Annotated in this window: 48 protein-coding genes and 11 pseudogenes (1 of these 59 only partly in view); 30 read left to right on the top strand and 29 right to left on the bottom strand. The window is 70.2% G+C overall.

Annotated features, from left to right (window positions below; genetic code table 11):
* The 3 genes from rfbB to F1615_RS25825 all read right to left on the bottom strand — a co-directional run.
* Window positions 1-95, bottom strand: the 5' portion of a protein-coding gene (rfbB, locus tag F1615_RS25835; RefSeq protein ID WP_149551468.1) for a dTDP-glucose 4,6-dehydratase. The gene continues 895 nt to the left of window position 1, outside the view; the window shows 95 of its 990 coding nt (coding positions 1-95); its start codon is at window positions 93-95; its stop codon lies beyond the left edge, outside the window.
* Window positions 92-1147 carry a glucose-1-phosphate thymidylyltransferase gene (locus F1615_RS25830; protein WP_149551467.1) on the bottom strand — a complete coding sequence of 352 codons (1056 nt, stop codon included), beginning with the start codon at window positions 1145-1147 and terminating at the stop codon, window positions 92-94. Before F1615_RS25830 ends, rfbB begins: the two co-directional genes overlap by 4 nt.
* A 285-nt stretch (window positions 1148-1432) precedes the next feature.
* Window positions 1433-4693, bottom strand: coding sequence for a BTAD domain-containing putative transcriptional regulator (locus tag F1615_RS25825; protein ID WP_149551466.1), 3261 nt, complete (start codon window positions 4691-4693; stop codon window positions 1433-1435).
* Window positions 4694-4955: 262 nt separating this feature from the next.
* Here F1615_RS25825 and F1615_RS25820 point away from each other — a divergent pair, with 262 nt between their 5' ends.
* From F1615_RS25820 to F1615_RS25785, 8 genes are all read left to right on the top strand, one after another.
* Window positions 4956-5540 carry an NADPH-dependent FMN reductase gene (locus F1615_RS25820; RefSeq protein ID WP_149551465.1) on the top strand — a complete coding sequence of 195 codons (585 nt, stop codon included), beginning with the start codon at window positions 4956-4958 and terminating at the stop codon, window positions 5538-5540.
* Between the two features lie 59 nt (window positions 5541-5599).
* Window positions 5600-7180 carry an MFS transporter gene (locus tag F1615_RS25815; protein ID WP_149551464.1) on the top strand — a complete coding sequence of 527 codons (1581 nt, stop codon included), beginning with the start codon at window positions 5600-5602 and terminating at the stop codon, window positions 7178-7180.
* A 202-nt stretch (window positions 7181-7382) separates the two neighbouring features.
* Window positions 7383-8600: a class I SAM-dependent methyltransferase gene (locus tag F1615_RS25810; protein WP_149551463.1), complete on the top strand. Its 1218-nt coding sequence runs from the start codon at window positions 7383-7385 to the stop codon at window positions 8598-8600.
* A 61-nt stretch (window positions 8601-8661) separates the two neighbouring features.
* Window positions 8662-9441, top strand: coding sequence for an SDR family oxidoreductase (locus F1615_RS25805; RefSeq protein WP_149551462.1), 780 nt, complete (start codon window positions 8662-8664; stop codon window positions 9439-9441).
* A gap of 31 nt (window positions 9442-9472) precedes the next feature.
* Entirely contained in the window at window positions 9473-10828 is a 1356-nt protein-coding gene (locus F1615_RS25800; protein WP_149551461.1) for an FAD-dependent oxidoreductase, read from the top strand.
* Window positions 10825-11943, top strand: a complete 1119-nt coding sequence (locus F1615_RS25795) for a nucleotide disphospho-sugar-binding domain-containing protein (protein ID WP_244328844.1) — start codon at window positions 10825-10827, stop codon at window positions 11941-11943. Before F1615_RS25800 ends, F1615_RS25795 begins: the two co-directional genes overlap by 4 nt.
* Before the next feature lie 45 nt (window positions 11944-11988).
* Window positions 11989-12567 carry a dTDP-4-dehydrorhamnose 3,5-epimerase family protein gene (locus F1615_RS25790; RefSeq protein WP_149551460.1) on the top strand — a complete coding sequence of 193 codons (579 nt, stop codon included), beginning with the start codon at window positions 11989-11991 and terminating at the stop codon, window positions 12565-12567.
* Window positions 12564-13592, top strand: a complete 1029-nt coding sequence (locus F1615_RS25785) for a Gfo/Idh/MocA family protein (RefSeq protein ID WP_149551459.1) — start codon at window positions 12564-12566, stop codon at window positions 13590-13592. Before F1615_RS25790 ends, F1615_RS25785 begins: the two co-directional genes overlap by 4 nt.
* Window positions 13593-13773: 181 nt before the next feature.
* On the opposite strand, the gene F1615_RS25780 is transcribed toward F1615_RS25785, so the two are convergent.
* Entirely contained in the window at window positions 13774-14709 is a 936-nt protein-coding gene (locus tag F1615_RS25780; RefSeq protein WP_149551458.1) for an oxygenase MpaB family protein, read from the bottom strand.
* 441 nt (window positions 14710-15150) lie between these two features.
* On the opposite strand from F1615_RS25780, the gene F1615_RS25775 reads away from it, so the two are divergent.
* Complete coding sequence (locus tag F1615_RS25775; RefSeq protein ID WP_149551457.1) at window positions 15151-16776, top strand: FAD-binding oxidoreductase; 1626 nt, start codon at window positions 15151-15153, stop codon at window positions 16774-16776.
* A gap of 110 nt (window positions 16777-16886) precedes the next feature.
* Here F1615_RS25775 and F1615_RS25770 read toward each other — a convergent pair whose 3' ends face one another.
* Window positions 16887-17795, bottom strand: a complete 909-nt coding sequence (locus tag F1615_RS25770; RefSeq protein ID WP_208818407.1) for an LLM class flavin-dependent oxidoreductase — start codon at window positions 17793-17795, stop codon at window positions 16887-16889.
* Between the two features lie 179 nt (window positions 17796-17974).
* On the opposite strand from F1615_RS25770, the pseudogene F1615_RS25765 reads away from it, so the two are divergent.
* Window positions 17975-18202: pseudogene (locus F1615_RS25765) on the top strand (2-oxoacid:ferredoxin oxidoreductase subunit beta); the annotation flags it as partial.
* A gap of 225 nt (window positions 18203-18427) precedes the next feature.
* Here the strand turns inward: F1615_RS25765 and F1615_RS25760 are convergent.
* The gene (locus tag F1615_RS25760) at window positions 18428-18856 is read right to left on the bottom strand and encodes a hypothetical protein (RefSeq protein ID WP_208818406.1); all 429 of its coding nucleotides are present in this window, start codon (window positions 18854-18856) and stop codon (window positions 18428-18430) included.
* Window positions 18857-19237: 381 nt separating this feature from the next.
* On the opposite strand from F1615_RS25760, the pseudogene F1615_RS36450 reads away from it, so the two are divergent.
* From F1615_RS36450 to F1615_RS25745, 3 genes and pseudogenes are all read left to right on the top strand, one after another.
* Window positions 19238-19504 (top strand): annotated as a pseudogene (locus F1615_RS36450) (IS30 family transposase); the annotation flags it as partial.
* Between the two features lie 82 nt (window positions 19505-19586).
* A pseudogene (locus tag F1615_RS25750) lies at window positions 19587-19682 on the top strand (transposase); the annotation flags it as partial.
* Window positions 19683-19806: 124 nt separating this feature from the next.
* Window positions 19807-20049, top strand: a complete 243-nt coding sequence (locus tag F1615_RS25745; protein WP_341873462.1) for a hypothetical protein — start codon at window positions 19807-19809, stop codon at window positions 20047-20049.
* Between the two features lie 70 nt (window positions 20050-20119).
* Here F1615_RS25745 and F1615_RS25740 read toward each other — a convergent pair whose 3' ends face one another.
* Window positions 20120-21043, bottom strand: coding sequence for an NADP-dependent oxidoreductase (locus F1615_RS25740; RefSeq protein WP_149551455.1), 924 nt, complete (start codon window positions 21041-21043; stop codon window positions 20120-20122).
* Between the two features lie 106 nt (window positions 21044-21149).
* Window positions 21150-21545 (bottom strand): MerR family transcriptional regulator, encoded by a 396-nt coding sequence (locus F1615_RS25735; protein ID WP_149551454.1) that lies wholly within the window; start codon window positions 21543-21545, stop codon window positions 21150-21152.
* Between the two features lie 331 nt (window positions 21546-21876).
* Here F1615_RS25735 and F1615_RS25730 point away from each other — a divergent pair, with 331 nt between their 5' ends.
* Window positions 21877-22791: a Ku protein gene (locus F1615_RS25730; RefSeq protein ID WP_149551453.1), complete on the top strand. Its 915-nt coding sequence runs from the start codon at window positions 21877-21879 to the stop codon at window positions 22789-22791.
* A gap of 249 nt (window positions 22792-23040) precedes the next feature.
* The gene (locus F1615_RS25725) at window positions 23041-24378 is read left to right on the top strand and encodes a PP2C family protein-serine/threonine phosphatase (RefSeq protein ID WP_149551452.1); all 1338 of its coding nucleotides are present in this window, start codon (window positions 23041-23043) and stop codon (window positions 24376-24378) included.
* 354 nt (window positions 24379-24732) lie between these two features.
* Here F1615_RS25725 and F1615_RS25720 read toward each other — a convergent pair whose 3' ends face one another.
* Window positions 24733-25122: a DUF4383 domain-containing protein gene (locus F1615_RS25720; protein ID WP_425385658.1), complete on the bottom strand. Its 390-nt coding sequence runs from the start codon at window positions 25120-25122 to the stop codon at window positions 24733-24735.
* A 227-nt stretch (window positions 25123-25349) separates the two neighbouring features.
* On the opposite strand from F1615_RS25720, the gene F1615_RS25715 reads away from it, so the two are divergent.
* Window positions 25350-26279 (top strand): hypothetical protein, encoded by a 930-nt coding sequence (locus F1615_RS25715; RefSeq protein WP_208818405.1) that lies wholly within the window; start codon window positions 25350-25352, stop codon window positions 26277-26279.
* 150 nt (window positions 26280-26429) lie between these two features.
* On the opposite strand, the gene F1615_RS25710 is transcribed toward F1615_RS25715, so the two are convergent.
* Both F1615_RS25710 and F1615_RS25705 read right to left on the bottom strand, forming a co-directional pair.
* Entirely contained in the window at window positions 26430-27680 is a 1251-nt protein-coding gene (locus F1615_RS25710) for an IS701 family transposase (protein WP_208818404.1), read from the bottom strand.
* Window positions 27681-27826: 146 nt separating this feature from the next.
* Entirely contained in the window at window positions 27827-28507 is a 681-nt protein-coding gene (locus tag F1615_RS25705; protein WP_149551450.1) for a TetR/AcrR family transcriptional regulator, read from the bottom strand.
* Window positions 28508-28615: 108 nt separating this feature from the next.
* On the opposite strand from F1615_RS25705, the gene F1615_RS25700 reads away from it, so the two are divergent.
* A complete protein-coding gene (locus tag F1615_RS25700; RefSeq protein WP_149551449.1) occupies window positions 28616-29581 on the top strand; it encodes an NAD(P)-dependent alcohol dehydrogenase in 966 nt (321 codons plus the stop codon).
* Between the two features lie 21 nt (window positions 29582-29602).
* Here F1615_RS25700 and F1615_RS25695 read toward each other — a convergent pair.
* The 7 genes and pseudogenes from F1615_RS25695 to F1615_RS25665 form a co-directional block, all read right to left on the bottom strand.
* Window positions 29603-30476 (bottom strand): annotated as a pseudogene (locus F1615_RS25695) (IS5 family transposase).
* Between the two features lie 457 nt (window positions 30477-30933).
* Entirely contained in the window at window positions 30934-31296 is a 363-nt protein-coding gene (locus F1615_RS25690) for a hypothetical protein (RefSeq protein ID WP_149551448.1), read from the bottom strand.
* A gap of 62 nt (window positions 31297-31358) precedes the next feature.
* Window positions 31359-31634 (bottom strand): annotated as a pseudogene (locus F1615_RS25685) (transposase); the annotation flags it as partial.
* A gap of 250 nt (window positions 31635-31884) precedes the next feature.
* Window positions 31885-32421: pseudogene (locus F1615_RS25680) on the bottom strand (LacI family DNA-binding transcriptional regulator); the annotation flags it as partial.
* A gap of 188 nt (window positions 32422-32609) precedes the next feature.
* On the bottom strand, window positions 32610-33917 hold the full coding sequence (locus tag F1615_RS25675; RefSeq protein ID WP_244328842.1) for a cytochrome P450 family protein: 1308 nt from the start codon (window positions 33915-33917) through the stop codon (window positions 32610-32612).
* Window positions 33918-33998: 81 nt separating this feature from the next.
* Entirely contained in the window at window positions 33999-34181 is a 183-nt protein-coding gene (locus tag F1615_RS25670; protein WP_037934591.1) for a hypothetical protein, read from the bottom strand.
* Window positions 34178-36112, bottom strand: a complete 1935-nt coding sequence (locus tag F1615_RS25665) for a prolyl oligopeptidase family serine peptidase (RefSeq protein ID WP_149551447.1) — start codon at window positions 36110-36112, stop codon at window positions 34178-34180. The genes F1615_RS25670 and F1615_RS25665 overlap by 4 nt, the downstream gene beginning before the upstream one ends.
* Before the next feature lie 225 nt (window positions 36113-36337).
* Between F1615_RS25665 and F1615_RS25660 the strand changes: the two genes are divergently transcribed.
* The 4 genes from F1615_RS25660 to F1615_RS35710 all read left to right on the top strand — a co-directional run bounded on the left by F1615_RS25660 (window position 36338) and on the right by F1615_RS35710 (window position 39798).
* On the top strand, window positions 36338-37615 hold the full coding sequence (locus F1615_RS25660; protein ID WP_149551446.1) for an MFS transporter: 1278 nt from the start codon (window positions 36338-36340) through the stop codon (window positions 37613-37615).
* Between the two features lie 23 nt (window positions 37616-37638).
* Window positions 37639-38226, top strand: coding sequence for a hypothetical protein (locus F1615_RS25655; protein WP_149551445.1), 588 nt, complete (start codon window positions 37639-37641; stop codon window positions 38224-38226).
* Entirely contained in the window at window positions 38195-39340 is a 1146-nt protein-coding gene (locus tag F1615_RS25650) for a hypothetical protein (protein WP_167533854.1), read from the top strand. The genes F1615_RS25655 and F1615_RS25650 overlap by 32 nt, the downstream gene beginning before the upstream one ends.
* Before the next feature lie 293 nt (window positions 39341-39633).
* Window positions 39634-39798 carry a hypothetical protein gene (locus tag F1615_RS35710; protein WP_167533852.1) on the top strand — a complete coding sequence of 55 codons (165 nt, stop codon included), beginning with the start codon at window positions 39634-39636 and terminating at the stop codon, window positions 39796-39798.
* Between the two features lie 13 nt (window positions 39799-39811).
* Here F1615_RS35710 and F1615_RS25640 read toward each other — a convergent pair whose 3' ends face one another.
* Window positions 39812-40267 (bottom strand): hypothetical protein, encoded by a 456-nt coding sequence (locus tag F1615_RS25640; RefSeq protein WP_149551442.1) that lies wholly within the window; start codon window positions 40265-40267, stop codon window positions 39812-39814.
* Between the two features lie 281 nt (window positions 40268-40548).
* Between F1615_RS25640 and F1615_RS25635 the strand changes: the two genes are divergently transcribed.
* Window positions 40549-40782, top strand: coding sequence for a hypothetical protein (locus F1615_RS25635; RefSeq protein ID WP_425385657.1), 234 nt, complete (start codon window positions 40549-40551; stop codon window positions 40780-40782).
* Window positions 40783-41025: 243 nt separating this feature from the next.
* On the opposite strand, the gene F1615_RS25625 is transcribed toward F1615_RS25635, so the two are convergent.
* The 4 genes and pseudogenes from F1615_RS25625 to F1615_RS25610 all read right to left on the bottom strand — a co-directional run bounded on the left by F1615_RS25625 (window position 41026) and on the right by F1615_RS25610 (window position 44674).
* A complete protein-coding gene (locus F1615_RS25625) occupies window positions 41026-41931 on the bottom strand; it encodes an alpha/beta fold hydrolase (protein ID WP_149551440.1) in 906 nt (301 codons plus the stop codon).
* A 68-nt stretch (window positions 41932-41999) separates the two neighbouring features.
* Window positions 42000-42893 (bottom strand): annotated as a pseudogene (locus F1615_RS25620) (IS110 family transposase); the annotation flags it as partial.
* A gap of 385 nt (window positions 42894-43278) precedes the next feature.
* A pseudogene (locus F1615_RS25615) lies at window positions 43279-44087 on the bottom strand (IS5 family transposase).
* A 98-nt stretch (window positions 44088-44185) separates the two neighbouring features.
* Window positions 44186-44674, bottom strand: coding sequence for a hypothetical protein (locus F1615_RS25610; RefSeq protein ID WP_208818403.1), 489 nt, complete (start codon window positions 44672-44674; stop codon window positions 44186-44188).
* Window positions 44675-44815: 141 nt separating this feature from the next.
* Between F1615_RS25610 and F1615_RS25605 the strand changes: the two genes are divergently transcribed.
* From F1615_RS25605 to tpg, 3 genes are all read left to right on the top strand, one after another.
* Entirely contained in the window at window positions 44816-45349 is a 534-nt protein-coding gene (locus tag F1615_RS25605) for a hypothetical protein (protein WP_244328840.1), read from the top strand.
* 379 nt (window positions 45350-45728) lie between these two features.
* Window positions 45729-48035 (top strand): telomere-associated protein Tap, encoded by a 2307-nt coding sequence (tap, locus tag F1615_RS25600; RefSeq protein WP_149551439.1) that lies wholly within the window; start codon window positions 45729-45731, stop codon window positions 48033-48035.
* Window positions 48036-48047: 12 nt separating this feature from the next.
* Entirely contained in the window at window positions 48048-48605 is a 558-nt protein-coding gene (tpg, locus tag F1615_RS25595; RefSeq protein ID WP_149551438.1) for a telomere-protecting terminal protein Tpg, read from the top strand.
* Between the two features lie 134 nt (window positions 48606-48739).
* Here tpg and F1615_RS25590 read toward each other — a convergent pair whose 3' ends face one another.
* On the bottom strand, window positions 48740-48943 hold the full coding sequence (locus F1615_RS25590; protein ID WP_149551437.1) for a hypothetical protein: 204 nt from the start codon (window positions 48941-48943) through the stop codon (window positions 48740-48742).
* A 60-nt stretch (window positions 48944-49003) separates the two neighbouring features.
* On the opposite strand from F1615_RS25590, the gene F1615_RS25585 reads away from it, so the two are divergent.
* Both F1615_RS25585 and F1615_RS25580 read left to right on the top strand, forming a co-directional pair.
* Entirely contained in the window at window positions 49004-49606 is a 603-nt protein-coding gene (locus F1615_RS25585; protein ID WP_149551436.1) for an HAD family hydrolase, read from the top strand.
* A 265-nt stretch (window positions 49607-49871) separates the two neighbouring features.
* Entirely contained in the window at window positions 49872-50291 is a 420-nt protein-coding gene (locus tag F1615_RS25580) for a hypothetical protein (RefSeq protein WP_149551435.1), read from the top strand.
* Between the two features lie 262 nt (window positions 50292-50553).
* On the opposite strand, the pseudogene F1615_RS25575 reads toward F1615_RS25580, so the two are convergent.
* Window positions 50554-50763 (bottom strand): annotated as a pseudogene (locus F1615_RS25575) (IS256 family transposase); the annotation flags it as partial.
* A 618-nt stretch (window positions 50764-51381) separates the two neighbouring features.
* The gene (locus tag F1615_RS25565) at window positions 51382-51906 is read right to left on the bottom strand and encodes a hypothetical protein (protein ID WP_149551434.1); all 525 of its coding nucleotides are present in this window, start codon (window positions 51904-51906) and stop codon (window positions 51382-51384) included.
* A 79-nt stretch (window positions 51907-51985) separates the two neighbouring features.
* Here F1615_RS25565 and F1615_RS37140 point away from each other — a divergent pair.
* Window positions 51986-52175, top strand: a pseudogene (locus tag F1615_RS37140) (hypothetical protein); the annotation flags it as partial.
* A gap of 83 nt (window positions 52176-52258) precedes the next feature.
* Window positions 52259-52495 carry a transposase gene (locus tag F1615_RS37135; protein WP_149551555.1) on the top strand — a complete coding sequence of 79 codons (237 nt, stop codon included), beginning with the start codon at window positions 52259-52261 and terminating at the stop codon, window positions 52493-52495.
* Window positions 52496-52607: 112 nt separating this feature from the next.
* Here F1615_RS37135 and F1615_RS25555 read toward each other — a convergent pair whose 3' ends face one another.
* From F1615_RS25555 to F1615_RS25545, 3 genes and pseudogenes are all read right to left on the bottom strand, one after another.
* A complete protein-coding gene (locus F1615_RS25555; protein ID WP_244328838.1) occupies window positions 52608-52883 on the bottom strand; it encodes a hypothetical protein in 276 nt (91 codons plus the stop codon).
* 28 nt (window positions 52884-52911) lie between these two features.
* Window positions 52912-53664 (bottom strand): annotated as a pseudogene (locus tag F1615_RS25550) (IS256 family transposase); the annotation flags it as partial.
* An 8-nt stretch (window positions 53665-53672) separates the two neighbouring features.
* Window positions 53673-54638, bottom strand: a complete 966-nt coding sequence (locus F1615_RS25545; protein ID WP_244328837.1) for a DUF2867 domain-containing protein — start codon at window positions 54636-54638, stop codon at window positions 53673-53675.
* Window positions 54639-54705: 67 nt separating this feature from the next.
* Between F1615_RS25545 and F1615_RS25540 the strand changes: the two genes are divergently transcribed.
* Entirely contained in the window at window positions 54706-55296 is a 591-nt protein-coding gene (locus F1615_RS25540) for a TetR/AcrR family transcriptional regulator (protein ID WP_149551432.1), read from the top strand.
* The last annotated feature ends 1287 nt before the right edge of the window (window positions 55297-56583 follow it).

Raw genomic sequence — 56583 nt, 5'->3', positions numbered from 1 at the left:
CGGGCGCCGACGGCCTGCGGATAACGGTCGTCGAGCACGGCGCGCACATAGTGCGAGCCGATGAAGCCGGCGCCGCCCGTGACCAGGATTCTCATGATGCGACCTCCACCCGGGAGTCGTCCCCGACGATCAGCCGGTGCCGGCGGGTGGCCGCCACCGAGGCGGTCCTGCCGATGAGCGAGCCGCTCAGCCTGCGCAGGTCCGACAGTGAGGACCCGTCCTGCACGATCGAGTCCTCGATGAGCGTGCGCCGCACGGCGCAGCCGGCGCCGATCGCGGTGTAGCGCCCGAGGTGGCTGTCCTCCACCACGCTCCCGGGGCCGATGTACGCCGGCCCCTCGATGCAGGAGCGCACCACGCGCGCACCCGGGGAGAGCACCACCGGACCGGTCAGTACGCTGGCGTCGTCCACCTCGCCGTGCCGCTGCGGGCGCACCTCGTCCAGCAGCCTGCGATTGGATTCGAGGACGGCGTCGACGTTCCCGGTGTCGGCCCAGAACCCGGAGTACTCGCTCGCCTTCACACAGGCTCCGTCCTCCACGAGCCACTGGATTGCGTCGGTGATCTCCAGCTCCCCGCGCGCACTCGGCCGGATGCTGTCGACCGCTCGGTGAATGGCCGGAGTGAAGAAGTAGACGCCGATCAGGGCGAGATCGCTGCGCGGTACGGCCGGCTTCTCGGCCAGCCGGGTCACCGTGGCCGACTCGTCGATCTCGGCGACCCCGAAAGCCCGCGGATCGGCGACTTTCTGGACGACGATCTGGGCGTCCGGCCGTTGCGCGGTGAAAGTCCGCGCGATTTCCATGATTCCCTCCGACAGGACGTTGTCGCCGAGGTGCATCAGGAAATCGTCGGCACCCAGGAATTCCCGGGCGATCAGCACGCAGTGGGCCAGCCCGAGGGGCTGTGCCTGGTGGATGTAGGTGATGCGGGCGCCGAACCGGGACCCGTCGCCCATCACCTCGCGGATCTTCTCCGACCGGTCACCGACGATCACGCCGATATCGGTGATGCCCGCGGCCAGGATGTTGTCGATGACATGTTCCAGGACCGCCTTGCCGGCGACCGGAATCAGCTGTTTCGGCGTGGAATAGGTGAAGGGCCGAAGCCGGGTTCCCATCCCGCCGGACAGTACGAGAGCCTTCACTTTGTCCTTCCGGATCGATTCTTCGGCCAATGGGTGATGTCCGTAGGATTTTCCGGGAGTGCATAAGTGAGGCTAACGGCGCCGCCGTGGAGGTCCGTTGATATGTTCTTGGACTCTGTCAAGTTCTGCTTGACGTGACGCACTCTGTGCTATTCATTCATGCCGGAAGGGCAATCCGGCCGGGGCCGCCGGGCACGGGAGGCGGGGCGCCGAGCCGGTGCCCGGGGCGGGACACCGCAGTCGGCGCCGTGCGGCCGGGCACGTGCCGGCCGCACGGCCCGTGGGTCACACCTGCTCGCCGGCCGGCGTCTCCTGCGCCGCCTCCTCGGGGCTCAGCGTTCCGCCCCGTTCGTAGGCGGCGGTGAACCGCTCCTCGCCCAGCCGCTCACGGGCGCCCGCCGCGATCCGGTCCACGTCGTCCCGCTCGCCCCCGGGCAGGGGAGTGCCCACGCGTGCCCGGGCCGCGGCGGCCGTGCCGAGCAGGCACGCCGCCCGCTCGGCGCGGCCCGCCAGGAGCTGCGCCCCGGCCAGACCCTCCAGACCCAGGGCGACCGCGCGGGGATCACCCGACTCCTGCGCCACCCTCAGGCCGTCCCGCTGCAATTCCAGGGCGGTCCGCGGGTCACCGCGCACCTCCGCGACGAACCCGAGCTCGGCGAGGATCAGCGAGGGCACGCCGGGCTGGTAGCCCATGCGCCGGTGTACGTCGAGCACGTTGCGCAGGTGACGCTCGGCGGTGTCCAGGTCGCCCTCCCGGCGGGCCCCCATGGCGAGTCCCATCTCGGCGAACTGCTCGCCGAAGTCGTCCGACTGCTCCACGGCGAGCCGCCGGGCACGCTCGTGGTACTCCCGGGCTATCGCGTAGTCCCGGGTGAGCAGGGAGATCCGGCCCAGCCCCGAGAGGTGGAACGACACCTCGGGCCACAGCTCCAGGTCCTCCGCCATGCGCAGCCCGTCGCGCAGCAGCCGCCCGGCCTGCGGGTAGTCCCCGACCACCTCGGCCAGCGTCTGCAGCGGCACCATGGCCCGCAACTGCCCCCACCGGTCGCCCAGTTCGCGGAAGATCTCCAGGCTCTGCTCGCCGTACCTGCGCAGCGCGCCGAACTCGCCGCGCAGCTTGGCGATGAACGCCCGGCTGCTCAGCGCCGCCGCCGTGCCCCAGCGGTCCTCCAGCGACCGGAACGTCATCAGTGCCCGCTCGACCAGCTCCTCGCTGGGCCCCAGGTCCCCGACGCCGTACAGGTTGGACCCCAGGAACCACTGGGCGTGCGCCTCGCCGCCGGGGTCGTCCAGCTCCTCGTAGGGGCGCAGCGCGGCGCGGTACTCGGCGAGCGGGTCCTTGCCGCCGCCGAGGAGCAGCCTGGTCCCGCCCAGCCAGGCCGTCGCCTCGGCGACCGCGGGGGTGACCGGGGTCTGCGGCACCAGGGCGAGCGCCGCGGTCAGCAAACGTTCCGCCTCGCGGTTGCGGCCGCGTAGATACCAGTACCACGCCAGGGCGTTGACCAGCCGCAGGGCCCGCTCACCGTCCCCGCTGTGCACGGCGCTCTCCAGCGCGGTGCGCAGGTTCGCCGTCTCGCTGTCGAGCCGGCGCAGCCACTCCCGCTGCCCGTGACCGCGCAGATGCGGCCTGGCCCGCTCGGCGAGCGCGGTGTAGTAGGCGCGGTGGCGCAGGCGCAGCGCCTCCAGCTCACCGCTCTCGCGCAGCTGTTCCAGGCAGTACGCTGTGACGGACTCCAGCAGCCGGTAGCGCGGCCCGTCGACCCCGTCGGTCATGACCACCAGGGAGCAGTCCACCAGACGGGCCAGCAGGTCCAGCACCTCCGTGTGGTCCACGCCGGCGCCCGCGCCCAGTTCCTCCGCCGCCGCCAGCGAACAGCCGTCGGCGTGCACGGCCAGGCGGTGCAGCACCGCCCGCTCCCGCGTGGTCAGCAGGCCGCAGCTCCAGTCGATGACCGCGCGCAGCGTGCGGTGGCGCGCCGGTGCGTCACGGGTCCCGGCAGCCAGGAGCGTGAACCGGTCGTCGAGACGGGCGGCCAGCTCCCGCACGCCCAGGGCGCGGACCCGGGTGGCCGCCATCTCCAGCGCCAGCGGGATGCCGTCGAGGCGGCGGCAGACGGAGACCACGGGGGCGATGGTCTCCTCGCTCAGCCGGAAGCGGGGAGCGGCCGCGGCGGCCCGCGCCGCGAACAGTTCGACGGCGCTGAACCGCAGCACGTCCTCGGTGCTCAGACCCGCGGCGGACTGCGGCAGGTCCAGCGGAGGCACCTCCACGAGCTGCTCACCGCCCACGCTGAGCGAGGTCTGGCTGGTGGTCATGATGTGCAGCCGCGGTGCCGCCCTGAGCAGCCGTGCCGCCAACTCGGCCACCGGTTCGACGACATGCTCGCAGTTGTCGAGGACGAGCAGGGCCTGCTCGTCGCCGAGGGCGTGCAGCACCCGCGCGGTGGAGGAGAGCGGGTCGCCGTCGGGGGAGGGGGAGGAGGTGATGTCGTCGCGCACGCCGAGCACCGCCTCGACCACCTCGTGCACCTCCGTGGCCGACGTGGCGGAGCGGTCGAGGGAGGCGAACTCCGCCAGCCAGACTCCACCGGGGAACTCCGGGCCGACCGTGGCCGCGGTCGCCAGGGCGAGCTGGGTCTTGCCCACGCCGCCCGAGCCGGTGAGGGTCACCAGCCGGTGCCGGCCGATGAGTGCGCGCAGCCGCTCGATCAGCGCGTCCCTGCCGATCAGGTCGACCGGCGGGGCGGGCAGGTTCGTCGGCGGCCGGGCCGCGGTGGTGCTCGGCGACGGCGCGGCCGCCAGGGCCGGGCTCTGCGTGAGGATCGCCTGATGCAGCGCGGCCAGTTCGGGGGAGGGGTCCACGCCCAGCTCCTCGGCGAGCCGCTCGCGCAGCTCCCCGTAGCTGGTGAGGGCGGCGCTCTGCCGGCCGGCGAGATACAGGGCGCGGATGTGGGCCGTACGCAGCCGCTCCCGCAGCGGATGCGACCCCACCAGGTCCGCCAACTCGTCGGCGACCAGGGCGTGTTCGCCGAGCTCCAGCCGGGCCTCGGCCTGCTCCTCCAGCGCCGTCAGCCGCTGCTCCTCCAGGCGGTCGGCGGCGGTGCGGGCGAACTCCTCGTCGACGAAGTCGGCGAACGCCGGCCCCCGCCACAGGGCCAGCGCCTCGGTCAGCAGGTTCGTCCGGGTACGGGGATCGGTGCTGTGGCGGGCGCGGGCCGTCAGGTCGAGGAAGCGGTCGGCGTCGACGGACCCGGGCGGGACCACGAGCCCGTAGCCGGGCGGGCGGGAGACCACCAGGTCCCGGCCGCCGGGCGCGGCGTCCTCCAGGGCCCGGCGCAGCTGCCACACCTTGTTCTGCAGGACACCGGCGGGGTTGCTAGGTAGTTGCTCGCCCCACAGGTCGTCGATCAGCCGGTCCACGGACACGGGCCGGCCACGGTGGATCAACAGCGCGGTGAGCAGAGCACGCACCTTCAGCTCCGGCACCCGCACCGGCCGCCCTTCGTCCGTCCACACCGCCAGCGGGCCGAGCACCCCGAAACGCATGTGATCACGCTAGCCGAACCGGGCGGCGCGCGTCAGGGCGATGCGGTGCGAAGACGGCCGGGAGCGATCGGGGGCGATCGGCCGGGAGTGACCGGGGACGACCGGCCGGAAGTGACTGGGGGCGCGAGAGGCGCCGGCCGAGAGGACCGAGCGCGCCGGCCAAGGGGCGCCGGCCGAGAGGGGCCGAGAGCGGACCGGGAGCGGGCCGGGAGAGGCGCCGGGCACCGTGGGAGCCGAGGACCCGAGCCCACGGAGGGGAACCATGCCTGAGCCGAAACTGCGGGTGTCCGTCATCATCGGCAGCATCCGCAACGGCCGATTCGGGCCCACGGCGGCCCGGTGGATCGCGGACGAGGCGGCCAAGCGCGAGGATCTCGCCGTCGATGTGATCGACCTGGCGAAAGTGTGGCTGCCCGACGTGCTGCCGGCGGACGAAAACGCGGAGCGGCCGGCCGCCGTACAGGACCTGGCGCCGTGGCTGGCCCGCGCCGACGCGTTCATCATCGTGACCCCGGAGTACAACCACAGCTTCCCCGCCTCCCTCAAGAACGCCATCGACTGGTACGTCGACGAGTGGAAGGCCAAGCCGGTCGCGTTCGTCTCCTACGGCGGCATCGCCGGCGGTCTGCGCGCCGTCGCCCATCTGCGCGAGATTCTCCCCGGTATGCACGCCGTGACGGTCCGCGACTCCGTCGCCTTCCCCGAGTACTGGAACCGCTTCGACGAGCAGGGCCGGCCGGTGAACGCCACGGAGTGCGAGGCCGCCGCCAAGACGATGCTCGACCAGCTGACCTGGTGGGGGCGCACCCTGCGCGACGCGCGGGCCGTACGGCCCTACCCCGGCTGACGCTCCCGCCCCGTTCCCGTGGTCCGCACCACACCGTCCCCGACCCTGGAAGGACACCCATGTCATCTCATGTCTCCCCGGCTACGCCGGTGAAGGCAGGGACTCGTGAGTGGCTCGGTCTCGCCGTGCTCGCCCTGCCCACGCTGCTGCTGGCGCTCGATCAGAGCGTGCTGTTCCTCGCGCTTCCGCACCTGGCGGAGTCCCTGAACCCCACCGGCACCCAGACGCTGTGGATCATGGACATCTACGGCTTCATGATCGCCGGTTTCCTGGTCACCATGGGAACGCTCGGCGACCGGATCGGCCGGCGCAGGCTGCTGCTGTTCGGCGCCATTTTCGTCGGCGCCACCTCACTGCTGGCGGCCTACTCCACCAGCGCCGAGATGCTGATCGCCACCCGGGCGCTGCTCGGTGTCGCCGCGGCCACCCTGATGCCCTCCACGCTCGCGCTGATCAGCAACATGTTCCAGGACCCGGGGCAGCGCGGCCGGGCCATCGCGGTGTGGGCCAGCTGCTTCATGGCGGGCACCGCGCTCGGCCCCATGATCGGCGGCGTGATGCTCGACTACTTCTGGTGGGGTTCGGTCTTCCTGCTCGGTGTCCCAGTCATGATCATCCTGCTGATCGCGGGTCCCGTCCTGCTCCCCGAGTACCGTGACCCCGACGGCGGTCGGCTCGACCTGTTCAGCGTCGCGCTCTCACTGGGCACCATCCTGCCGGTCATCTTCGGCCTCAAGGAGATCGCCCGCTACGGCTGGCGGCCGCTGCCCCTGCTGGTGATCGCGGTCGGCCTGGCCGTCGGCGTGGTCTTCGTCCGCCGCCAGACCCGGCTGACGCACCCGCTGCTCGACCTGCGCCTGTTCCGCTCCGGCGCCTTCACCTCGGCGCTGCTTGTGCTGATGCTGGCGATGGCCACCATGGGCGGCAGCTACCTGTTCATCACCGGCTTCCTGCAGATGGTCGAGGGCCTGTCGCCCACCGCCGCCGGCCTGTGGATGGTGCCGTCGGCGCTCGCCTCGATCGTGGCGGCGATGATCGCCCCCAGCCTGACCAAGCGGCTGCCCATGGGCCTGGTGATCGGCGGCGGTCTCACCCTGACGACCGTCGGCTACCTCCTGGTCGCCTTCGTCGACCCGGTGGGCGGACTCCCCCTGCTGATCACCGGCTTCGTAATCGCCTTCTTCGGTACGGGACCGATCGGCGCCCTGGGCACCAACCTCGTGGTCAGCTCCGCCCCGCCGGAGAAGGGCGGTTCCGCCGCATCCCTGTCCGAGACGAGCGGCGAGTTCGGCGTCTCGCTCGGCGTCGCGGCGTTCGGCAGCCTGGGCACCGCGCTCTACCGCGGCGACATCACCGTCCCGCAGGGCGTACCGGCCGAACAGGCCCAGGCCGTGCGCGGCGGCATGGAAGGCGCGATCGTCGCCGCCCAAGAGCTGCCCTCGGACCTGCGCGACCAGGTGCTGGCCGCGGCGCGCGAGGCGTACACCGGCGGCATGAACGTCGTCGCCGTCGTCTGCGCCGCGCTCATCGCCGTCACCGCGGTGCTGGCGGTGACCCTGCTGCGCAAGGTGGGCGGCACGACGCCGGCCGGGGACGAGTCGGCCGCCGCCCGGCAGGATTCCGTCCCGGCCGGTTCCTGACCGCCGAACGTCCCGGCGCGGGCCCTTCGCCACCCCGGCGAAGGGCCCGCGCCGTTCTTGTGCGCCGGGGCATGCCGCTGACCTGACACATGCGGTGGCCCGCTCATGGACCCCCTCCCCGGCTGTCGACAGCATGGACTCGTGCGCTCGCGTTCCCCGACGCGTCCAACCTCCCGCCCTCGACACGCAAAGGAATCCGTCCATGGTCTTATGCCGAATCTGCGGTGGCCCGGTCGACGAGTTCTTCGACTTCGGCCGGCAGCCCGTCTCCGATTCCTTCGTGACGCCGGAGACGGCGGGTAGCGAGTTCTACTTCCGGCTGGCCGCCGGTGTCTGCACCGACTGCACCATGGTGCAGCTCATCGAAGAGGTGCCCCGCGAGAAGATGTTCCACGAGGACTACCCGTACCGCTCGGCGGGCTCGGCCGTCATGCGCGAGCACTTCGAGAAGTACGCGCACCGGCTGCTGGACGGCGAACTCGCCGTCGACGACCCCTTCGTGGTGGAGATCGGCTCCAACGACGGGACCATGCTGAAGACGATCGGCCGGGCCGGCGTGCGCCACCTCGGCGTCGACCCCTCCGCGCAGGTCGCCGAGTTCGCCAAGGCCGCGGGCGTGCGGGTGCGCACGGACTTCTTCCAGGACTCCAGCGCACGCGACATCGCCGCGGCCGACGGACCCGCCGACGTGATCTTCTCCGCGAACACCGTCAGCCACATCGCCTACATCGACTCGGTGTTCCGGGGCGTGGACGCACTGCTCGGCCCCGACGGCGTCTTCGTCATCGAGGACCGCTACCTGGGCTCGATCATCGAGCAGAACGCCTTCGACCAGATCTACGACGAGCACTTCTACCTCTTCTCGGTCGGCTCCGTACAGGCCATGGCCCGGCGCTTCGGCCTCGAACTGGCCGACGTGGAGGTGCTGTCCGTGCACGGCGGGTCCATGCGGTACACCATCGCCCGGCCCGGACGGCGGACCGTCTCCGCGGCCGTCACCGAGCACATCGACCGCGAGCGCGAGGCGGGCCTGGGCCGGCCGGAGACCTACCACCGCTTCGCCCAGCACGTGAAGGAGAGCTGCCGCGACCTGGTGCGGCTGCTCACCGACCTGCGCGAGCAGGGCCACTCGGTGGTCGGCTACGGCGCCACCGCGAAGAGCGCCACCGTCCTCAACTACTGCGGGATCGGCCCCGACCTGGTCCCGTTCATCTGCGACAGCACCCCCGCCAAGCAGGGCCGGCTCGCCCCGGGCACGCACATCCCCATCCGGCCGTCCGAGCAGTTCTCCCAGCCCTACCCCGACTACGCCCTGCTCTTCGCCTGGAACCACGCCGAGGAAATCCTGGCGAAGGAACGGGAGTTCCGGGCCGCGGGCGGCAAGTGGATCCGCTACGTGCCCGACGTGCACGTCGTCTGATCCCCCGCGAGGGACCACACAACGGGCCAGGAAGGCCCCCGATCCTCAACCGGAAGGTGTCATGAACAAGTACGCCGGCAAGAAGGCCGTGGTCACCGGCGGCACACACGGCATCGGCATGGCCGTGGTGAAGAAGCTCCTCGACGGCGGAGCGGAGGTGCTGCTCACCGGTCTCAACGAGAAGAACGTAGCGGCCGCCCGCGCCGAACTCGGCCCGCGCGCCCACGTGCTGCGCTCCGACGCAGCGAGCATGTCCGACATCGACGCCCTCGGCACGGCGGTCGAGGAGACACTGGGCGAGGTCGACTTCGTCTTCGTCAACGTCGGTTACCTGAAGTTTGGTTCCCTCAGCCAGGTCACCGAGGAAACCTACGACCGCATGTTCGACACCAACACCAAGGGTGCCTTCTTCACCGCGCAGCGGCTCGCGCCCCTGGTCAAGAACGACGGCTCGTTCGTCTTCACCACCGCCGTCGCCGTCGGCATGGGCTTCGTCGCCACCAGCGTCGGCACCGCCATGAAGTCCGCCATCCGCGCCTTCTCCAAGGTCTTCGCCTCCGAGCTGCTGCCCCGTGGCATCCGCGTCAACACGGTCAGCCCCGGCTTCACCGACACCCCCACCATGGGTATCGCCGAGATCTCCGACGAACTGCGCGCCGCCAACATCAAGGAGGGCGTCGAGCTGACCCCCATGCGGCGCTTCGGCACCCCTGAGGAGGTCGCCGACGCGGTGCTCTTCCTCGCCTTCGACGCCACCTTCACCACCGGCGTCGACCTGCCCGTCGACGGCGGCCTCGGCCAGGGCCTGGAGTGGCCGCACGACGAGATAGTCGAACACTGACCCGGTCGGACCAGCAGACGGAGGTGGAGCGATGACCAGTCGCACACAACGCACCAGGACCGCGGTGATCGGCGGGGGCATGGCCGGCTGCGCCGCCGCCCGCCAGTTGCTGCGCAGCGGCCGCGAGGTGGTCCTCTTCGAGGCGGCCGACGGACTCGGCGGCCGGGCCCGCTCCTGGCACCGCCCGGAGATCGAACCCGACGTCGGCATCAACCTGATGTACGTCAGCTTCTACAAGCTGATGACCCAGCTCATCAAGGAGTACGGGCTGGAGGACGAGCTGATCCGGATCTCCAGCAACGTCTGGATCTCCGACCACGGCAAGGCCGTGCCGCTCTCCTCCGACTCCCCGCTCAGCCTGCTCGCCTACCGGCACGTCAAGCTGCGCGACCGGATCGCCTTCCTGCTGACCACCCTCGCCCAGGTCGCGCGGAAGAAGAAGCTCGACCTGTTCGACCCGGTCAAGTCGGCTCCGTTCGACGACGGGCAGAGCGCCGCCGACTGGGGCTACCGGCGGGTGTCCAAGCGCGGCTTCGACTTCCTGCTGCGCCCCCAGATCGAGGGCTTCTGGAACTTCGCCTGCGAGGAGATCTCCGCCGTCCACGCCCGTGCCCTGCTCGCCTGGATGGGCGGCTCCGGCTTCTACGTGCTGCGCAACGGCATGGAGATCCTCGCCGAGAAGAACGCCGAGGGAGCCGAGCTGCGGCTGTCGCACGAGGTCACCGGCATCCAGCAGGACGGCACCGGCGTCGTCGTCGGCGCCGTCGGCCCGGACGGCACCCCGGTCACCGAGAACTTCGACGAGGTCGTCGTGGCCACGCCCGCGCCGATCGCGGCCAAGCTCGTCGCCGCGCTGCCCGCGCAGGCCGTGGGCGAGGAGACCCGCCGGTTCCTGGAGACGCAGAAGTACGAACCGGCCCTGTCCGTCGCGTTCCTGGTCGACAAGGGCACCCTGCCCGCCGAGGCGCACATCGTGGCCGGCGGCCCCGAGGACCCGCCCCTGCGCAACATGATCACCTACCCGCGCACGGTGCGGGACGAGCGGGGACGGCCCGTCGAGAAGCTCCTCGTGTTCACCTACCCCGGCCGTGCCAACACCCGCCGCCTGCTCGGCCGTCCCGCCGAGGAGCAGTTCGCAGAGGTGACCAAGCTGCTCACGTCGCTGTGGCCGGAGTTCCCGGTGGAGAGCGCCGAGCCGTTCCAGATCGCGGAGCGCCCCTACGGGTTCCCCATCCCCGCGCCGGGCCGCTACCGCCGCTCAGTGGCGGCCTTGAAGGAGCAGCAGCCTCCGGTCGTCTTCGCCGGCGACTACTTCAACTCCCCCACGACGGAAGCGGCGATGCTCTCGGGAGTCCGGGCCGCCGCGGTACTCACGAAGGCAGGTTGAGACAGCGTATGAAGGTCCTGTTCATCCCCGGAAACAGCCCTTACCCGATCTTCTCCCACACCCCGCTCGCCACGGCCGTGCGCAATGCCGGGCACCAGGTGTTCATGGGCGGCATCGACTGGGTGCTGCCCAACATCGCCAGCGTCGGCCTGCCCGCCGTGAAGATCTCCCCGGTGTCGATGGAGGAGGTCAGCGCCTTCATGGGCGCCATGCCGGAAGATCCGGCCGAGCAGCTCAAGGCGGTGGGCCGGGTCTACGCCGAGATCGCCGTGGACAGCCTGGACCGCCTGCTCGACCTGGCCGACCACTGGCGCCCCGACCTCGTCGTCGGCGGCGGCATGTTCTACACCGCCCCGCTGCTCGCCGACCACCTGAACATTCCCAGCGTGCGCCTGGAATGGGACCGCATCGACTCCCGTGCCTACGACCCTGGCGCCGAACCCGTGCTCGCCCCGGTCCTCGCCGAACTGGGCCTGCGGAAGCTGCCCGATCCCGACCTGTGGCTCGACGTCTGTCCGCCCAGCCTGCGGCCCGACGACGCGGTCCCCGCCAAGCTCATGCGCTGGGTCCCCGGCAACCCCCAGAAGCCGCTGGAGCCGTGGATGTACACCAAGGGCGACCGCCCCCGCGTCTACATCACCGCCGGGACCCGGCTGTTCAGCGGCGAGGGACTGCGCGACATGGCGCGCAGCGTCGGCAAGCTCGGCGCCGAGGTCGTGGTGGGCGCCCCCGAGGTCGTCGCCGCGGAACTGCGTGACGAGGTGCCCGAGGCGCGCGTCGGCTGGGTGCCGCTCGACGTACTGGCCCCCACCTGCGACGTCATCATCCACCATGGGGGAGGCGGTACCGACATGACCGCCCTGCACGCCGGCGTCCCCCAGCTGATCGCCCACCCCGAGTACCCCACCACCGCCACCCGCCGGATCGTCGAGTACGGCGCCGCCACCCTGGTCGAGTCGGGCGGCTACGAGGAGATCAACGCAGCCTGCGAGCTGCTGCTGAAGGAACCCTCGTACCGGGAGCGGGCGCGGGAGGTGTCCCGGGAGATGGCCCAGCTGCCCCCGGCCCACGAGATCGTCAGCGACCTGGAGCGCCTGGTGGCCGACCGGACCTGAACCGGTCAGCAGGCCCCGGCCCCTGCGACAGGAGAGGAGAACGCGGTGCGTATCGCCGCGACGTCGATCCCCGGGGCGTACCTGGTGACCCCCGAGCAACTACCGGACGAGCGCGGCGCCTTCTGGGAGGGCATGCGCGCCGACCAACTCGAGAAGGTGCTCGGTGAGCCGTTCGTGCCCCGGCAGATCAGCTACTCCGTGTCCCGCCGCAACACCCTGCGCGGCATCCACACGGTGGCCATACCGCCCGGGCAGGTCAAGTACGTCAGCTGCGTACGTGGCGCGCTGCGCGACATCATCGTCGACCTGCGCATCGGCTCACCCACCTTCGGACGGCACCACGTCTGCACCCTCGACGCGTCCTCCGGCCGCTCCCTCTACATTCCCGAGGGCGTGGGCCACGGTTTCGTGGCCCTCGGCGACGACACCTGCATCTGCTACGTGATGTCGACCGTCTACGAGCCGGGCACCCAGATCGACATCGACCCCTTCGATCCCGAACTGGCCCTGCCCTGGGAGCTCACCGAGGAACCCCTGATGTCCCCGAAGGACAGGGCCGCGCCCGGTCTCGCGCAGGCCCTGGCCGCCGGGGTGCTGCCCCGCTGGCACCAGGAGACGCAGTGACAGATGTCCTTCGCGTCGGTGTGCTCGGCAGCGCGGAGATCGCGCGCCGCCGGATGCTGCCGGCCTTCGCCCGCTCCGCGGCCTTCGAGGTCGCCGCGATCGCCTCCCGGGACCCGGACCGCGGCGCGGCGACCGCAGCACCCTACGGCGCGCGGGTGCTGCCCGACTACGCCCGGCTGATCGGGGACGGCGACGTGGACGCCGTCTACGTCCCGCTGCCGCTCGCCCTGCACGCCGAGTGGGTCGAGGCGGCCTTGCGCGCGGGCAAGCACGTGCTGGCCGAGAAGCCGCTGAGCACCTCCCCGGAGGTGAGCGCGGACCTGTTCGCGCTGGCCCGCCGCCGCGGCCTGGTCCTGATGGAGAACGTCATGTTCGTCCACCACGGCCAGCACGCCCGGGTGCGCCGGCTCGTCGCGCAGGGCGCCATCGGTGAACCACGCTTGTTCCAGGCGGCGTTCACCGTGCCCCGGCGCCCCGCCGGAGACATCCGCTACCGCCCGGAACTGGGTGGCGGCGCCCTGTGGGACACCGGCGTCTACCCGGTGCGTGCCGCCCAGCTCCTGCTCGGCACCGGCCTGACCGTCGTGGGCGCCGTCACCACGGCCGCCGCGGGCTTGGACGTCGACACCTCCGGGGCCGCCCTGCTGCGCCGGCCCGGCGACGGCGTCGCCGTCCAGCTGTCCTACGGCCTCGACCACGCCTACCGCAGCTCCTACGAGATCGGCGGCAGCTCCGGCCGGCTGACCCTCGACACGGCGTTCACCCCGTCCGCCGACCATGTCCCCGTGCTCCGGCTCGACGACTCGTCCGGCAGCAGGGAGCTGCGGCTGGAGCCCGAGGACCAGGTGGCCGGCACCGTCGCGGCGTTCGCCGAGGCGGTGCGTCGCGGCGCCGTCGACACCGAGCACGAGCGGGCCGCGCTGGAGCAGGCCCGGCTGCTGCGCGACATCCTCGACAGCGCGGGCGCGGCTTCGGCCTCTGTGGCGGCCCCGGCGCCGGGGCCGACTCCGGTGCCGGGCGACTGAGCACCGCGCCGGGGCGGCGCGTACACGACCGAGCGGCACACGGTCCGACCGTGTGCCGCTCGGTCATGAGGTGGACAGCTGGGTCGAGCGCGCGGGCCCGGTCACGGGGCCGGCCCGGGAGGCCGGGTGGCGCGGGCCGGTCACGGGCCGACCGTGCCGTCGGGAGCCGGCGGGGGCGTGCTCAGCCGGCGTTGCCCCCGGCCGTGTGCGCGGGACCCAGCTCCTCCATCGTGAACTCACCCGTGGGGAAGCTGGGCGTGGGCAGCGGATCGGGGTAGGCGGCCTCCTCGCGCGGCGGCTGCCGGCGCACATAGGCCGCCCGGGCCTTGAGCGCGGCGTCCACCGCCAGCCGCAGCAGCCGCGACGGCTCGGACACGCCGAACGCCTTGCGCATGTGCGGGGTCAGCAGCGCGGGCAGTGCCGCCGCCGCCACCTTGCGCCCCAGCGGCTGGAGCCGCTTCGGGAGCCAGGCCGCCATGGGCTCGATGACAGTGTTCCGCAGCACCTGCCACAGCGTCACGGCCTCCGGCGAGTACGTGAACGTCCGCTCCACGTACTCGTCGTGGAACCGGGCGAACTCCTCGTACGAGCCCGGGATGTCCTTCAGGCCCATGAATTCGCCCTGCTCCCGCATGTGCAGGTACGCCGCGGTCCGCTCCTGGTCGGTCAGCGGCCGCCAGCCGTACCGGTCCACCCAGCGGATCTGGACGAGCATGCTGGTGGCGAGGACGAACAGGTACTCCTCGTTGCTGATGCTCCACTGCTTCTTCTCGTCGCTGATGTGGCGGACCGCGTTCTTGTGGATGCGGTTCATCTGCCGGACCGCCGCCCGGCCGCGCTCGTCCTTGAACCCGCGCCGCACCATCTCCAGGCTGATGAGGGCGAAGTGCTCCATCCGCCGCTGCGTGTTGTGGGTCAGCTCCCCGGTGCGCACCAGGAGCGCGGCCATGTGGGGCGGCGCGACGCTGTTGCAGAACGCCAGCGCGCCCGCGACGCTGAAGTCCCACGGGAACTCGTAGCCCATGTCGAGCCACCAGATGCGGCTGTACTCCTCCTTGACGTCCATGCCCTGGATCTCCCGGAGTCGGGCATACCGTTCGTTCCTGTCGATGGCCATGGTGCGGCCTCTCCTCTCGCCGGTCACCTCGGAAAACTGCGGTTTGGCTGACGCCCGGGCCGTACGGCCGTCGCGCCCGTGCCGGTGGCGGGGGAGCAGCGGGACGACGGCTTCCGCGTGACGACCATGCCCGAAGGAGGCGCCGTCCGCCCCGCGACGCGTGCGACTGCGTCAAGTCGGCCACCGGCGCGCTGCGTCCCCCCGGCACCGGAGCCGGAAAAGGAAAGAAGGGATGACCGGACGGCGTGAATCGGTACACCCGCCGAGCCGGCCGACGCGTTTACAGTGCGTCATCTGGCCCGGCCCCACGTCATCTCAACGTGACCGGCCGAGAGGCTACTTGACATAGATGCGGGGCTTCTGTGTCGGCCCTGCCGGGCGGTGGGCACGCTGGGGCCGCTTGCCAACCCACAAGGACGCCCTCGCCGAATGGAGCTGCATATGAGTATGTTGAACAGGCGACGGTTCATGGCCGGAGCGGGCGCCGCTGTGGCCACCTCCGGGACCGTCGCCGCACTCGGTACGCTGTCGCCCGCGCACGCGGCCCCCGAGACCGCCTCCGGCGCGATCCCGACCGTCAGACCCGGTGACCCCCGGTACGTCGACATGGTGTCGGGCATGAACGCCCGTCTCGTCGGCACCCCCGAAGCCGTCCGGCTGCCCGCCACCACGCAGCAGGTGGTCCGGGTGGTCCGCGAGGCCGTCGAGGCCGGCAAGCGGATCGTGGTGCGCAGCGGCGGCCACTGCTTCGAGGACTTCGTCTTCAACAAGGAGGCCCAGATCATCGCCGACCTGCGGCTGATGAACCGGGTCGGCTACGACGAGCGGCGGCGCGCCTTCTTCGTCGAGCCCGGGGCCACCCTCCTCGACATCTACGAGACCCTGCACAACGGCTGGGGCGTGACGATCCCCGGCGGCGGCTGCCACAGCGTCGGCGCGGGCGGACACTTCGCGGGCGGCGGTTACGGGGTCCTGTCCCGGGCGCATGGCATCGTCATCGACCACGTGTACGCCGCCGAGGTCGTCACGGTCGACCGCAAGGGCCGGGTGCGGGCCGTCGTGGCCACGCGGGAGCCGAACGACCCGAACCGCGACCTGCTGTGGGCGCTCGCCGGCGGTGGCGGCGGCAACTTCGGCATCGTCACCAAGTACTGGCTGCGCAGCCGCGGCGCCAAGGGCAACGACCCGAGCCGGCTGCTGCCCCGGCCGCCGTCCCGGGTCGTCTACACCCAGGTCACCTGGCCCTGGGAGCAGATCACCGAGGCCGGCTTCACCAACCTGCTGCGCAAGTACAGCCAGTGGTCCAAGGACAACGCCTCCCTCGACTCGGAGTACCTGGACCTCGGGCACTGGCTGTTCCTCAACCACGTGTCGGCCGGCACTCTCTTCCTCGTGGCGCAGATCGACGCCGACAAGCCCGGCGCGCAGCAGCGGATGGACGCCTTCGTCGACTTCCTCAGCGACGCCATGGGCGCCCAGCCGAACTGGCGCGACTCCCAGAACCTGCCGTTCATGAAGGCCACCACCTACAGCACCACCGGCGGTGAGACGCTCAACAACCCGAACCTGCGCACCTTCCACAAGTCCGCGTTCGTCAAGGACGTCTTTCCGCAGCGCCAGATCGACGCGCTGTACAAGCACTTGACCCGCAAGGACTACAACAACACCTACAGCTACATCGTGCTGGCCTCCGCGGGCGGCCGGATCAACGAGCTGGGCCCGCGCGACACCCCGGCGCCGCACCGCGACTCGCACCTGGTGATGTTCTACGAGTCGTACTGGCACCGCGCCGACCACGACGAGGCCAACATCGCCTGGCTGCGCGACATCTACCGCGACGTGTACGCCGACACCGGCGGTGTCCCCGTGCCCAACGACGTCACCGACGGCTGCTACATCAACTACCCGGACAACGACCTCAGCGACCCCGAGTTCAACAAGTCCGGGATCCCCTGGCACCAGCTCTACTACAAGGACAACTACGCGCGGCTGCAGAAGGTCAAGGCCGCCTGGGACCCGCGCAACGTCTTCCGCCACCGGCAGTCCATCGAACTGCCGGGCAGGTGACCCTCCCGCCACACGAAGCGGGCTGTGCGACCGGCCGGGTCGCACAGCCCGCTTCCGCGCCGCGTCCGCCCCGGCCGGCAGTCACGACCCCGGGCGGGACGGAACGGACCTCACAGCAGCGCGCGTGCCTCCGCGATGAGCTCCACCTGCCGCTCCCAGTCACCGCCGTCGACCAGGAGGTCGAGATGGCCGGCGCCGGCCTCCGCGTACGCGGCGAACCGCTCCGCGGCCTCCTTGGGGCTGCCGCCGATCGGCACCAGCAGCGCCTCCTCGGGTGTCAGCCCGTACATGTCCACCAGGCTCTTCTCGAACGCGGCCCGCGCGGAGCGCACCGACTCGTCGTCACCGAGCCCCGCGTGCAGCCACACCGTGGTGGTCGGCGCGGGCCGCCCCGCCTCCTCGGCGGCCTCCCGCAGCTTCGCGACGCCGCGGGCGACCGACGCCGGGGAGGCCATCGACGGCAGCCAGCCGTCCGCGTGCAGCGCGGCCCGCCGGATCGAGTTGTCCGAGTTGCCGCCCACCAGCACCGGCGGCGCCGGCACGGCCGGCGCGAGCGTCACGGCGGTGCCGTCCGGCAGCGTCGTCTCCTCGCCGGCGAGCAGCCCCGGCAGTAGCTCGAGGGAGCGCACCAGCCGTGTGTTGCGGCCCTCCGCTGTGGCCCCCACGGCCTGCCAGAACGGAGTCCCGGGGGCTCCGCCCGAGCCGACACCGAGGATGACCCGGTTGCCGGACAGATGCTGCAGCGTGCCGATCTGGGCGGCGGTCCAGGCGAGGTTCCGCAGCGGCAGCACCAGGAGGCTGAAGCGCAGGTCGACCCGTGTGGTGACGGCGGCGGCGGCCGAGAGCGCGACGGTTGCCTCCAGGGCCGGCGCGCCGTTGCCCATGATGAAGTCGGACACCGACACGGAATCCAGACCGGCCTGTTCGACGTGCCGGGCGCCGGCCGCTATGCCTGGGAAGCCCTTAGGCGCCAGGTCGGCCATGGTGGGCAGGGATATGCCGACTTTGATCGCTGGCAAGACGTCCTCCGTGTCGCATGACGAATGGGAACGCCACCGCCGGGGGCGGACCACCGGACCCCTCCAGGGATCTGACCGCATGGCGATGGCCGTTGCAGCGTAGCGACGCAGGGCGGGCCGGACCGGGACGAGGCCCGCACTATGTCAGCTTGCCTCCCCGCCAGGGCGCGCGCCCCGTGAAGGTGCGCTGGTGCCCCGGATGCGGTGACTACGCGATCCTGGCCGCCGTGCAGGGCTTCATGCCGGAGCTGGGTGTGGCGCGGGAGAACATCGTCTTCGTCTCCGGCATCGGCTGCTCCTCCCGCTTCCCGTACTACATGAACACCTACGGGATGAACTCCATCCACGGCCGCGCCCCCGCAATAGCCACAGGTCTCGCCATCAGCCGCCGCGACCTGTCCGTGTGGACCAACTCGACACCGCGATCGAACAGAACGGCAAGGGCGACCGCGCCGCACTCCTTGCCGGCGGCGACACCTGGACCGTCGTCGGCTGATTGCGGAGAAGACAGCGAAAGGGCCCCGGCCGCGCACCGCGCCCAGCGGGGTGCACTGCATTGCACTGCACCCGCACTTGCGCCTGTGCCTGCGGCCGAGGCGGCCTTGTCGCCGCCTTTTCAGGGGCGGGAGTCGCTACCGCTCGGACCGCAACGCGTCGAATCGCATGAATCCCGTGAAGCGGGCCGCGAATGAGGGCGAGACCTGGTCGTCGAGTGAATTCCGTACGCCCGCCATCACGTCGGAATCGGGTTGTCCGAACACCTCGAAGCGTTCCACCCGGCAGTGCTTCATCACTTCCCGGATGTACGGCTCGGACATCTTCCAGTGCGCGCGGACGGAATCCGAGTCCCGGTACATTTGAAAGCTGTGTGCGAGCAGCTTCTGCTCGTCGATGAACACCTCCACCATGACCTGGGGACCGTGCTCCTCCACGAACCGTACGGCCCGCTCCGTGGCTTCCCGGTAGGCGTCGAGATGCCCTTCGGTGATGCGCATGGTGTTGCGGAAGAGGAGAATTCCGCTGTCCGGTGCGTCCACGTTGTCCACGCCTTCAGCCTCCACGGCGACTGCTCTTCGGTCACGACATTCCCACACGTTCCCCGAGCGGTGCCCGCGGACTCCCCCAGATCCCCGCCCGCTGGCGGACATCACCCGACGGCCGTCCCACCATAACTCGCGGCACACCCGCGGCGCGGCTTTCACTCTTCGCAAGTGACAAAGTGCCCCCGCGGTTCGGGCGGCACGACGAAGAGGGCGGCAGTGTCGAAGAAACCGCAGTCGTCGTACGAGGTTCGGCCGTTCGGGACCCGGTGGTCGGTTCGGGTCCCAGCACCATTGGACAAGGGACATGAACTTCGGCAGGGTCACGTCCGGCCTGGGTTCAATCAGTCGTTGCAACACTTCTGATCAGAGGGGTGTGTTGTGGGACGGCCAGCGGGTTGGATGACGGAATTGACAGGGCGATCGCCGATGAAGTCGCCGGGGCGGCTCTCGACGAGGCGAGAGGTCGAGCGACAGTTCTGGCGTGAGATCGCCAAGGGACTGACCAGTGAGGATGTGGCCGTCGCTGTCGGGGCGGAGCCAGCGGTGGGCACCCGGTGGTTCCGGCATGCCGACGGGATGCCGCAGATTGATCTTGCTGTCTCGGGCCGCTACCTCTCGTTCGCCGAGCGGGAGGAGATCGCTCTGCTGCGCGTACAAGGTGCCGGGTATGGGAGATGGGCCTTGACCCCTGATCTCGGACACACGAGACACTGGATCTTGAGGATCTGAGAACGGACATCTCGTGGTCATGAAGCACTACCCGCCGGAGTTCAAGGCGGACGCGGTCGCGCTGTACCAGTCGCGACCCGAGGCGACGATCCGGCAGGTCGCTGCCGATCTGGGCTTCCCTTGGTAGGCCTTGCAGCCGACTGGCTCGGTCGCGGGCGGCCTGGCCGCAGCGCAGTAGCCGTCCGAGCCGCACGACGAGATTTGAGGAGAGTGGCGCGGACTGCGGCGCAGTCCCGAGCGTGGCGCTGACCGCGCATGACGATCTGCGCACCCTCGCCTGCCGGCTGTTCGACGCCGCCGGCCTGCAGCGCGGCCGCCTCACGGGCATCGCCTGGAAGGGCGAGGCCCTCTTTGACGCGACCAGGTCGCCCAGCAGATCAGCCTGGATGCCGCCCGCGAAGCCCGCCTGGTCGCCGAAGCCGCCATGTGTCGGCGTACGCCTGAACGTGCTCAACCCCGTACAGGTGAACGTGCTCAGTTGATGATGCGCTGACCACGGGTTCTCGGCAGCCCGCAGTGGACGGTCGACAGCGTCAGACGGCCGGGCACTTCTCATGCCACCTTGATGACAACCTTGCCCGAGGTGTGACCGTTCTCGACGGTGGCGAGAGCGGCCGGGGCGTCGGAGAGCGGATGGACCGCGGTGATTACGGGTGCGAGGAGTCCGTCGAGGGCCAGCCGGGCCGACCGCTCCAGGTTCTCGCGGTCGACGCGGCGCTCGACGAAACGCCCACCGAGATCGGACACAGACATGTCACCCACAGCGATGACGTTGCGGGGTTCCTGGGCCAGCGGAGCGACCGTCCGCAGCGAGGTGCCTCCCGCCAGGTCGACGATCCCGTCGAAGCCGTCCGGGACCAGCTCGCGTGCCGCGGCGGCGACGTCCTCGGCGGTGTAGTCGATGAACCGCACCCCGATGGACTCGGCGTGCTCGCGTTTGGCGGTACTCCCGGTGCCGATCACACGCAGCTCGCGCCCGATAGCCAGCCGGGCGACGGCGAGGCCGACCCCGCCCCCGACTCCATTGACCAGGACCGTGGCACCGGGCGGGAGGCTGAGCTGGTCGAGCACGTCCACCGCGGTCGTCCCGGCTACGGGCAGCGTTGCCGCCACGGTCGCGGACAGACCCTCCGGGATGCGCGCGGTGTTCGGCGCGGACAGCACCGTCGTCTCGGCGTAGGTGCCGCCGCCGGTGAGTGCGAAGCCGAAGACCGCGTCACCCACCTCGAGCCCGTTGACGTCCTCGCCCCTGGCAAGAACGGTTCCGGCTGCCTCCATGCCCAGCACGCGGGGAAACGGACGCCCGCCGTCGAGCCCGTCGACCAGACCCGAGCGCAGAAGGTGGTCGAGGGGATTCACGCCGGCGACGTCGACCTGGATCAGCACCTCGCCGCGACCGGGGACAGGGTCGGGACGATCGAAGAACTCCTGCACCTCGGGCCCGCCATACCTGCCGAAACCCCACGCCTGCCCCATCTTCCGCCGCCTCTCGTATGACCGACCCGGTGATTCCGGGCGTTGTCGCCATCCTCACCTCTGACATTGATGTGAGGGGCAACCGGCTGAGACGCAGATCACAGCATCAGGTCGACTGTGCCACCGGTTCCGGGGCCGTGGACAGCTGCGCCCGGTGTCGGCTGTTGGCCCTGATCAGCACGTCGAGTGCATCCCGGGTCTCAATCAGGTGCGCGATGTCGGCGTCGATCCGGTCGCGCTCGCGCATCATCGCCGTGAACGTCTCCTCGGCGACGCCCAAGTCACCCGGGACGTCCACACACGGCAGCACAGTCGCGATCACCCTGCTGGACATGCCCGCGTCGAACAACTGTCGGATGAGCGAGACGCGCTGGACCGCAGCATCGGAATAGTGACGCTGCCCCGCGTCGGAGCGTGAGCTGGTCAGCAGGCCCTGCTCCTCGTAGTACCGCAGTGAGCGCGAACTCACGCCCGTGCGCTTGGACAACTCGCCTATCCGCATCCCTGAGAGCCTACGCCCACGTGCTCCAGGTTCAGGCCGCCGTCGAGTCATGGACGCTCGCGGACGCCCCCACAGCCGCAGGGTTGTCCTCCCGGTCCCACGACCGAGCACGTTCGCCTGTACACGCCTGAGCACTTTTCTCGGTACGCCGACACCATGGACCGCATCCGCGACACATCCGGACCGGGCACCATCGGCCCCCGCGGCCACCCGCCGTGCTTCCTGACTCCGCTTGCTCCAGGGCGGCCGAGTGGCGCCGGCCGCCGGAGCCGCGCCGGGCGTGTGGTGCTCGTAGGCTGGTGGTGCTCGGGGGTGAGCGCGGAGGTGTGCCATGCCCCGAACGATCTGGTCCGGTGCGATCTCATTCGGCCTGGTCACGGTGCCGATCAACGTGGTCAGCGCGACCGAGGACCACAGTGTCCGCTTCCACCAATACCACCTTGAGGACATGGGCCGGGTACGGGTGCGCAAGTTCTGCGAGACGGAGGACCGCGAGGTTGCCGGCGACGAGATCGGCAAGGGGTATCAGCTCACCAAGGAACAGGTCATCCCGATCAGCGACGACGAACTCAGCAGCCTCCCCCTGCCCACGGCCAAGGCGATCGAGATCGAGGCGTTCGTCCCCCTGCAGTCGGTGGACCCGATCCGCATCGGGGAGGGCTACTACCTCCAGCCCTCCGGGCAGGTAGCTGCGAAACCGTACAAGCTGCTGCGCCAGGCGCTGTCCCGGTCGGCGAAGGTCGCTGTCGCCAAGTACGCCTGGAGCGGCCGGGAGCGTCTGGGCCTGCTGAGGGTCCGCGACGACGTGATCGTCCTGCACGCGATGCGCTGGCCGGACGAGATCCGCGACCCCACCGAGCTGCTGCCGCCACCGGTGGAACTGAGCGACGAGGAGATCGACGGCGCGCTGACGCTGATGGACACCATGACCCGCGAGGACCTCGAGGGCGAGGAGTTCCGCGACACCTACACCGAAGCCGTTCAGGAGATCATCGAAGCGAAACGGGAGCATCGTGAGCTGCCCGCGGCGCCGGAGCCGGCCGAACCGGACCGGGTCGTGGACCTGATGGCCGCCCTGCAGGAGTCCGTACAGAAGGCCAAAGCCTCACGCGGCGAGGACGCCGAGGTCCACGACCTGCCGAAGACCAAGAAGGCCGCGAAGAAGACGACTGCGAAGAAGCAGCCGGCCGCCCGCACGAGGTCGGACGCGAAGACGTCCGGCCGCAAGCCGCGCCGCAGCGCGTAGGGCCTCTCTTCGGCGCGCGGGTGCGGAAGGATGGTTGTGGCTCTGCGTCCCGCGATCCCCCGAGCAGGGACGCAGAGCCGCTCCAGACCGACCGTCGCCCTGAGATGGACCCCGGGGAACAACCGGAGACCGGGCATGGTCGGGGGACGTGGTGGTGAAGGGGACAGTGCCCCCCGGGCCTCAGCCTTTGACGGAAGGCGTAGCCGTGCCGGGAACTTCAATCGTGGGCCCGACGGGAAGGAGGGGGGTATGGACGATTTCGAGGTGGACCAAGTGGTCCAGCGGGCGCTGGACCGGCTGACTCTGTTGGCGGAGACCACCACCGCCATGACCAGCACGCTCGATTCCTACGCTGCGGTTGGTCGGGTTTGCCGCATCCTGTTGCCCCAGCTGGCCGACTGGTGCGCGGTCGACCTGCTCGACGACGACGGCCGCCCCCGCCGGGTCAGTGTCGTCCACCGCGATCCCCGCATACTGCCGGTCGGCGGCCTGACCGGCCTGCTGCCCGCCGTCCCGGAAAATCCAGTGGGTCCCCTCTCACGCGCGCTCATCGGTGCCGGCCCCCTGCTGCTGACCGCAGCCGACATTCCCAGCCCCGACCAGGCTGCCGACCCGCTACACGCCCATCAGCTCGAGGTGTTCGACCAACTCGGCACCCAGACCGCCGTAGTCGCCCCCGTACGCGCCCGCCGTCAGGTCCTCGGTGCGCTGACCATCGGCCGCTCCGCCGACCGGGCCCCTCTCACAGAGGACGACCTCGCCATGGTGGAGGACCTGACCCACCGCATCGCCCTCGGCGTGGACAACGCCCGGCTCCACCGCGAGACCCAGCACATCGCCGAACGCCTCCAGCGCTCGCTGCTGCCCACCCTGCCGCAGACCGGCCCGCTACGGCTGGCCGCCCGGTACGCGCCCGCCGCCACCACCGCCGAGGTCGGCGGCGACTGGTACGACAGCTTCCTCCTGCCCAACGGCAGCACCACCATGATTATCGGGGACGTCACCGGTCATGACTTGCGCGCCGCGATCACCATGAGCCAGCTGCGCAACATGCTCCGCGGCATCGGCTGCGACCGACAAGAACCTCCCGGGCAGATCCTGCGCCGCCTCGACCTCGCTCATCAGTCCCTCTATCCGCACGCCACGGCCACCTGCCTGTACACCTTCCTCGACGAGGACGACGGCGGAGACTGGACGATCACCTACTCGAGCGCCGGACACCTGCCGCCCCTGCTGGTCACCCACGAGGGTGACACCCGCTACCTCGAAGGCGGCCGCGGTCTCCTCCTCGGTGTCGATCCCACCCGCCCGCGCCGTCACGCCACCGAAACCCTGCCCGCCCGCTCCACCGTGCTGATGTACACAGACGGGCTCATCGAACGACGCGGTGAGGATCTCACTCACGGCATGACACGCCTACGACAGCACGCCGCCGCCCTTGCCCGCGAAGAGCTCGACATGTTCTGCGATGAAATCCTCGCTGGCATGACCACCGACCACACCGACGACATCGCCCTCCTCGTCGCACGAACCCCCACCCGGTCACAACGACCCAGGCGAACCCATGACCAGGAAGAGGTCCGCTGACGGGGTCCACGGCGAGCAGGGCCGACGGTCCGCCGAACAGCGAGGCGGGTCCGTACAGCCGACACAGCGCCGCGTTCTCCTGCGGGCGCAGGGTGGTTTTCTGACGTATGGACTCACGTATCCGAAACGGAAGCGACACGCGGCCCTGCCCGCGGCCACTGCCGCCCCCGTGCCCAGGCCGAAGGCCAAGTGACTGCTCGCCTCCACCCGGCTGTCCGCTCGGTGCGGGCTCTGGCGGCAGTGTGGCGCCATCACCAGGCCAGCCTCGACGCCGGAAGGAGGTGACTCAGTGCGCCGGTCAGCCAGCCATCCGTGTCGAGGAGGGCCTGCGGCTGAGCAGGGCGCCCAGTGCGATCATTCCGAGGCCAAGCACGAGGTGGAGCCGTTGTCGGCGCTATTGAGCGGAACGAAGTTCGCGGCGCTGTCGTGATCGATGATCAGCCCGTACAACCACAGGACGATGTAGATGGCACCACCGGCCAGAAGGTAGAGCCGTGCTTGTGCCGCGGTGCGCGCCAGTGCCACTCCGGCGACGCCAAAGGCCAGATGTATGAAGTTGGGCAGGATGGACACCTGGAAGATGCCCAGAAGCTTGGCCTCGGAGTGGTGTGCGGCGAACTTCATGGTGTCGTAGTTCGTGGTGATGCCCGGGATGAAGCCGAGGACCCCGACCAGCAGGAAAATCGCGCCCACCACGAGGGCGGCCTGTTGTACCGGGGTTCGGGCAGTGCGGGCGGAGGTCATGCTCTTCCGGGCGGTGATCCACGAAAAAAGATGACTTCACCCAGGCGCATGTCGAGGGCGAAGTCGACTCCCGCCACGTTGAGTTCGGAGGTGAAACCGACTTCCGCGACGCGGAGTTTGGTGGCGACGCCATATTCCGCAACGCGGTTTTCCAACGCGCCGCGTCAATGGGGCCGCTGATGTGTGCCGGGACGCTTGATCTTTCGGAAGCGGTTTTTGAGCGCGCTGTGACCATTGAGACAGCAGCGAAGACTGTGCGCTGCTCATGGACGCGCTGGGCTTCTACCGCCGCGCTGCGGCTGCGGCACGCCAAAGTGGACCTCAGCGACGCAGTCCTGGAGTTCCCTGTGAGCATCTCCGCCCGTGCACGGCCTTTCATCCCTTTTCACTTCGAAATGCGCGAACCACCAGAGTTGGCTGACCCCCGCGTGCGGGCCCAGTCTCTACGAGGCGTGGACGCAGCCCACCTGGTGCTCACCGATATTGACCTCACCGACTGTCGGTTCGCTGTAACCATCCACCCGGACCAGTTGCGTCTGGAAGGACGCTGTCTCTTGGCCGCCACCCCCTCAGGTCTGCACCGACGCGGATTGTGGCCGGTGCGCTGGGCTCCGCGCCGGATACTGGCCGAAGAGCATCACTGGCGGGCTGCCCGTGCCGGAACAGACGCAGGCATCTGGACAGCCGCCTCAGGCGGCGAGCAGGTGCTGGAGCCAGCCGCCCTGGCGCCGGTGTACCGGCAGCTACGCAAGGCCTTCGAGGACGGCAAGGACGAACCTGGCGCTGCGGACTTTTACTACGGCGAGATGGAGATGCGCCGCCATGACACTGACACCCCACGCGCGGAACAGGCTCTGCCCGCCGTGTACTGGGCTCTGTCGGGCTACGGGCTGCGCGCATCGCGTGCTCTGGGCTGGTTGCTGGCAGCTATGACCGTCACCGTGCTGGCAATGATGCTGTGGGGTCTACCGCAGGAGACTCAATACGAAGAGCACCGGTACAATGACCGGCCGCAACATCACCCTGACCACCGACACTCCCGGACCCGGTCAACCCGGGCGGCCCGTACTCAGAGCGGTTGTCGGCTGAGCGGTTCGAGAAGTCTCTGCGGGTGGTTATCAACTCAATGGTCTTTCGCTCCTCCGGTCAGGAGCTGACTACTGCAGGTACTTACACCGAAATGGCGTCCCGGCTAGTAGGGCTTGGTCAAGTTTGTATGGGTGTGGGTATGTCGCGGTGGCAGGTGGGGCAGGCGCCGGTCCATGTCGCGAGGAGTGTCTGGAGCTCGCGGACGACTTGGTAGAGGCTCAGACCGGCGCCGGATCTTTTGGGTCCCGCGTCAGTCGTTGCAGGGTGCAAAAGGCATGAGCGGCGGAGACGAGGGTGACGTGGTGGTGCCAGCCGGCCCAGGTGCGGCCCTCGAAGTGGGCAAGGCCCAGGGCCTGTTTCATCTCACGGTAGTCGTGTTCGATGCGCCAGCGGAGCTTGGCCAGCCGCACCAGGGTGGCCAACGGCATGCCGGAGGGCAGGTCCGACAGCCAGAACTGCACCGGTTCCGGCTCGGTGGCCGGCCACTCGGCCAGCAGCCACCGCTCGGGCAGCTCCGGATCATCGGCGGCCCTGCGGACGCCGCGTCCGGCCGGGCGGATGCGCAGGGCGACGAACCGCGAGTACATGCGCTTGACGCCAGTGCGGCCCTTGCCCGGCCGGGAGCCCTCCCGCCAGGACACCGGCCGGGCCGCCGCCTTCCCGGCCGCGATGACCAGGTCCTTCACGGTCTGCGCGGGCTCGGGGTACTGCGTCTTCGGCGGCCGGCCGGTACCCGCATAGACCGGTTGGACGGGGCGGGCGTCGGCCGGATGCGCGGTGTGACGGCCGGAGATCCCGACCACGTAGGGCAGGTCCCGTTCCTCCAGGCCGAGGCGGAAGGCTGCCGCATCGCCGTAGCCGGCATCCGCGACCACCAGGGGAACATCAACGCCCCACGAGAGGGTCTCGTCGATCATGTCCAAAGCGAGCTGCCACTTCTCCACATGCCCCACATGGTCGGGAATCCCGCAGCGACCACGGCGGGCGACCTTGACCGCATCGGCCTCGGGCAAGGCCGGGTCCCAGGAGGCCGGCACGAACAGCCGCCAGTCGATCGCGGCCGAGGCACAGTCGGTGGCCAGGTGCACCGAGACGCCCACCTGACAGTTGGTGACCTTGCCCGCGGTGCCGGTGTACTGCCTCGACACGCACGCCGAGGCGTCCCCGTCCTTCAGGAACCCGGTGTCGTCCACGATCAGGGCTTCCGGACCGATCGCCTCGTGCATCCTCCAGGCCAGCCGGGCCCGCACATGCGCCGCATCCCACGGACTGGAGGTGATGAAGTGCGCCAGCGCCTGCCGGTTGCCGTCCTCACCCAGACGGGCCGCCATCGGCTCCACCGACTTGCGCCGCCCGTCCAGCAGCAGCCCGCGCACATACGCCTGCCCCCACCGCCGCTGATCCGCACGGAAGAACCCGTCGAACAACTCCGCCGCGAACGCCTCCAGGTCCTCCCGGACCCCGGCCATCTCCTCAGGTGTCACACCAGCCCAACGACACCGACGAACAGACAGACACGCCACTCACAAGTGAAGATGACCAAGCCCTACTAGGGCCTGTTGCGAAATTGGCGCGGTCGCCCGAAGGGCGGCCACGCCGCAGGCGCCGCTTCGTATCAGGTTCCGGAGGACCGCTGTCCCTGGGAGCCGTGGGCTGCGAGCGGAAGACTGCGCAGCGACAGTGCGCTCGGCGCTGGCAGCGCTCCGTGGGCCGCCTCGGCGCGGAACGACTGGAGCAAGTACGCCACCAGACGCCGGGACGCCGCACGGTCACCCGGCAATGCGGTGACCAGACCGCAGTGGGACAACAAGGCCACGGCAATGTCGGAGGGGTGGAAGTCGGCCCGCAGCACGCCCGCCGCCTGAGCCCTGCGGACCAGGGTCATGAAGTCCTGCTCGGCCTGTTCCAGTACCCGCGCGTGTTCTCGCGTGCTGTCCGGAAAGGCCGCGACGAATGCGGCCGGGAAGCCCCGTTCCTCCCGTTGTAGTTCGCAGACCGTCTCGACCAGTCGCTGGAAGCCCTGCCACGGATCGGGGTCGGCCAGCGCCTCGGTGAGCGTCCGAGCACAGGTGTCCATCTGGTGCGCGAATGCGGCCCGCACCAGGGCGTCCCGCGTCGGGAAACGCCGGTACAGCGTCGCCACGCCGACCCCCGCCCGCCGGGCCACGGTCGCCATGGGCGCGTCGATGCCGTGCTCGGCGAAGACCACGCGGGCAGCCGAAAGGATGCGCCGCCGGTTGCGCCGGGCGTCCGCCCGCAGACTGTCCTGCCCCGCGATCCGAGAGGATTTCCCCACCGCTGTCTCTCACCTCCGGTCAAATGGACGATCTCGTCCGCTTGCCAGCCTACGCTCGGCGCCACGATCCCCCGCACGGCCACTGGTGGCGAAGGTGAGAACGCAACGATGGACGACCGCACGATGAAAGCCGTACTGTTCGACCGCTTCGGCGGCCCCGAGGTGCTGTATGTGGGCCGGGTGCCACGTCCCGGACCGGCACCCGGCGAGGTCCTCGTGCGCGTGCGCGCGTTCAGCGTGAACGGCGGCGAACTGGCGGCCCGTTCCGGTCGGGCCCGCCTCGTCACCGGCCGGAAGTTCCCGCAGCGCATCGGGCTGGACTTCACTGGCGAGATCGCCGCACTCGGCACCGGCGCGACCGGCGTAGCGGTCGGCGACCAGGTGTGGGGCGTCCTGGGCCGCAGCTCCGGATTCGGCAGCGCCGCCGAGTACGTGACGGTACGGCCCGAGCGGCTCGGCCGGGTCCCGGACGGACTGGACCTCGTGGCCGCTGCCGCGCTGCCGGTGGCCACCACGGCCGTCACGGCCCTCCGCGACAAGGCCGCACTGCGCCCCGGCGAACGGCTGCTTGTACGGGGCGCGGCGGGCGGCGTCGGCAACGCCGCCGTCCAGCTGGGACAGGCGTACGGTGCCGAGGTCACGGCCCTGGCCCGCGCTGCCAACCTCGACTTCGTCCGTACGCTCGGTGCCCACCATGCCGTCGACCACCGGACCGTGTCCCCTGCGGAACTGGGACTGTTCGACGTGGTCCTCGACACGGCGGGCACCGACCTGCGTACCGTACGGCGGATGCTGAAGCCGGGCGGACGCATGGTCACCATCGCCTTCGACCTGACGCGGCCCGCCGCCTCGCTGGGCTACATCGCGGCCAGCGCCGTCCACGGACGCGGCCGGGTGCGCTTCTTCAGCGGCAACCCCGAACGTGCGCTCTTCGACGACCTCGCCCGCCAGGTGACAGAGGGGAAGCTGCGGCCGGCGGTGGACACGGTCTTCCCGCTGAAAGAGACAGCGGCCGCACACCGGGCGCTGGAGGCGGGCGGTGTGCGGGGCAAGTACGTGGTCAGGGTCGACTAGGGTTTGTTGGGAAGGTGCTGGTCACAGCCACTCGTTGAGGACTGCAACCAACACGGTCGCCTCGTAGCGGACGGCGAGCTTGTCGTATCTCGTGGCCACGGCCCGGTGGCACTTGAGGCGGTTGATCCCGCACTCGACGGCATGCCGCTCGCGGTAGTCGGTTTTGTCGAACTTCGGCGGCCGACCGCCTCGGGCACCGAGCTTCTGGCGGTTGCGGACGCGGTCGGCGGGGACCGGGATGGTCGCCTTGATCCCGCGTCTGCGCAGGTAGGCCCGGTTGCGGCGGGAGTCGTACGCTTTGTCGGCCCGCACCCGGTCCGGCCGCCTGCGGGGCCTGCCCGGACCAAGGCGAGGTACCCGGATGGCTTCCAGGACCGGCTCGAATTGCGGCGAGTCACCCCCCTGGCCGGCTGTGATCACGACGCTCAGCGGCTTCTGCCCCTGCTCGACGGCAAGGTGGATCTTGGTGGTCAGGCCGCCTCGGGAACCTCCGAGACCATGGTCGGCCGGCTCAACGGCAATGCCGCCGGGCGGTTCCTTTTGCAGATCCCCTTTTTCGAGGCCCCGGCGGCGTGCTGGTGGGCCCGGCAGACGGTGGAGTCGATATTCACGTCCCAGGTGATCAGGTCCTTCGCGTCCGCCTGAGCTTGGAGCTGAGTGACGAACCTGGCCAGGTGCCATCGCGCTGCCAGCGCCGGAACAGGTCGTAGACCCGCTCCCAGGGCCCGTAGCGTTCCGGCACATCACGCCAGGGAGCACCGGTACGGGTCCGCCACCGAATGCCGTCTATCAGCTGCCGTCGCGTCCACACCGGCGGACGGCCCGGCTTGATGCCCTGCGGCAACAACGGCTCAAGCCGGGCCCATTGTCCATTCGTCAGATCACCACGCCCCACAGGGCGTGATCATCCACGACCAAGATCCACTTTCGCAGCAGACCCTAGCCGAGCCGGTTCTGCTGGGGTTCGCTGTCATTGCCATCCGCGGCAGGGTGAAACGGTAGCCGGCCACCACGATGGATGCTTGACACCCCTGACAAATGGCAATGGCCACTCCCGTTGGCGTACAACACGGTGCCGTCGCGCCGGACGACGGTGGCGCGGTCGGCGAGTTGCTCCGTCTCGATGACGGCTGTTCCCAAGCTTCGTATCCGGTTCCCGAGGCCGGCAGAGCGCTGTAGTCACCTCAGAACTCTGCGGCTCGGTGTGGTTCCGCCCGTGCTGAATCAGAGAGTCCCCGACCCGGGGCGCCTCACCTCCGCGGCTCCAGTTACTGCACTTGAACTCGTGATGTCGGTCGACTCGTGGTGGCGGCGTCAGGGTCCGAGACCGCCGGCTGTTACCGGGATCGGGTTCAGAACGATGGCTGCAGCCAGCGCCGCGCCGCGGCGAGATTCACCTCAACGTCATCGCTCCAAGAGCAGACCTCCAGCCATGAGAGGTAGCCGCCTTGCGCGAAGACCAGGACCTCGCCAGGGCACTCGCCGGTTTTGGTGAACAGCTGTACGTCGGCGGCCACGACGGTGCCGGGGCCCGTTGGCGCGGGCTCCACCGCGTCGGCGTCAAGGTCGAAGTAGGCAGTGCCGCACCCGCACTTGCAGCGGGAGTGCACCCTCAGTTGGGGCGCCTGTCGTCGGAGGGCGACGTGAATGGGCTCGTCCGAGTTCAGGACGAGGTCAAGCACGTCGGCTACGTCCTCGGCCAGGCTGTCAGTCATGCCGCCACGTTAGCTGACCAGCAGCTTTGGGCTTCGACAAATTTCGAGTCCGGCGACCGACCTCACAGGTCCAGGTCGGTGCCGGCGAGGCAGCCGTCGATGGCCTCCGGCCGATACTGCAGCAGCAGATTGCGCTTCACGGCGCGGGTGATCTGGCCTAGGTCGGCCGCAGCAAGGTTGCCGATGTCACGCTTGACCAGCGACCAGACACCCTCGGTCGGATTGAGGTCCGGGGCATAGGTGGGTAGCTGGAACACGGTGAGCCACTCGGCGTTCGCGTCGACGAACTCACGCATGCCGGCCGTCAGGTGCAGGCGGACGTTGTCCCAGACCAGCACGCTAGCTGTCTCTCAACCTGGGCCCGTTCTGAGGACTGAGAGCTATCCGCGGGCGTGTCAGGGTCTTCTGGCGGATGGCAGTTGAGGAAGGCCGCCGCATGGGACGTGAGACACCGACAACAGGCCCGTGCCCGGCCCACAGGGCGAGTTGGATCGGGTTGGTGGTGGTGCGCACTCCCAGCGAGTTGAGCGTCCCCGGCTTTCGAGCCACGTCGGTGCTCGCCACCATGCTCACCCAGCCCGGGCTTGGCGACGCCCGGGCACCGCCCGCGTTGTCCGCGTCGACGTAGGTGACCTGCTCCTCGCCCGAGCGGCGGCCGAGCAGCACCGTGGGCAGCCCGGCGTCGGCGAGCATGTCGGGCAGCGGGTCCTCGGCGTGCACGGACATCAGCGGCACCCTGCCGACCCGGCCGCCGCGCGCGTACCCGACGAACCTGATCCGCTCGGCGTCCGAGCGGACCAGGGTGAGCAGCAGCTGTACCGAGGTGTCCGCCAGCGCGTCGCCGACCGCGCGCACCACCTCCGAGAAGAACGGCTCCCCGTACTTGCGCCAGTCCTTCTCGGTGATCGCCAGCGCCACGGCGTCCGCGCGCCGCCCCGCCAGCGAACGGGCCGCCAGGTTGGGCACGTAGCCCAGCTCGGCGATGGCCTGCTGCACGGCACGCCGGGTCGACTCCTTGACACCGGTCGCGTTGTTGATGACGCAGGAGACCGTGCCCCGCCCCACCCCGGCAAGCGCGGCCACTTCCTCCAGCGTCGGCATGGTGCCAGGGCGCCGCTTCACCATATTCACCCCCCAGGGCACCCGATCTTATGGTCCCGGGCGGGCGCCTGATCGGCGGTTCGGCGTCGGTCGGCGCCCCGTTCGACTGCCGTACGTCTGGCGCGGTTCCACCTTGCGCACCCCGTGTCCCGTTCTCCTTGACCGACCGGGCCCAGGCCGCGACGGTGAGGGCGGCAGGGTCAGGGCGGGGGTCAGCGGCGCAGGGTGAGGGGCAGCGCCTCCAAGCCGCGCAGCATCATCGTGTTGCGCCAGCGCAGGTCGCGCTCCTGGCAGGCCAGGGTCGTTCCGGGGAAGCGGGCGAGGAGCGCGGTGAGCGCGATCTCGGTCTCCAGCTTGCCGAGCAGGGCCCCGAGGCAGCGGTGGATGCCACCGCCGAAGGCGAGATGGCCGGCGTCCCGGCGGTCGAGGATGAGGCGGTCGGGGTCCTGGAAGCGCGCCGGGTCGCGGTTGGCCGCGCCGAGGGACAGCAGCACGAACTCGTCCTGCGGGATCTCCACCCCGCCGACGTCCACCGGCTCGGTGGTGAAGCGGGTGGTGGCCATACAGATGGGGGAGTCGTAGCGCAGGAACTCCTCGACGGCCCTGGGCATCCGGGTGAGATCGGCGCGCAGCCAGGCGGCCTGGCCGGGATCGCGCAGCAGCGCGAGGCAGGAGGTGCCCAGCAGGTTCACGGTGGTCTCATGCCCGCCGATCAGCAGCAGGGCGACCATGCCCACGATCTCGTCGTCCGTCAGCTCCCCGCGCTCGCGGGCCGCCAGCAGATCGGTGAGCAGATCGGCGGGACGGTCATTGCGGCGGATGCGCCGGTCGGCGATGGCCAGGACGTACGAGCCCATCTCCTGGACGGCTCGCCGGAACGCCGCGTGGTCGCCCTCCTGGGTGACGATGGCGGTCGACCACTTCCGGTAGAGGTCGCGGTCCTCGGGCGGGAAGCCGAGCAGTTCGCAGACGACGAGGATCGGCAACGGGAAGGCGAAGTCACGTACCAGGTCCACCGTGGCGGTGGTGGTGCGGGTCGTGTGGTGCGCGGCTGCCGCGTCCAGCCCGTCGAGGAGTTCGAGGGTGATGCGCTCGACCATCGGCCGCATCGCCTCGACCCGCTTGCGGCTGAACGCCGCCTGGACCACGCGGCGGAGGCGGGTGTGGTCGGGCGGATCGCTGCTGAGCATATGGGTGATCTCGGTGCCCAGGTTGACGCCCTCGACCCGGCTGTCGGCCAGGGCCTGGGCGCGCCGCACATCCTGCGCGAAGCGGCGGTCGAAGAGGGCGGCCCGGACATCGACGTAGCGCGGGATGATCCACAGCCGCAGGCCGCCGTCGCTGTGCAGCACGGAGACCGGGGCCGATTGCCGCATCCTGGCCAGGGTCGGGTACGGATCGCTGAGGAACGTCGGCGGGTTCCGGCGCGGTTCCATCGTCTCGGGCTTGTCCGGCCGGTGCTTCTCCGGCCGGGGACTGTTCGTCCGGGGTGCTGCCGTCGCTGCCGTAGCTGTGGTCATGATGTTTTCCTGTCCTCACCGGCACGGCCGGCGCCGCGGCGGGGTGCCGGGCGTGGCACCCCGCTACGGCGCTGCTTGGGCTCACTGCAGAGGCGACTTCTTCTCCGTGTTCTTCTTCGTGCGGGTGGTGCAGGTCCGCGCCGGGCCGTTCGGCCGGACCGGGACCGCCTTGTCCAGGGCGGCCTGGGTGTCCGGCGGAATGATGATCCCGCGCTCCCGCTCGGTGGCGCTGATGGGGTCGACGCGCAGTCCGTGACGCTTCATGGGATTGACCTTTCTTCGGTGTGGTGGACGGGGTGGTGCGAGCCGGTCCGCCCGCTGTTGCGGCGGTCGGCGGTTCCGGGGGAGGCGCGCAGCGTGTCGTCGGCGTAGCGCACCATGGCGGCCCAGGCGGCGGCGTGTCCGGCTGGGTCACGGCCCACGTCGTGTCCGCCGCCGAGCCACCGGACGCGATGCGGGACGTCGCGGCGCCGCAGCGCGGCGAGATAGCGCTCGATCTGTTCCGGAGGGCACTTCTCGTCGTCCGCCGAGGCGGCGAGGAAGAGCGGGCCGCGTACGCGGCCCACATAGGTCATCGGGCAGGCCGCGCGATAGCGGTGTGGCACCTGCTCCGGGGTGCCGCCGAAGAGGCGGTCGTCGACCTCCCGCAGCGCTGGCGTCGTCGCCCGGTACGCCGCCGTGTAGTCGGCCACCGGGGCGACGGCCAGCCCCACGTCCCACAGCCGGGGCTGGACGCCCATCGCCAGCAGCGTCAGATAGCCACCCCAGGAGTAACCGCACAGGCCGGTACGGCCCGGCTCCGAGACTCCCGCGTCGATGAGGTGGCCGCGCACCGCGGCGAGGTCTTCGAGCTGGGCGAGGCCGACCCGGTGGCCGAAGTCGTCCCGCCAGCGGGGGCCGTAGCCCGTCGAGCCGCGGTAGTTGGTGCGCACCACGGCGAATCCGGCCCGGACCAGGGCCTCGGTCCGGGCGTCATAGGCGTCCCGGTCGTGGGTGTGGGGCCCGCCGTGGACGAGGAAGACCGTCGGCCAGGGGCGGTGGCCCGCTCTGCGGCCGGGCGGGGTGGCCACAAAGCTGTGGATCTGCCCGTACGGCCGATGTGTCCACAGCTCGCGGCGCCTGGATCCGGTCGTTCCGCCGGGCGCCGTGCCGCGTGACGCCGTCGTGGAGCGGCCGGAGTGGCCGGAGCGGTCGGGACGTTCCGAAGGTTCCGGGTGCTCCGCGCTTTCCGAGCTTTCCGGGCTTTCTGGGTGGCAGATCAGTGGCCGGGGCGGTTCGCCGTCGCGGCTCCACAGGCAGTGGACCGTGCGGTCGGGTGCGCAGGAGAAGTCGATGATCGTGCCCTCGGGCGTGGGAAGCACCGTCGTCGTACCGCGGTCGAGGTCGGCGCGGAGCAGGCGGCTGCGTCCCGCCCGGTCCTGCTGGACCAGCGCCGTGCGGCCGGGCCCGTACCAGCAGGCGGTGATCTCCGTATCGAAGTCGAGGGCGGAGCCGGGACCGTGCGTACGGATCCCCTCGCCCTGCCGCCAGAAGGCCAGGGTGTAGCCGCCCGCGCGTTCGAGGACGAGCAGCAGTTCCGGCCGTGCGGTGGTGAGGTCCGGACGGAAGCCCAGCGCCCACACCGCGCCGCCGTCGCCCGCTGCGCCGGGGATGGCGTCCACGAGGACGCCGGAGGCCGGTGACCACAGCCGGACCGCGGCCGGTCCGGCCGGGCACCCCGCGGTGGCCAGCAGTCGGCCGCCGGGGGCCAGGCCCACCACTGCCGCACAGCCGGGCTCCTCGGCCACCAGGCGGGCGCGCTCGCCCGGTCGGCCGAGGTAGTACCGCGAGCGGTCCGCGACCCCGACGCCGACGGCGGCGAGGCCGCTGCGGGGGTCGAAGGCCAGGCCGTGCATCCGCCCGGCGGGTACGCCGTCGAGCGCCGGGCGCGGGTGCCCGCCCTCGAACGGCCCGCGCAGCCAGCGGCCTTGACCGCCGGGAGCGGCGTCGAACCACCACAGGCCGTGGCCGTCCGGCTCGATGGCGGCGGTCTCCACACCCAGCGGTGCGGTGGTCGCCTGGCGGCGCTGACCCGTCGTCAGATCCCAGGCCACGATCTGCGGGAGACCGTCCACATACCGGGTCTCGACCGCTCGCCGTCCGTCGCGGGCGGCGAAGGACGGGACGTGCGACGCCGTTCCGATACCGCCGCTCATCGCCGTCCCTCCCTTCGTTGGTGTCCGCTGCCGGTGGCCTTGGCTGTGGTGGGCTCCGACGGCCATCACACTGCCGGACGGGCGGGCTGCGTGGCAGGGAAGAAGGCGCAGCGGCACCGACAGTGAGCTACCGCCGGTCCTTCCCTGGCACCGGACGGTGGGCGGGCGACAGGGTGCGGGGGCGACCACATGGCCCGGACCCACCGAGGAGAAAGGGGCGACCCGATGACGATCGCGGCGACCCGGCCCGGCGCAGCCCCCGTCCCACCAGGCGGAGCGCCGAACGGCACAGCGGGTGGCAGGCCGAGCCGTGCGCTGACGGCGGTCTATGTCGCGGGCGCGGTGACGGCGTTGGGCACCCAGATGACCATGCTCGCGCTGCCCTGGCTGGTGCTGGAGACCACCGGCTCGGCCACCCGGGCGGGCCTGGTCTTCGCGGCCCAGGTGCTGCCCATGGCGCTGCTCGGCTTCGCGGGCGGAGAGGTCATCCAGCGCCTGGGCGCCCGCCGGACCATGGTCGTCTCCGATCTCGCCCGCGCTCCGGTGGTGGCGCTGATCCCGCTGCTGCAGACCCTGGGCGTGCTCGATCTGGCCGTCCTCGTGGCGATCGTCGCGGCGCTCGGGGCGCTGGCCGTTCCGTACCACGCGGCACAGCGGGTGCTGGCGATGGAACTGCTGAGCCCGCACGCCCGCTCTCTGGCCCGCGCCAACAGCGCGCTGGAAGGTGTGCAGAACGGCTCGGCGTTCGCCGGACCGGCGCTCGCGGGCGCGCTGATCCCGCTGGTGGGGACCACATCGGTGGTGTGGCTGGACGCGGCCACGTTCGCCTTCTCCGGGTTGCTGCTGCTGCGCCGCGTCCCGGCAGGGGGTGGCGGGGCCGGAGGGTCCGCGGCCGGGCCCCGCGGCCTGTGGGCGGGGGTGCGGCATCTGTGCGGCGACTGGTTCCTGAGCCGGGCGATGCTGTCCACCGTAATGTTCGGGCTGATGCTGCGGACCCTGATGATCACCATGCCGGTGCTGGCGTTCGCCCGGTTCGAGGGGGACGCGAGGGTCGGCGGCCTGCTGATCGCCGCCCTGGGCGCCGGTGGCCTGGTGGGCTCGGTGGCCGCCTATGTGTTGGCGGCACGGGTCGCCCCCGTACGACTCGCCTGTACGGCCCTGGTCTGCGTCGCTCTGCCCCTGTGGACGCTCCTGGTGTCCGTGCCGGCCAGCGTGCTCGTCGTCGCCGTCGGCCTGTCATCGGCCGCCGCGCCCCTGGCGAACGCGCCGCTGATGGGCCTGCTCTCCGCCCGGCTGCCGGACGGCTTCGGGCCCAAGGTGTTGCAGGCCGTGGTCACGATCAGCACCCTGGCCGGGCCGCTGGGCTTCCTGGCCGCGGGCGCCGTGCTGGACCGGGCCGGTGTCGCGGCGACCCTGTGGGGCGTCGCCGCGCTCGCGACGTTCGGCAGCGGCAATCTGATCCTGGCCCTGCGCCGCCTCCAGGCCACCGGGGACCCGGACTGACCTGGTCTTCCGAGAAGACCCCGGTGGACGAGGGTCACGCGGCGGCGGAGTTCACCGGAAGTCCTCCTCGCGGTACTCCGCGTCCGAGCCCGCCGCCGCGGCCCGGCGACTATTCCGGTGGCCGGGAGGAACTGCGCGCGCTGGCGGCGCCGCGCCGGCGCACCGTGGACGAGCCGCTGTTCACCGCCCTGAGGCTGCCGGGGACGTTCCGGCTGCAGTTGTTCACCGCGGCGGGTGCGCGCCCGGTCGCGGTGGCGACGCAGGTCCCCGGGGAGGGGATGGGGCTGATGAACGGGGTAGAGCGGTACGCGGGCGCGGTGTGGGAGCGGCACTGCCCGGACGAGGAGGCGCCGCCGGTGTGGGTGGAGCGGCAGTTGTGGCCGGACGGCGCGCGGCAGGAGAGCCGCTTCCGGCGGGTGGTGTTCGCCGGCGCCGACGGCTACCGCCCGCACGGCCCACGCTGGACGGCGCTCACCCACGAGGAACTGGAGGACCTGGTCGGCGCCGAGGTCGCCACCGACCGCGGCGTCGGCTACGTGCAGCGCCCCGCCGAGCCCGAACCCCGCCTAGGGACGCCCGGTGGTGGTCGAGGATCATGCGGGGATGACTGATCAGGGTCCCGCCGTGATTCCGGCGCTGGTGTTCGATGGAGAGCGCGTACCCGAGCTCGTTGGCGGCTCGGTGACAGCCGGGCGCTTCACGGTGGGGGGCGCCAGTGTCGTCATAGGCCCGGCCGGAATGGTGATCATCGCGGAAGCGAGTGACGCACCCGCCAGAAGCGGTGTGTGGAGCGCTGAGGAGGTCCGCCTGATCGGGCCCGCACCGGCGCCGGTCACAGAGCGACTCATGGGGGCGCCCTGGGGTGCGTACGACAGCTCGTTGCCGATCCACATCGCGGTCCGCCTCGGAGGTGAAGTGTTGTACCTGGGCACCGCCCAGGTGAGCCAGGCTGGCACCTCCGATGGCGTTCTCACCGACTGCGAACTGCGGCTTGAAGCACCCTTGAGCAGAGAACTCCTCAACCGAGTGCGCCCACTACCTTCCCCCGAGCGCTTGCCGGGCCTCGAGTGGCTCAGAAATGTCAACGGTGACCGTGCGGCAGCTCTCGAGCAGTTCGTAACCGGCTGGTACCCCACCGCAGACGCCACCGAATCACCCACCAGCAACTCCGCGTCACGTCTTCCCGCTGGACTGAGACATCTGTATCGGCTCGCCAAGCAGCGGCCGGGTGCCCTCGGAACCCAGAACAGGATCCTGCCCGAGCCAGACCTGCACACCGACCATCTCGGGGAGATGCTCGTCTTCGGCGTCGAGAACCAAGGAGGCTTCCTCTGGTCACTCCTATGGACGCTTGACGAACCTGAGGCCGATCCGACTGTCTGGTTCCGTGAATTCGACGAGGAGCCGATCGCCGAGCAGGAACCGCTCAGCGGCTTCCTGATCCAATTCTCCCTCTTCGAGGCTTCCATCGGCGCCGACTACCTGGCCCTGCCCCGCAGACTCACAGCACCACAGGTCGAGCAACTCACCCAAGCCCTGCACCTTGTGCCCCTGCGCCCCTTCTGGCCCTGGGCACCCACCCACTTCTACGTGACCCCCGGCCTCGTCGTGCATGTCAGCAACGTGGGCGGCGAAGAATTCGATGTCTGGGCCGGCGCCACCCACCGAAACGCCCTGGACCCGCTGGCCGACCTTCCCGTCGACTGGACCCGCTTCGATGGCTGACAGTCACAAGATCAGCGGCAGAGTCATCATCCGGACGGCAAGTTCGCCACCCACGTGCCCGGCCCTCACTGCGTGATGGCAGAGGCCCTCGTGGGGCCCGAGGGCTACTTCGGGCGGGAGTGGCAGCAGGTTCGGATCACAGCCGAGCTGCCCGTCTCGGAATGGGAAGGCCACGACCCCGAGCAACTTACCTCCGAGGAGTTCGAGGAAGTCTGGGGTCCCGCGCGTCGGCAGATCGCATCCCGGCCCAGCTGGCTCTCGGCCCCGCGGAGACCTCTTGGCATCATCGCGACATGACAACGGCCTTTCCCCGCACTGTCCGAGCCGTCGACACAGCTCATCTCCTGGACCTGGCCCAGGAGGCCGCCATGCACAGCTTCAGCCAGCGGCTCGGCACTGACTCCTACCGCCTGGCCACCACCCGCGCCCGCGCCGAACAACAAGCCACGGCCAGCTGACTTCCCGCAGGGCTCAGAGCGCGATCGGTCGGTACTTCAGAGCCTCGTCGACAATCTGCTCCGCAGACGCGCCCCGAAGGTCGTCTGAGGGGTGGAAGACCAGGTCGCTCACCCGGGGGTGCGACACGTTCGCCTCCAGGAGCCGCAGGTAGTAGTCGCTCTCCGGGTCGGCCAGCAGGAGCCTGCGAACGATCTCAACGAGTTCGTCCCGGGTGATGTCCGCAACCACGGGGTGAGCCGGCCGGGCCGCCTCCCGCGCGAACTCCTCCAGGCTCCTGCTTCCGTCGTACTCAGCGAAGTCGAGGGCCTCGTAGTCATGACCGGTCATCGCGTTGAAGGCTGTGATTGCCTCACCCGCTGCCTCCCGGCGGGTTTCCAGCACGTCAGCGATCCGGTCTACCTCGGCGCACAGCTCGTCCAGCCGCTGCCGACTCACGGGCGGGGGCAACAACGACGGTCTCAGGTCCACGGCCGCATTATGTCCGTGCGTGCCGACACGCCCGAGCCAAGCCCTCTGGGCGCTGCCAGTTCTCATCGACATTCCCGGGCGCCTCGATCAAGAACTGCTGCCAGGCCCCGTCGACATTCGCTCTCCGTTCTCACCTACGAAGCCAATCGCTTCTCTTTTCGATGCTTCCGCTGGCTCCGGCGAGCTGTTTCAGCAGCGTAGCCCGGACGTGTGTTTCCTGCTTCGGTTGCCCAGGCGGTGGCCGGTTTCGACGTGGATGCAAGCTCGTCCTGCGCACTGACGTGGACGGCGAGGGCGACGTGGGGTTCGACGTGAGTGTGGTGCCCGCACGACGACGAATGCCCCGGCTGGGCGTGGGTGCCCTCCTACAACGTCACCTGCCTGTTCCTTGCGCTCACGGTGACCTGGACGACGACGAGGACATCGTCTGCACCGTCCATGGCCCGAACCAGGACGACGACCCCGAAGGCCGCACCGACCTCGAGGCACAGGCCCTTGAAGCGATCCACGGCTGACGGACACTCCGTGCTGCCTCGGCCCCGTTCGACGGAGGCCGGGGCGGTCGCGGAGGTCCCTCAACAACGAGGCACCAACACCGAGCAGAGAGAGGAGCTGGACGCCATGCACCTGCGCACTTACGAGACATCTCAGGGGGCCAGAGAGCCAAGCTGCCTGTTCGGTCAGGGGAGTGGCTGTGCCCGAACTCCAGCTCGGTGACATTCCGCGATGAGTAGCGAAGTCGTTGGGTTCGCCGTACCTCACCCCAGCTGTGTCCGCTTGGACACCGCGAGAACGGCCTGTGTCACGGTCTCCGGTCGACTGCGGTGGATGTAGTGTCCCGCGTCGGGCACCACCGAATGCTCGCCGTGTTCCGCTTCAGCAGCGATCTGTGCCTGCAGTGCCGTCCATCGTTCCCGCCACCGCCGGGGCATTCCCTGGGTCGCGCTGAGCACGGTCACGGGCACGCCGGGCAGGCGTGAGGCCGCGCGCAGTCGTCGGAGTGTCGCCGCCTCTCGGGGGATCATCCGGTTCTCGGCCTTCGCGGCGCGTATCTGGTGTTCGTGGGCATAGCAGGCCAGTTCCGCCTCCACCAGCAGGCCTTGGATGCGTGGGTCGTCGGTCACCGCCTCAGCCGCCCGCACAGCCGCTTCGCGCAGGGAGCGTCCGCTGCGGCCCAATGCTCTCCGCACGGCGAACAGGTATGAGAAAGCCTCCTCCAGAATTCGTCCGAGCAGGGGCTCGAACTGCTCATGGGCGGGGTCGACGAGGACCAGCCCCGACACCAATTGCGGGGCGCGCCACGCCACCTGCTGGACGAGCTGGCCTCCCCAGCTATGGCCGACCAGCACGAACGGCTCCCGCCCGATCTCTGTCAGCAACGCTGTCAGGTCCGCCACCGCTGAGCCGGCGGTGAGCCGCGCCGCCGGATCACTCATGCCGAGCCCGGCGCGGTCGTAGGCGATAACGCGTACGTGCCCGGCCAGCGCGGGCATGATCGGCGCCCACGTCAACGCCGGGGTTCCGCTCGCCGCGTCCAGGACCACCGTGGGGCTTCCCGTCCCCGCCTCAACCCATCGCAGGACCCGCCCGCCCCGATCCAGCTCGCCACGCGTCACGCCGCCCGATACCAGCTCGCCCAGGGCCTTCACCACAGCGTCGCTCACGGCTCCCCCTCCCCGTTGGATGCAGCCTCCATGCTGACGGGCGCAGGGTCCGGGCGACAGCCTGCGGGCACAGCTACTGACAGGAATGGCGCGAAGGCGCGCAGTTCGTCGAAATGCTGCCCGGATTGGAGGCAGTGGTGGAGTTGTCCAAGGAAGCGGTTGAGCAGGTGGCGCTGGGCGGCGTTGGGCCAGTCTCCGTGCTCGCGCCGGCGTCGGTAGTGGGCGTTGGCTCCGGGGGAGGCCTGGAGGGCTGAGAAGGACCAGAGGAAGCCGGCGTTCATGAGCCGGTTGTTCTTGACGAAGCGGCGGCCGACGTAGCGTTTCTTACCGGAAGCGCGGGTGATCGGGGCGGACCCGGCGTACGACTTCAGTGCTCTGGCGTCGGAGAAGCGGTTGCGGTCGTCGCCGATCTCGGCGAGTACGCGTGCTCCGAGCAGGGGGCCGAGGCCGGGGAAGCTGAGCAGGATCTCGCTGTCGGCGTGCTGGCGGAAGGCCTCATCGACGGCTGCCGCGAGGTCGTTGGCGGCCTGGCAGGCGGCGTCCAATTGCTTGAGGAGGGCCAGGAGCTGGTGGCCGAAGGCGTCCTCGACGGCTGGGAGCTGGCGAGCGTACTGCATGTCGGTGCGCAGGATGTTCGCCAGGACCAGGGCGTCGCCGGGATCGGACTTCTTGCGGCTGACGCTGTGCCGGTCGCGGTAGCGGGCGGCGGCAAGCGGGTTGATCGCGAAGACCTTGCGGCTGCCGGTGCGTAAGGCCGCCACCAGCAGGCCGTGGCTGGTCTCGATGGCCACCGATATGGGATCGCTGGGGCTGTCGCCGTGTTCGGCCAGGATGTCCAGCAGCTTGCCGTAACCGGCCGCGTCGTCGCTGATGCGGGCTTTGGCGAGCAGAGTGCCGGTGCCGTCGACGAGAGCGATGTCGTGGTGGCGTTCGGCCCAGTCGATGCCGCAGAACACGGTCAAGCTGTCCTCCTAGATCAGTCCGTTTATGCAGTTCACGAGCACATGCGGGTCACGCGGCGCCCGAATCCAAGGACTGGTCGGTCCGCCATCTCAGTAGCCGTTCGTGACACCAGCGCACCCCAGGGACCCCGGTCTGTATGCAGAGCTCGCGGGCTCGCGGATGGAACGAGGGGTTAGCCCTGGGGCGGGCTCGCGCCGTAACGGTCAACGACCGGCCGGGCGTCGGATCACGCAGTCCCGCGGTGGCGCGAAGGCGCCGGGCCGCCGGTCTAACGGGAGGCCTCGCGGGCCAGGCTGACCACAGGCCTTGCCCGGCGCCCACGTCACCGCCACGGGACTCAGGGGGACAGCGGCGCCAGTCTCAGAGCGGGTCTTACTGATCATTTCAGAATGAGGCCCGAAGGCGGCGGAGGCATATGAGGCTGCAGGCTAGGTCGAGCAACCCCTGGTGGAGGTCGGCGCGGCGTTCGTAGCGGGTGCGGAGCCGTTTGAACTGGTGCAGCCAGGCGAACGCGCGCTCGACCACCCAGCGGACCTTGCCCAGTCCGGAGCCGTGGGCGATGCCCCGTCGGGCGATCATGGGTTTGATGCCACGTTTCCACAGCAGGCGACGGTACTTGTCGAAGTCGTAGCCCCGGTCGGCATACAGGCGCCGGGGTTTGCGGCGAGGGCGTCCCCGAGCTCCCCGAATCGGCGGGACCGCGTCGAGCAGGGGCAGGAGTTGGGTGACGTCGTGTCGGTTGCCGCCAGTGAGCGTCACGGCGAGTAGGGTTCCGTGGCGGTCGACGATCAGGTGGTGCTTGGAGCCGGGGCGGGCGCGGTCGACGGGTGAGGGGCCGACGTGGCCCCCCTTTGAGGGCCCGGACGTGCGATCCGCCCACGGAGCAGTCGTCCAGGTCCAGCAGGTCGGCGCGGCGCAGCTCGGTCAGCAGGGCGGCGTGCGGGCAGGGCCAGACGCCGGCCTCGGTCCAGTCCCGCAGCCGACGCCAGGCCGTCACGCCGGAACAGCCCACAGTCTCCGCCGGGACGTCCCGCCAGGCGACACCGGTCCGCAGTACGAACAGGACGCCAGCGAGTGCTGTTCGGTCAGGAACACGCAACCGCCCGGGATGCCGGTGGCGTTGTTCCGGGAGGGGGCGGCAGCAACGGGGCCACCCGATCCCACAGGTCGTCCGGAACAAGATCAGCACGCATCCAGACACCTTGCCGACCGAGATCGTCGAGTACCAGACCCGCGGCATCTCATCGCGACTTACACGCAGAGTCTGGCGTCAGTTCGCCAGATCGAGCGCTCAGTCTGAGGCGCCCTCCAGCGGAAGGTGGTCTCGGAAGTACTCCGACTCCAACCACTCCTCCTTCACGAACAGCGGACGGGTCAGGCGCGCTGCCCCGACCTGCTGCGAGCGCAGAAGAACCCCGATATCAATCAGGGAAAGCGAGTCATCAGGCGTGTAGAGCAGACAGTTCCCATGCTCCGCAGCATGGTCCAGCAGGAACTGCTGGCCCTGCTCTGGATCGCTTCCCGCCAGCGGAAAGCCAGACAGGAAGACCTGCGGACCGGTGACCGCATCCAGCGCAACACAGGCGAGCTTGCCCGCGTCGTAGAACGCTTTCACCCCGTCCGGGAAGTCCTCCTGCGCATACGAACCGTCAGCCCGTTCCTGCGGTCCAGGGACCAAAAGTGCCTGGGCGACCTCGGCTGGAGACATCCCGAACTGCAACGGACCCACGCCGGCTCCCGACCGCAGCTCCCAGCACTCCCGCTCCGCATCCACGCCCATCCATCCACTCCTACGTTCCGACCGGTCCGGACCAAGCCGCACGCACAAGGCCATGGGCCAAGGTGCCAACTCAGCTGTACAAGTGCCAACAGGATTGCTGCTATCGGCCGGAGTCATTCTGAAACGATCAGTAAGAACACCATGAGTAAGAAGACCAACAAGCAGAACACCAGACCCCTCCGTCCGTGCGCCCACGACACCGCCGCGCGCACCTCCGCAGGGACGGACCAGCCGCACCCGCCGGCCCCTCCCGCCCCCGTCCCGCCCGTCCCGGCAGCCGATGAGATGCATCCGGGGATCCGGCTCCTGCTGGAGGTCGCAGCGAGCCGTCCCGAGCTGCTGCTGACGGGCAAGGCACTGACCGACCAGGGCCGCGTTGTCACCGTCATGCTGGAAGCCGGCTGGAGCGCCGAGCATCTGCGACACGTCATCACCGACCGGCCCCTGCCCACCCCAGTACGCACCTCGGTCGGCGCGATCATCGCCGCCCGGCTGCGCGCCGCCCAGGCCTACCCGCCGCCCGCCACAGCGGCCGGCCACTCGCATACGCTTCGGTCGGCTGAGCGGCTCACCGAGTCGGCCGCTGAGCAGTCGTCGTGGACGGAGCGCTCCTCGACCATGGCTGCCGCCCGTACGGTCACGGTCAACCATGGCTGCCGCCCGTACGGTCAATGAGGCCCTGACCTACCGGGCGCTCGCCGAATGTGCGGGTCGTGGGGTCCCTGGGACCGCGCCCGGCGAGGACCTCTGCCCGACCTGCCTGGGCTGGCCGCCGTGTCGTACCTGCCCGGGCCCCACCCCCGCCGCGCCCGCCCGGACGGGGACGGCCGCTGTACCACCTGCGCCACCGCTTCGATAGGCCCCGCCGGGGCGAGCGCCTCGTAATGAGCACGCTCTGCTCACGGCACCGGCCGACCGGAGCAGCTCACGCGATCCCTTGGCCCGAGATGACCGCCTTCCCGCCACCATCCTGCCCTATTCGTACGCGATTCGTACGGTAAACGTGCGCTATCCGTACGATTCGGGAGGTAGGATGCTGGTCAGGAGGTGTTTCATGTCGGAGTTGTTCGAGGCGGTCGACGCGCTGGTGGCGTCCCGTGCTCCGTTGCCGTCGGCGCAGGAGCGCAAGCGGCTGCGTCAGGCTCATGGGCTGACGCTGGACGAGGTGGCCGCTGCGCTGAAGGTGCGGCGGGCGACGGTGTCCGGCTGGGAGTCGGTGAAGAAGACGGTCGAGCCGCGGGGCCCGGAGCGTGAGGCGTATGCGCGGCTGCTGAACAAGCTCGCTGAGCTCTACCCCGCACCCCCAGCACCGGAGGGGACGACCGCCCCGGCGGCGCCGGCCACCTACACCGCCGCGCCCGCCCCGGCAGAAGCACAGACTCCGCCCCCCAGCCCCACGCCCGATACTGCGGCCACGACGGCAATCGAGAACACCCGAATCAACCCGGGCCCTCCGCCTACTGCTCTGGCGGCCACGCCTGCAACCGAGAACCCTCAGATCAACCCGGGCCCTCCGCCTCCTGTTTCGCCGACCGCGTCTGCTTCGGCGCGCACCACCAGGAGCACGTCGACGTCGCGCCGCCCCAGTGCACGCAAAGCGGCCCCGGCCGCAATTCCGGCGGGCGGCTCCGCCCCACGCTTCGAGAACGGGCCGCTGGCGGTCGTCGATGTCGACACGGATGGGCAGGTGCTGGCGTACTGCACCGGCGGCCTGGTCCTGGAGGTGCCGGCCAAGTCCCTGCCGGCTCTGGTGGAGTGGACGCTGAAGGAGGCCAGGCTCGGGCAGCCGAGGCTGGCCGGTCCGGGTAAGGACGCCGACCCGCTGCTGGTGCTGACCGAGGCCGCGCTGGAGCGCTACGGCCTGCCCGCCGCTCTCACCGAGGAGGAGCGCCTCTCCGGGCGTCTGCCGGAGGGCCACAAGGTCATCAAGCAGCTGGCCCGCTCCGACTGGAAGCTCACCAAGCGCGGCCTCGGGCCGTGGGCGCGGATCTACCGGCCCGCGACCGGTTCGGAGCGGGCCTGCGTGCAGCTGTGCATCCCGTCGTGGCACGCGCTCGATGCCCGCCACTGGGGAGCGGCCGGTCAGCTTCCGCCGGCGGACCTCGCCCGCCTCCTCGGTGTCTACGCGTCCCGGGTGATGACGCCGCGCGGTTCGACCGCGGTGACGGGCCTGGAGCTGATGACCGCGCTGCACCCGCCGACCCGCGCCTCCGAGCCCGGCGCCGACGGCCGCCGGCACTCCGAGCACAACCCTGGCTCGCTGGGCAAGGACCCGGTGGACTGCGCGCCGTGCGAGGCCCCCGACGGCCACCCCGTCCTCAAGGACCTGCCGCGCTTCCACGTCCGCGGCCCCGGGGAGAAGTTGTTCGAGGAGGCCTACGACTGGGCGCGGCCGATGACGGATGCCGAGTGCACCCTGCGGCATCTGGTCGGCATCGACGTGAACATGGCCTTCGCCGCCGGCGCCAACGGCCTGATCGTCGGCCTCGGCAAGCCGACGCACGTCAAGGCGCCGGTGTTCGACCCGAAGCTGCCGGGAAGCTGGCTGGTCGACCTGTCCCACGTCGACCTGTCGAGGGTGAAGGTCGGCAAGGAGTGGGTGGAGCTGGACGGCGACCTGCTGCCCTCCCCGTTCACGCCGAAGGGCGAGCACCCCGAGGGCCCGGCCTGGTACGCCACGCCGACTGTCGCCTACGCCGTCGAACTTGGCTACGAGGTCCGCCCGCTCGAGGCGTACGTCCGGTACGACAACGGCCGTTACCTGGACGGCTGGTACAGCCGGCTGCGGGACGCCTACCTCGCCACGATGGCCGACCTCGGCGTCCACGCGGACATGGCGCCGGCCGACTTCCTGGGGGCGATGGATGGCTACAGGAGCCGTGATCCGCAGCTGGCGATCGTCGCTGCGGCGATCAAGGCGACCGTCAAGGGCGGCCTGGGCAAGCTGCGCGAGCGCCCACGCGGGGAGGGCTGGCGGCCCGGGCAGCCGTGGCGGGCGCTGTCCCGCCCGACGTGGCGGCCGGACATCCGCGCTGCCGTCATCTCCCGCACCCGCATCAACCTGCACCGCAAGATCGTCAAGCACGCGGCGTTCACCGGGCAGTACCCGATCGCGATCCTGTCCGACTGCGTCGTCTACGCGGCAGGCGGCACCAGCCCGTTGGACTTCCTGCCCTACTCCGGCGGCAAGCCGCTGCCCGGCGGCTTCAAACTTGGCGTCAACCCCGGCCTGGTCAAGCACGAGGGCACCCAGAGCGTCCTGTGGGGCGAGGAGGTCCGCGAGCGGTTCAACGCCCCGGAGCTCAACCTCGCCCGGTACATCAGGGACGGCACCGTCACCGACATCGACAACGGAGAGTAGGAGAAGGCGACGATGAGCCTGTTCGGGGACGGCCTGGAAGCCGCGGTGCACAAGGCGTTCACCCGCCCGATCCCCAAGAGCGCACCCGCGCAGATGCGCTACCTGGTCAAGCAGCTCAAGGGCACCCGCGCGGTCGCCCAGATGCTGCGGATCTCCCAGCGCACCGTCGAACGCTACGTGAAGGACCAGATCAAAAAGCCCCGCCCCGACCTTGCCGCGCGCCTGGAGCGCGAGGTGACCAAGCGGTGGCAGCCGCAGGTCCGCGCCCGGGCCCGGCAGCGGGCGGCCACCACCGGCGGCATCGTCATCGACACCCGCGCACGCCTCGGCTACACCGCGCCGATCGGGTCGACGGACGAGTCCCGCATCCGGCACCTGACCGTCGCCCTGCCCCCGCAGCACGCCGCCCGCCTCTTCGACGCCCAGCAAGCCGGCGCCGGCGACCAGCAGCTCCAGCAGATCGCCGCCGACGCGCTGCGCGAGGTGTACTTCCAGGACGGCGGCCGCCGCGCCGGAAGCCTGGAGGAGGTCCGCTTCACCGACATCGAGCACCTGGAGTTCGAGCTGTAGCCACCGCCGCACACCACGCGCGCCCCGGACCGCATCCGCATCGGTCCGGGGCGCGCGCGTCTATCCACCGGCGGAGACGGCCGGCAGTGTTACAGGTCAGTCCAGGGGCGGGGTGTGTCGCCGGTCAGGGGTGTTCATACGTTCTGGGCGGGGCCGTGTTGTTCGAGGCCCTCAGAGGAGACGGCGGTTCCCAGCGGCACTTCACGGGCGAGCGCGGTGACGAGGGGATGCTGGACGGTCATGGCCTGCGGGGCGCTGATCCTGCCTTCCAGTCGGGTGGGGGAGGCGCCGGTGAGGACGGTCAGTGGTGACTGCCGCAGTCGGCTGGCTGGGCGCATGACGGTGAGGTTCAGGCTGCCGGACGTGATTGAGACCATCGTGTCGACGTCGGTGAGACGATCACCCGGGACGACCGCTACTGGGCGTCGTGGGCCGACTGGCTGGATGTTCCTCGCCATACCCTGTCTGCACTGGTGGGAGCCGTTGTCGCCCAGGGCAGCGACAATGCCGAAGCTTTCCGCTTGGTGCGACCGGGAATCGATGTCGCTGCCGAGTACCAGGCCCGCGAAGCCGCCGGCCGCGGGGAAGATCTGGATGAGGGCGACCTGTACGACGACGTCCGCCCGGCACTGTCCGCACTGCGGCAGCTGGGCGTTCGCATGGTCATCGCCGGGAACCAGACCGTACGCGCGGGTGATCTGCTGCGGGGCCTGGACCTGCCGGCGGACCTGATCTTCACCTCGGGGGAGTGGGGTGTCGCGAAGCCGGATCCCTTGTTCTTTCAGCGGGTCATCGAGGTCGCGCAGGCGGCCCCGGATGCGGCCTTGTACGTCGGCGACCATCCGGCCAACGATGTCTTCCCCGCGAAGGCAGCCGGCCTGCGGACGGCCCACATTCGCCGCGGCCCGTGGGGGCACCTGTGGGCCGCCGCCGACGTCGCAGCAGCGGCGGACTGGCGGGTCAACAGCCTCACCCAGCTCACCGGCATCGTCCGCGCCTAACACGGCCATCAATGATCGGCGCGAGCTGGGCTTCCAGCGCCGTATTCCAGATCCCGGAGGGGCCGGTGGTCATCGCACCAGCCCTGCCTTTCACTCTCGTGTGGGCCGGAAGTCCTGACGAGGCCCGAGGAGCACCCCGTTTTTTGAGCATGTTCAAATAAGAGTTCGGCAGCAGACCTGCCGTCCGACTGCGGGGACGGGGTGTGTGGACATGGGGGGCAGAACCGTGAGGACGAGGGGCGGGGTCGGAAGTGGGTTTGTCACCGTGCTCATCACGGCTGTGGCTATGCTCGCTTCGGGGTGTACAGGGGCGGGCGCGGTCAACGTCGATCCGGACCGCCTGCCGGGGGTGTACCGCGACGACGAGACCGGCGCGGAGATCCGTCTGCGCCCCGGTGGACGGTTCTCCGCCGTGGGTATCGCGAAGAGCGACGCCTATCTGCGCGGAAGTGCCACCCGCGTCGACTTCAACGGCACCTGGGATCCCACCCCCTCGAATTTTGTGTACCTGCAGCCCGACAAGATCGCGGGCCGCCAGGTCCTGGGCGACATCCAGCTGTGGACCGCAAGCCCCGAGAGGGTGTTCCTGCACCCGGACGTGGACGGACCGGTGACTCTGGAGCTCGTCAGGGTTGCGGGTAATGAACAACCCCCGACACCCTCTTCCTCTTCGGCGGGAGGCTGACAACCCGACCTGATCGTCGGCTCACCTCCGCTCCCGCGGGGATAGTCCCGTGATAATCCGCCGCTGTACCCACTGACCCCCCTGCTTCCTGCACTTGCGGGGGTGGTCCCGGGTCCGTCGGCCAGCTCATTGTGAACATCGACTGTTCCCCGCACCCGCGGGGTTATCCGGTATCTGGCGAGCGCGCTGCGCAGTTGCTGGCCGTGCTGGAGGTGCGGCTGCGCAGGTGCTGCGCGCTCGGCTGCGCAATGGTCTGCGCATGGCGTTGGCCTGCTGTGGTGGGGGCCGTGGTCGGGGCCCTGGTGACCGCGGGAGGGGTCTGCCTCGGCTGGTGATAGCCGTTGCGCACTACCAGCCGCCGCCCGTTCTCGTCCCGCTGGTCGACCAACTCGGCGATGTATGCGTTGACCTCGGCTTCCAGCGCGGTGGCCAGCATCCTGCGGGCGCCCTCCCGAACGATCTCGTCCAGCAGCGACGACCCATCTCGCGTGGCGCCGTTCTGGTTGACTACGGTGAGCCCAAAGGTGCCTTCCCGACCGGCGCCGCGAACGTCGGTCTTGCTCGGTGACCTGTCGATCAGTCACCCGGGAAGGTACGTCCTCCTGGCGCTCAGAAATCAGCGACATCACTCTCCCGTGAAAGAGGGCTACGCGCCGCCGGGGCCTGCCTGCCCTCGCCATCGCGGCCGGCCACCCGGGTACGCTCCGGCTGGCCGGGCCGCTCACCAAGTCGGCCCCCGAGCGGCCGTGGAGGGAGCGCTCTTCGACGAAGGCCGCCGCCCGCACGGTTGACGAGGTCCACACCCGCCGGGCGCTGGTCGAGTGCGCGGGCTGCGGGGTCTTTGGGACCGCGCCCGGTGAGGACCTCTGCCCGTTCTGTCTGGGCTGGCCATCCTGCCGCTCCTGCCCCCGGCCGCGCCCGCCCCGACGGCGACGGCCGTTGCACCACCTGCGCCACCGCTTCGGTCGGCCCCGCCGAGCGAGCGCCTCATGACGGGCCAAACTTCGCCCACCGCCCCGGCCGGGCCCGGGCGGCCCGGAAGGCCGCCGGTTTCGGGGACTTGCCTACCGCCCCTGCCCTTTGTGGCCGCTCACTCCTGTCGCAGGGTCTGGCGCATCCGGCGGAGGCGGTCAAGGGAGCGGCGGCGCATCCACAGGACCCAGGAGCACAGCGCGAGCATGCCGACCGCGAAGAGAAGGGGGAAGACCAGGGACCCGCTGACGGCCCCCAGGACGAGCATGCCGACCGCGACGAGGGCCATGGCGCCGAGCCAGTACGGCAGCCACGTGCCCGCCCGCTCCATCTGGCCGAGCTGTTCGGCGATCAGCCGTCTCATGGCCGCCTGTTCCTCGGGGTCCTGCGGCGCCTCATGGTGGCGGATTTTCCGGTTCAGATCGGCGAGTTTGCCCGCGTCGGTGCCCACGGCTCGGGCGGCCCGGCGGCGCTGGACGGCCAGGACCGCGATGGCGACCCCGGTGTAGAGAGCGCTCTGGAACACCCAGACAGCCGGGTGCTCGTCCCTGCGGATCAGGGCCGTGATGCCCAGTCCCAACACGAAGACCAGGATCGCCTGCGCGGTCAAACTGCGGTCGAGTAAGCGCTTGAGCGAGAGCACAGCGCAGACCTCCTCGAAAGGGTATCGGGACAGCGAGTGTTGCCTCCCGGTTACCCCGCGTTCTGCCGCTCATCGAGGCCGGCTGAAGGCCGAGGGCCACGAGATCCGCGACGAGGACATCGCCCGGCTCTCCTCGCTGCAGCACCGCAACCTGAACCTACTTGGCAGCTACAGCTTCACCGCCGGCGGGTCGGCCTCCGGCGTCCTGCGCCCGTTGCGCGATCCGAAACGCGCCGGAGCTGGACGAGGACGACGACGGCGAGGGATGAGCGGACGGGTCGCGGTCATCATCAGGGGCGGTAGGACGCGCGTCTGAGGGAGGGCGGGACCTGGGCCAAGAAACAATGTCAGGATCACGATCCAGACTGCCAGCCGCCCGAAGGACAGCTCCGGCTTCGTCATCCTGCCCCGCCGCTGGGTCGTGGAACGGATCTGGCCCTGGATGATGCGGGCCCGCCGACTCGCCCGCGACTGCGAACGACTCGTCCAGCACTCCGAAATTCTCATCACCTGGGCAGCCATTACTCTCATGACCGCCGGATCACCAAGGCACGCAAGCCTCCTGAAGCAGTTTCCACCCCTGCTCTGACCAGGCTCTCACGTTCTCAGACCCTGCCTACACAACCGCGTCGGCGGGAATCCCGTCCTGCTCCGGGAGCAGTTCGGGCATCCCCTCCACCAGCACCACGACGCCGATCACCTCACCGGCCTCGGAACGCCCCGGTCGTCGCGAAGGCCATGAGCTCGCCGCCGGAAGCCTCGTCCCAGGTGCGCTGCATGAACATGGAACCGTCGTCGATGTCCTCGTACCCGTCCAGGTCCGACTTTCCCTGGATCAGCCCTCGCTCGAAGAGCGCGATGAGCGGCTCCCAGGCCCCGGCGTCGGCGAAGCAGCCGGTGGCGCCGTCGGTGTCGAAGCCGGCTGTCTGCTTCTCGGTGAACAGCCGGGGATCGTCGTCCGGACCGGGGTCTGTCAAACGAACGGTGTAACTGGAGTGGTTGGGACTACTGGCGGGCTGCTGAGAGTCGGCCGTCGGTCTTCCAGCGCATGGTCCAGCGGGCCTGGCCCTTGCCCGTGGGGTCGAAAGACATGATCGCCATGTAGACGCACTTCAGGGCGGCCTGCTCGTTGGGGAAGTGGCCGCGGGACTTGACCGCCCGTCGGATGCGGGCGTTCACCGACTCGATCGCGTTGGTGATGCAGACGATGCGGCGGATCTCGGTGTCGAACCGCAGGAAGGGGGTGAACTCCTCCCAGGCGTTCTCCCACAGCTTCACGATCGCCGGATACTTCCGTCCCCAGGCGTCGGCGAACTCGGCGAACCGCTCCAGGGCGGCTTCCTCGGTCGGCGCCGTGTAGACGGGCTTGAGGAGGCGGGCGATCTTGTCCCAGTCCTGGCGGGCGGCATAGCGGAACGAGTTCCGCAGCAGGTGCACCACGCAGGTCTGCACGATGGCCGGTGGCCAGACGGTTTCCACCGCCTCGGGCAGGCCCTTGAGCCCGTCGCAGACCAGCATGAGGACGTCGTTCACGCCGCGGTTCTTGATCTCGGTGAGGATGTGCAGCCAGTGCTTGGCGCCCTCGCCGCCGTCGCCGGCCCACAGCCCGAGGACCTCCCGCAGGCCCTCGGTGGTGACGGCCAGGGCGACATGGACGGGCCGGTTGGCGACCGCGCCGTCGCGGATCTTCACGTGGATGGCGTCGATGAAGATGACCGGATAGACCGGGTCGAGGGGACGGTTCTGCCATTCGGCCATGCGTCCACTCAGACCGCGCCGGGGCGGGCGGTGGGGGTGGAGCGCAGGGCGATCTGCCGGTGGGCGCGGCGCGCCATGGCGCGCACCACGGCCGGGTGGAAGTGGCGTACAACAGCCCAGTAGAGGCGGCCACGCCGGTTGTGCAGGGTGACCAGCGTGGTGAACGTGACGTGCCCATCGTCTGTCAGCACCGAGAGGCGGAAGTCCAGGTGCTCCTCGTCGCTGCCCACCATCAGCTCGCGGTCCTCGTCCCGGGCCACTACCGCGAAGGCGTCGTGTCCGGAGGCCGGGCGGATGCCGAGCGGCCCGACCAATGCGTTGCGGGCCATCAGCAGGCCGCGTACCACTGCGGGGGGCTGCAGGAACTCCTTCAGCCAGAGCTCGGGAGCGGACGGCATTGCTGGGTGCAGAGGGACCTGGAAGGCGTCAGCGAAGTCGACCCGCCGCAAAGCGCCGGGCAGCAGTCGTGAGTCGGTGGGGGGATCGACCTTGCACGGCCGGCGCCAGCGCAGGCCGTGCAGCAGGCGCACCCAGCGTGAGTGCCGAGCGGGCCGGGCCACTCGGTCTCCCGCGCCGTGCTGGAGGTTGTCCAGGACCTCCTCGACAATAGTGTCGTGCAGGTGGCGCACCACGAGCGGCCAGCGCAGCAGGTCCGCGCCGGGGGTGCCGATGAGCATGTCGTGGCGGGCCAGGCAGCGTCCGTCGTCCAGTGGATGGACGGAAAGCTCGTGGTAGCCCGAGCGCGGCGCGCAGAACCGGAAGCGAATCCGGGCCCCGGGCTCGTACTCCTCGACGGTGTAACGGATGCCGGCATGGCCGCCCCTCGCGCCGACGCCCAGTGGGCGGTCGAGTCGCATGGGGGGCCATGCGGGGGCGGGCCAGATGGGATCGTCCGTGGCGGAGAGGCGGTCGAGCAGCGCGCCCGCCCTTTTTGCCGGGGCGTTGATCAGACGCTCGTGCGTATTGCGGACCATGCGCATCGGTACTCCCGGAGTGCGGTGCCTTCCATACGCTGCCGTATGGTTTTCCGTACGCTACCGTATGGTCGTGCCTGCTTCGAAGAGCCCCCGTAAACCACGTCTGACGGCCCAGGACTGGGCGGACGCCGCCCTCGCCGCTATCCGCGCAGGGGGCCTGGCCGCCGTCGCCGTGGAACCGATCGCAGCTCGACTGGGCGCGACCAAGGGCAGCTTCTATTGGCATTTCAACGGCCGGGACGCGCTGGTCGAGGCCGCCCTGGCCCGCTGGGAGGAGCGCGAGACCGAGGCCGTGATCGCCGCGGTCGGCGAGGACGGCACACCCCGGGAGCGGCTGAGGCGATTGCTCGCCATCACCAGCGCGGCCGCGGAGCGCGAACCGGACGCGATCGAGCTGGCGCTGCAGGCCGACGCGGCTCACCCAGCCGTCGCCCCGGTCCTACGCCGGGTCACCGAACGCCGGATCGCGTATGTGGAGGGCCTGTTCGCGGAGTACGGGTATGACGACGGCGAGGCGCGCCGACGGGCGCTGATGGCCTACGTCGGTTACCTCGGCCACGAGCAGCTTGCCCACTCCGTTCGCGAGCTGCTCCCGCGCGGCGATGCTGCCCGCGCCTACGCGGAGTCGGTGCTGTCCATCCTGCTGCGGCCGTAGGCCGGTCTTCACCGCGGCCGACCAGCCGCCGGCTGGAGCAGGCGGCGAGGGTGCTGAACGGCTCCACGTACAGCACCGCCCTCGTCATGTCGGACGGCCTGTGCGCGGGTACTGACCCGAGATTCGCGTCTCGGGTCAGTACGTGACCGCTTGCTTCTTCCGCGCGGTCCCGTCCGCGCGGCTGGCCCGGCTCAGGCCGCTCACAAGCTAGTACTCCAGTTGCAGTTCGCTATCTCTGCTGGTCAGAGGCACCTTCTCGAGTCCATTCGGCTGCTGTGGCGTCTGGTGCCGGAAGTTCGTAACCTCCACCGTGGCGGCGACGGTAGTGGCAGCGTCGTGCGGTTGCCTGGTGACGACGCCGCCACCAGGACCAGCTCAGCGCGTGACCGGTTTCCCGCCGACATGTCGGTGGGGGACGGTGAACTGCCAGGAGCCGCCGGATGTAGTAGGTCCGAGACGTCGGGTCGGCGAGGGCGGCGAACGCAGGTAGGAAGAGGCCCGCTGTATCGAGAACCAGAGGCGGCTGCAGGGTAGAGCTTCCCCGCGTGTTCTCTGGCCCGCGTATCGGGAGTACACGTGCTGCGGCGCCGCGGCCGCTCAGGGCAGCGTTCTCCAGTGCGGAAAAGGGGTCGCGGCGGCCTCAACCCGGAGTCGTTCCTGCAGATCGGCGTGGTGTTGGCGGAGAACGGCGTACTTCCGTCCCAGGTGCTCGTGCTCGTTTAAGTTTGCGGCTGAAGGTTTCAGGTGTGCCGTCGCGTACTGAGAGAGGGGCTGTCGCGGTCGTCACCGTTCCTCCGGCTCACAGCGGGGTGTTCGTCCCTGTGGGTCAGGGTCGTGATGCCCAGTTTCGGCAGGAAGACCAGAGTCGCCTGCGCGGTCAGGCTGTGGTCGGGTAGGTGCTTGAGGGAGGGCACAGCGCAAACCTCCTCGTAGGGGAGTGGGGACAGCTTGTCGCTTTTGGGTTACCCCGCGTTGTCCCGCTCGTCGAGGCGGTGCGCAGCCCCGCTCCCCGCGTTGTCCTGCTCGTTGAGGGGGGAGCCCCGCTCACCGGTGGCGGCCGGGCGCACGCTTGAGTGGTTCGACCGGTTTCCCGGTGTCGGCCGGGCTGTTGTGAATCGGTTTGTGCGCAATGCGTGGGGGTGGAGGTGCGCTCCTGGTGTGGTGGCGGGGCTGCCGCCGGGTGTGGTGGGGTCTGTATGACGATCGTGCGGCGCCGTGGGGTCCGCCGGGCTGCTGGTGGGCGGCTGCGGCCCGGTGCCGGGCTTGTTGTCTGACGGTCACTCAGGC

This window comes from Streptomyces marokkonensis (genome assembly GCF_008312835.1).
GTDB classification, from domain to species: Bacteria; Actinomycetota; Actinomycetes; order Streptomycetales; family Streptomycetaceae; genus Streptomyces; species Streptomyces marokkonensis_A.
The sequence above is the reverse complement of the archived record's forward strand: the minus strand, read 5'-3'. Positions and strand labels throughout refer to the sequence as shown.

What these genes read in the sequence shown, in the direction of transcription:
- F1615_RS25825 (WP_149551466.1), bottom strand. Translation starts at nt 4,693, where the DNA reads ATGCGTTTCGGGGTGCTCGGCCCGCTGGCGGTGTGGACGGACGAAGGG.
- F1615_RS25820 (WP_149551465.1), top strand. Translation starts at nt 4,956, where the DNA reads ATGCCTGAGCCGAAACTGCGGGTGTCCGTCATCATCGGCAGCATCCGC.
- F1615_RS25815 (WP_149551464.1), top strand. Translation starts at nt 5,600, where the DNA reads ATGTCATCTCATGTCTCCCCGGCTACGCCGGTGAAGGCAGGGACTCGT.
- F1615_RS25810 (WP_149551463.1), top strand. Translation starts at nt 7,383, where the DNA reads ATGGTCTTATGCCGAATCTGCGGTGGCCCGGTCGACGAGTTCTTCGAC.
- F1615_RS25805 (WP_149551462.1), top strand. Translation starts at nt 8,662, where the DNA reads ATGAACAAGTACGCCGGCAAGAAGGCCGTGGTCACCGGCGGCACACAC.
- F1615_RS25800 (WP_149551461.1), top strand. Translation starts at nt 9,473, where the DNA reads ATGACCAGTCGCACACAACGCACCAGGACCGCGGTGATCGGCGGGGGC.
- F1615_RS25780 (WP_149551458.1), bottom strand. Translation starts at nt 14,709, where the DNA reads ATGGCCATCGACAGGAACGAACGGTATGCCCGACTCCGGGAGATCCAG.
- F1615_RS25775 (WP_149551457.1), top strand. Translation starts at nt 15,151, where the DNA reads ATGAGTATGTTGAACAGGCGACGGTTCATGGCCGGAGCGGGCGCCGCT.
- F1615_RS25740 (WP_149551455.1), bottom strand. Translation starts at nt 21,043, where the DNA reads ATGGGGCAGGCGTGGGGTTTCGGCAGGTATGGCGGGCCCGAGGTGCAG.
- F1615_RS25735 (WP_149551454.1), bottom strand. Translation starts at nt 21,545, where the DNA reads ATGCGGATAGGCGAGTTGTCCAAGCGCACGGGCGTGAGTTCGCGCTCA.
- F1615_RS25730 (WP_149551453.1), top strand. Translation starts at nt 21,877, where the DNA reads ATGCCCCGAACGATCTGGTCCGGTGCGATCTCATTCGGCCTGGTCACG.
- F1615_RS25725 (WP_149551452.1), top strand. Translation starts at nt 23,041, where the DNA reads ATGGACGATTTCGAGGTGGACCAAGTGGTCCAGCGGGCGCTGGACCGG.
- F1615_RS25720 (WP_425385658.1), bottom strand. Translation starts at nt 25,122, where the DNA reads ATGACCTCCGCCCGCACTGCCCGAACCCCGGTACAACAGGCCGCCCTC.
- F1615_RS25710 (WP_208818404.1), bottom strand. Translation starts at nt 27,680, where the DNA reads ATGGCCGGGGTCCGGGAGGACCTGGAGGCGTTCGCGGCGGAGTTGTTC.
- F1615_RS25700 (WP_149551449.1), top strand. Translation starts at nt 28,616, where the DNA reads ATGGACGACCGCACGATGAAAGCCGTACTGTTCGACCGCTTCGGCGGC.
- F1615_RS25690 (WP_149551448.1), bottom strand. Translation starts at nt 31,296, where the DNA reads ATGACTGACAGCCTGGCCGAGGACGTAGCCGACGTGCTTGACCTCGTC.
- F1615_RS25675 (WP_244328842.1), bottom strand. Translation starts at nt 33,917, where the DNA reads ATGACCACAGCTACGGCAGCGACGGCAGCACCCCGGACGAACAGTCCC.
- F1615_RS25670 (WP_037934591.1), bottom strand. Translation starts at nt 34,181, where the DNA reads ATGAAGCGTCACGGACTGCGCGTCGACCCCATCAGCGCCACCGAGCGG.
- F1615_RS25665 (WP_149551447.1), bottom strand. Translation starts at nt 36,112, where the DNA reads ATGAGCGGCGGTATCGGAACGGCGTCGCACGTCCCGTCCTTCGCCGCC.
- F1615_RS25660 (WP_149551446.1), top strand. Translation starts at nt 36,338, where the DNA reads ATGACGATCGCGGCGACCCGGCCCGGCGCAGCCCCCGTCCCACCAGGC.
- F1615_RS35710 (WP_167533852.1), top strand. Translation starts at nt 39,634, where the DNA reads ATGACAACGGCCTTTCCCCGCACTGTCCGAGCCGTCGACACAGCTCAT.
- F1615_RS25610 (WP_208818403.1), bottom strand. Translation starts at nt 44,674, where the DNA reads ATGGGCGTGGATGCGGAGCGGGAGTGCTGGGAGCTGCGGTCGGGAGCC.
- F1615_RS25605 (WP_244328840.1), top strand. Translation starts at nt 44,816, where the DNA reads ATGAGTAAGAAGACCAACAAGCAGAACACCAGACCCCTCCGTCCGTGC.
- tap (WP_149551439.1), top strand. Translation starts at nt 45,729, where the DNA reads ATGTCGGAGTTGTTCGAGGCGGTCGACGCGCTGGTGGCGTCCCGTGCT.
- tpg (WP_149551438.1), top strand. Translation starts at nt 48,048, where the DNA reads ATGAGCCTGTTCGGGGACGGCCTGGAAGCCGCGGTGCACAAGGCGTTC.
- F1615_RS25590 (WP_149551437.1), bottom strand. Translation starts at nt 48,943, where the DNA reads ATGCGCCCAGCCAGCCGACTGCGGCAGTCACCACTGACCGTCCTCACC.
- F1615_RS25545 (WP_244328837.1), bottom strand. Translation starts at nt 54,638, where the DNA reads ATGGTCCGCAATACGCACGAGCGTCTGATCAACGCCCCGGCAAAAAGG.
- F1615_RS25540 (WP_149551432.1), top strand. Translation starts at nt 54,706, where the DNA reads ATGGTCGTGCCTGCTTCGAAGAGCCCCCGTAAACCACGTCTGACGGCC.